The following is a 57,671-nucleotide window of genomic DNA, read 5'->3' as shown; positions in this document are numbered from 1 at the left end:
ACCAAGGAAAAAGAGGTCTTTCCGGAAAGTCCGTTTCCAGACCGTGAATTCTGCTTTGTGTATCTGTACGAAAATCCGACGCCGCAGTTTGCTCCGGGCGAAGAAGTGGACGACATGATCCGCATTCGTCTGGCGACCTTTAAGGGAAAGGAGCTGCATGAGCTGCGGCAGATTCCGGCGTTGTCGCTTAGTAGCGGCCCGCTGACGTTGCAGCCGGAGATGTTCTGCAGACATCCCGGTGAATTTTTGCATTTGATTCTGCCAAAACTGGAGGAAGAGACATGAAGCGTTTGCTGTTTCACGGCGAGCACAAATTCCGCGCGGCGGAGCTGTTTTTCCATGACAAGCCGCGTTTCCGTGTGGAGGATTATATTCCCTACATCGCACTGGAAGTGGTTTGGCAGGATGACGGCCGCTTCTCCATCTGGGGAGATTTGGATGACGACGCAGTCTTGCTGCAGGATACCTCTCACGACCCACGGCATTTGGTGGAGCACGCGCTGCCCTTGGCAGATGGGGTGGAAGAAGATGCGGACTGACAACAGGGTGTTGGAACAAGGATTTTACTTAAAATTGCGAATTTCTCTTGTTTTTCACGCGCCGGTGGAGTATAATCACTAAAAATAATCTTGTGCGGATTGGTCATGATTCACACAAAGGAGGTTTTCGTATTGGCACAGACAAGCAGAGAAAAAGGTATGCTCGAAAAGTTTGAGGAGTTCACCCAGATGATCAGCGGTCTGGAGGGCGGACTTACCCTGAAAGACCTGCTGCCGGATGCATTCCTACAGAAATATACGCAGTTTCAAAATTTTGAGGAGCTGTGTGCGGCGTCCGGCACAAACATTGAAACGGTGGACGACCTCAGCAAGCTCAGCGACGACGTGGTCAAGGCTAAAACACAGTTTTCCACAACCGAAGAGATGATGAGCAAAGCTGTGGAAACTTATGTGGCTTCCGCATTTAATGAGTAATCAAGCAAGAAAATAAAAAGCTGCAGGAAGCCGCAGGGATGCGTGTTCCGCAGCTTTTCTGCTGTTAAGAATGGGGGAGCGCGGGCATCCTTTCGGCACGCGTTTTCGTTCGGTAGTCCCGCGGGCTGCTGCCACACTGCCTGCGAAACGCTTTGGAAAATGCCAATGGGTCTGGGTAGCCGCAGGAATGCGCGATTTGCCCGACTGGCAATTCGCTTTGATACAGCAGCGTGCAAGCCTTTTTCATACGCAGGTGCAGCAGATAATCACGCGGGGCCATCTGCATTTCCCGTTGGAATAAAAATGTAAGATAGCTGCGGTTCAGACCGACATAAGCGGAAAGCTCTGCAACGGAAATATTGTGTTGGTAATTTTTTTGCATGAATTCAACAGCTTTGCACACATAAACATTTCCGGCTTTTTCTGCCTGCCGATAGGGAAGCGCCGCGGCTGCAGCCAACAGACCGAGCCATTGGTAGAGAAGCCCCTGCAGATAGAACTCATCGCTGTAGGACAGCCGCAGGTGTGCCTGCATCTGTTGCAGCACTGCCTGCATGGTTTTCGGCTGTTCACAGTGAAACAAACGCTGCGCCGCAGTCAGCCCACAGCGCGCAAGGTGCGGCTCTGCCAACGTTCCACTGAATGCGACCCAAAGGCCGTGCCAAGGATCGTGCAGGTCTGCCTGATGAAAAACAAGCTCTCCCGGCAGTGTCAGGATTCCTTGCTGCGGGTTCAGTGCGTAGATTTCTCCGTCAACCTGAAAAATCCCGTGTCCGGAAACGCAGTAGGAAAGCAAATATTGCTCCTGCACTGCTGGACCAAACGTGTGTGCCGGCGAGCAGTGCTGCTCACCGCAGGATAGAAAATTCAATTCACTGGACACGGGTGGCAGACTGGCGGACTGATTGGTGCTGTTCATACGGCGTTCCCTCTTTATCAATTCAATAGCACTTTAGTATAGCACATCGCACACGATGCAGCAAGATGTTTGCAGACTTCTGCCGCAATTTCTGTGTGCTTTTAGAAAGGACTGAGAAAATTGCCAATTACCGTTTATTCCTGCAGGGAGGATGAAGCGCCGTACCTGCAGAAGTTTTCCAAGCAGTACGCTGTTTCACTGCATCAGGTGGACGGCCCACTGACCGAGCAGAGCGCTGCCGCAGCGGCTGGCAGTGCTGCTGTCAGCATCATTACCACACCGGTTTCCGCCGCGGTTCTGGACGCTTTGCATCGGGTGGGTGTTCACTATATTTCCACACGCACCATTGGATATGACCATATTGATATTGCCTACGCCAAAAAGCTGGGCATTCATGTGGGCAATGTCAGCTACTCCCCGAACAGTGTGGCGGATTACACCCTGCTGTTAATTTTAATGGCGACGCGCCGCATGAAGTCGATTCTGCAGCACGCATGGGTGCAGAACTTTTCCCTCGAAGGCGTGCAGGGACGGGAACTGCCGAATCTGACGGTCGGCGTGGTCGGTACAGGTCGCATTGGGCGCACGGTCATCACGCGCCTGACCGGTTTCGGCTGCCGCATTCTGGCCTGCGATCTGCATGAGAGTGAGGAAGTCAAAGCTTTTGCTCAGTATGTGGATCTGGACACGCTTTTGCGAAAGAGTGACGTTGTCACGCTGCATATGCCCGCAACGCCGGAAAATTACCATATGATCGGGGAAGAAAACCTTTCCAAAATGAAGTCAGACGCCATTTTGGTAAATACCGGCCGCGGCACGCTGGTTGACACCGAAGCGCTGATTGCGGTGCTGGAAGCCGGAAAGCTGGGTGGCGCGGCGCTGGATGTGATTGAAAAGGAAGCGGGCTTGTATTACAAAGATCTGCAGGACCGTCCGCTTGACAACCATGATCTGGCACTGCTGAAGGCACTGCCGAACGTGCTGGTAACACCACACACTGCTTTCTATACAGATCAGGCAGTCAGTGATATGGTGGAAAATTCCATTCGAAGCTGCATGGCGTTTGAAAGTGGAGAAAAAAATCCGTGGCAGATTGTTTGACTTGTTAAAAGAGAAACTCCCGAAATACCGCGTCAGCTTGCGGTGTTTCGGGAGTTTTTTGTCTGCGACATTCTGATCTGGCGAATTTGCACGCATTGCAGCAGATGTGCATAGTTTGGTTATGGGGTAGGTTTGCAATCTCCTCGTTTTTCACACAATGTAAACAGGTAGGAGCAATGCATATGAATTATTATTGCGGTGATGGAACTTATTATCCGAATAGTCCGCCAAGATCCGGCTCACAGAATCAGCCGGTCAATAATCGGAACTGGGAAAATGTCCCGTTCTGTACCAATGTAAGGCCATGCCGTCCCTGCTGTCCGCCAGTTGAGATTCATTGTGTCGGCCCGACCGGTCCCACCGGTCCAACGGGTCCGCAGGGGCCCACGGGTCCGGCCGGAACAGGTGCAACAGGTGCAACAGGGCCTGCTGGCCCACAGGGTCCGCAAGGACCGCAGGGTGTGCAGGGTCCGACAGGTCCGCAGGGTCCACAGGGCGTGCAAGGACCGCAGGGGCCGCAAGGCATACAAGGTCCGGCAGGAGCAAATGGCGCAACAGGTCCGACTGGCGCAACGGGTCCGACTGGCGCGACCGGAGCAAATGGTACGGCTGGCGCGACAGGTCCGACTGGCGCAACGGGTCCGACTGGCGCGACCGGAGCAAATGGTACGGCTGGCGCGACAGGTCCGACTGGCGCAACGGGTCCGACTGGCGCAACAGGCCCGACTGGCCCCACAGGCCCCACTGGCGCGACAGGCCCCACTGGCCCCACAGGTCCAACTGGCGCAACGGGTGCTGATGGAGCGATCGGTCCAACCGGTCCGACTGGCGCAACGGGTCCGACAGGCGCGACCGGCCCCACAGGTCCAACTGGCGCAACGGGTGCTGATGGAGTGATCGGTCCAACTGGCGCAACGGGTGCTGATGGAGTGATCGGTCCAACCGGTCCGACGGGTGCTGATGGCGTAACGGGTCCGACAGGCGCGACCGGCCCCACAGGTCCAACTGGCGCAACGGGTGCTGATGGAGCGATCGGTCCAACCGGTCCGACGGGTGCTGATGGAGCGATCGGTCCAACCGGTCCGACCGGCGCTGATGGAGCGATCGGTCCAACCGGTCCGACTGGCGCAACGGGTCCGACAGGCGCGACCGGCCCCACCGGCCCCACAGGTCCAACTGGCGCAACGGGTGCTGATGGAGCGATCGGTCCAACCGGTGCGACCGGTGCTGATGGAGCGATCGGTCCAACCGGTCCGACCGGCGCTGATGGAGCGATCGGTCCAACCGGTCCGACCGGCGCTGATGGCGTAACGGGTCCGACTGGTGCGACCGGTCCTACCGGTCCCACAGGCGCAACTGGTCCCACCGGGCCGACAGGTCCGGCGGGAGATGGTGCGATCATTCCTTTTGCTTCGGGTATTCCGGTAGCGCCGACTTCGATTGCTTTGGGTATAGCGGGGCTTCCCGCACTTGTAGCTTTTGGTAACAGCGCTGTCTTGTCAACGGTTTTGGGCGCGTCTATTGATCTGACCGGTTCCGCAGGAACGCTTGCCAATATGTCATTCTCTGTTCCGCGCGACGGCACCATTACAGATCTGACAGCCTATTTCAGTGTTGTGATTGCACTTACGCTGGCTGGAACCGACATTACGGTTCATGCACAGCTTTATGAATCCACGACGCCGGACAACATTTTTTCGCCAATTTCAGGTGCAGAGGTTGATCTGGCACCGACGATCGGCGGCGTCATCAGCGTAGGAGATATAGCCTCCGGCACAGTAAGCGGACTGAGCATTCCCGTTACGGCGGGAACCAGACTGCTGCTGGTCTTTACCATTACGTCGACGGGTGTATCTCTGGTGAATACCTTGACCGGATACGCCAGCGGTGGCGTGAATATCGCTTAAACCGCGCTCTTTCAGAATCAATGTCCGTGAAAAGGTCCGTCCATTGCATGGTGGGCGGGCCTTTCGTTCTATCATATAGAAACCAACACGAATGGGGGAGACAATCTTTGAAGACCATCAGTTTATGCATGATTGTGAAAAACGAGGAAGCGCAGTTGGCGCGGTGTCTGTCTTCTGTGAGAGGAATTGCGGATGAGATTCTGATAACAGATACCGGCTCTACAGACGCGACAAAAGAAATTGCACGCCAATTTACCGATAAGGTTTTTGACTTCCCATGGGAAGATGATTTTTCCAAAGCACGCAATGCTTCTTTTGCGCATGCTTCCATGGAGTATATCCTGTGGCTGGACGCAGATGATGTTTTGCTGGAGGATGACCGGAAGAAATTGAAAGCGCTTAAAGAAAGTCTGGATGGCACGGTGGATGCAGTTATGATGCAGTATCACACAGGCTTTGATGCGGCGGGGAATGTCACCTTTCGGTACTATCGCGAGCGTCTGGTCAAGCGCGCCAGACACTTTGTCTGGAAAGAACCAGTACATGAATATTTAGAAGTGTACGGGAAGGTCATACAGTCTGCTATTGCTGTGACACATCAGAAACTGAAAAGCGCTGTACCGGGCCGCAACCTTGCAATTTATGAACGGATTTTGGCAGAAGGCGGCGCCCTTTCCCCCAGGGGACTCTATTATTATGCCAGAGAGCTGAAGGACAGCCGCCAGTATGAAAAATCCGCCCACTTTTTTGAGCAGTTTCTTGACGGCGGCAAAGGGTGGGTAGAGGATCAGATTACCGCCTGTGAGTCGCTTGCGGTCTGCTATGCACAGATGGGGCAGCGGGAAAAACAGCTGCAGGCGCTGACGCGAAGCTTTGTTTATGATACGCCGCGGGCAGAACTTTGCTGCGCACTGGGTTATGCGTGGAAAGCAGCCGGGGATTATCAAAAGGCGGCTTTCTGGTTCCGGCTGGCGCTCAGTCTGCAAAAACCGAAAAACTGCTGGGGATTTCTTCGGGAGGACTGCTGGGGCTACATTCCGTGTATGGAACTGACGGTTTGTTACGATCAATTGGGGATGCCAGATACCGCTGAGCAGTGCAACGAACTTGCCGCGCAGTTTAAACCGGACGATGCGGCGGTGCAGTATAACCGCACGTATTTTCGCGCTCGAAAGCAGGCACAGGCAGATGACAGCACGGCAGTGCAAAAAGCATAAAAATGCGGCGACTGAAATTTCTCAGCCGCCGCAACTTTTTGCCCTATAAAAGACAGCCCTTTGCAGGCAAATGCCCTGCAGGGGCTGTCTATCAGGAAAACTTACTCGTCGTCTTCGTCCTCTGGTTCTTCCCAGTTGTGCCAGACATTCTGCACATCATCGTTATCCTCCAGAGCATCCAGCAGTTTCTGCATACTGGCTTCCTTGCCCTCCGGGAGTTTCACATAAGTACTGGGCACCATCTGCACCTCGGCAGTTTCAAATTCATAGTCTTTGTCTGTCAGGTCGCTGAGCACACCGGAAAAGTCGTCCGGTTCCGTGTAAATTTCGAAGATGTCTTCGTCTGCCTGAAAATCAGCTGCGCCGGCTTCCAGAGCATCTTCCATGACTTTGTCCTCGTCGTGCCCTTCGCGCTCAATGACCAGCACGCCTTTCTGCTCAAACAGAAAGGAAACACAGCCGGTTGTACCGAGGTTGCCGCCAAACTTGTCAAATGCGTGGCGGATGTCTGCGGCAGTGCGGTTGCGGTTGTCAGACAGTGCCTCTACGATTACGGCAACGCCGCTGGGGCCGTAGCCTTCATAGACAATGTTTTCATACTTGGTGTCATCGCCGTCACCGGCAGCGCGCTTGATAATGCGCTCGATGTTATCGTTTGGAACATTTGCCGCTTTTGCCTTGGCAATGCAGTCCTTCAGTTTGGAGTTGCTGGCCGGGTCGGGGCCGCCGCCCTCTTTGACTGCGACCGCGAGTTCACGGCCGATTTTGGTGAAAACCTTTGCCTTGGCGCCGTCGGCCTTTTCTTTTTTACGTTTGATATTATTCCATTTTGAATGGCCAGACATATTGCATTTCCCCCTGACAAAATAACTCTTCATAGTATAACACAAACCGGAATCCATGGCAAGAAAAAGCTTTTTCACGCAGAAAAAAAGCCGCCTTGCAGCGGCTTTGCGGACTTAAACGGTTTTCGGTGCGGGGTATTTTCCCCCGAAAGTTTCTACGGTCACTTTGGTCATGACCTGGTCTTCTTTGGGGCGGTCGTTGCGGTCGCGGCGGGCGGCGGCAATCTTGTCGGCGGCATCCATGCCCTCCGTTACCTTGCCAAAGGCGGCGTACTGCCCGTCCAGATGCGGTGCGTCCGCAACCATCAAAAAGAACTGGCTGCCGGCGGAGTCGGGTATCATGGTGCGTGCCATGCTGAGGACACCACGGGTATGTTTCAGGTCATTCGGAAAGCCGTTTTGGGCAAATTCGCCGCGGATGCTGTAATCCGGGCCGCCCATGCCGGTACCCTCCGGGTCGCCGCCCTGAATCATAAAGCCCGGAATTACGCGGTGAAAAATGGTGCCGTCGTAAAAGCCGGATTGGATCAGGCTGATGAAATTATTGACTGTGTTCGGCGCAACCTGCGGGTACAGTTCGGCCCGGATGGTGCCCGCTGTGGTTTCAAATGTAACAACAGGGTTCTGCATAACGGAAATTACCTCCAGTCTTTTCACTTCCATTGGGAAATGTATCGTTAGTATACCCCAAAATGAGAAAGAGGGCAAGCAAAGCCGAACAGCCGGCAGTGTGCCGGTTTGCTTCTGCGGGCAATCGCTTGACAGATTCCATCCAAAGCGATAAACTATAGTAATTGTTCGTATTTTTTGAATATACCGCCTTTTCCTTTAATAGTGGGGCGGGTATTCCCTTAAAATTCACCTTTTTTGTATAGTTTTTTTGCAAGCACCGTTCGGCGGCAGACGGCTTCCTTTCCGCTGTGCGGGAGAAAGGGGTTCCCTATGAAAATTGGACTCGACGTAGGTTCCACAACTATCAAAAGTATTGTACTGGACGATGAGGATCAAATCGTTTTTCAGTCTTATGAACGCCATTACTCACAAATTACCGAAAAAATGACGGAACTGCTTACCAAAATCCGTAAGGAAGTGGTATGCGGCAAGGACGCGAAACTGACGGTTTCCGGTTCCGCTGGTATGGGGGTCAGCGAAACCTGCGGTTTGCCGTTTGTGCAGGAAGTGTATGCCACGCGCATTGCCACCGGGCGGCTGCTTCCGGAAACGGACTGTATTATCGAACTGGGCGGCGAGGATGCGAAAATCCTGTTTCTGACCGGCGGCACCGAGGTGCGTATGAACGGCTCCTGCGCAGGCGGCACCGGCGCGTTTATTGACCAGATGGCAACGCTGCTGGGCATTTCGCTGGAGGAAATGGACAAACTCTCAGCCCAGTACGAAAAGATTTACACCATTGCCTCCCGCTGCGGGGTCTTTGCTAAGAGTGATATTCAGCCGCTGTTAAATCAGGGCGCGCGCAAAAGCGACCTTTCTGCCAGCATTTTTGCGGCAGTGGCAAACCAGACCATCGCCGGGCTGGCGCAGGGACGGCCGATCACCGGTAATGTGGTGTACCTCGGCGGCCCGCTGACGTTTCTCAGCGGCTTGCGCCACGCGTTTGACACAGCGTTAAAAACCACCGGCACCTGCCCGGAAAACAGCCTTTATTACGTTGCGCTGGGCGCTGCGTTCAGCAGTGAAATCGAGATTGATTTGGACACCGCGCTAAAAAACATTGCCTCTTACGGCAATACCGGCAATTTCCGCAGCATTGCGCCGTTGTTTCAAGACCAGGCGGCGTATGATGCTTTCGTGGAGCGGCACAGCCGCTGCAAAGCGCCGCGCGGCGACTTCAAAACCTACAAAGGCCCGGTGTTTCTGGGGGTTGACTCCGGCTCTACCACCATTAAAGCGGTGGTCATGGGCAGCGACGGGCAGATTTTGGACAGCATTTACCGCAGCAATGCCGGCAATCCGGTTCCGCTTGTGCGGGATTACTTGCTGGAACTGTACAAGGTGCGCCCCGACCTGCGCTTTACTGCTGCGGCGGTCACCGGCTATGGCGAGGAACTGCTGAAAAACGCCTTTAATCTGGACTTTGGCATTGTGGAAACCATTGCACACTTTACAGCTGCCAAACGCTTTATGCCGAAAGTGGATTTTGTCATTGACATCGGCGGGCAGGACATGAAGTGTTTTAAAATTCGCGGCGGTGCGATTGATAATATCTTCTTGAACGAAGCCTGTTCCTCCGGCTGCGGTTCTTTTTTGCAGACGTTTGCCAACACGCTCGGTTACTCCATTGAGGATTTCGCCAAACTGGGTCTGTTTGCAAAGCATCCGGTTGACTTGGGCAGCCGCTGTACCGTTTTTATGAACAGCCAGGTTAAGCAGGCACAGAAGGACGGCGCGACCACCGCGGATATTTCCGCTGGTCTTTCCGTCAGCGTGGTGAAAAACGCGCTTTACAAAGTCATCCGCGTTTCCTCTGCAGAGGAACTGGGCCGCAACATTGTAGTGCAGGGTGGCACGTTCCTGAATGATGCCGTGCTGCGCGTGTTTGAAAAGGAAATGCATGTAGATGTGGTGCGCCCGGACATTTCCGGTTTGATGGGGGCTTACGGCGCGGCGGTGTATGCCATGCAGAAGTCTTTGCGCCGCGAAGAGGGCAGCAGTACACTCATTTCTAAAGAGGAACTGGAAAACTTTAAGCATGAGGTCAAGGTGACAAACTGCGGTCTGTGCAACAACAACTGCCGCCTGACCATCAATATCTTTGCAGGCGGACGGCGCTTTATCGGCGGCAATCGCTGCGAACGTCCCGTAACCAAACGCGGTAACGGCGGCGCGGATTTGGATCTGTTTGCGTACAAACTCAGCAAGCTGCAGTCTTATGTGCCGGTTCCTGCCGGCAGCCGTGGAAAAATCGGCATCCCGATGTGCTTAAATATGTATGAGCTGCTGCCGTTCTGGCACACGTTCTTTTCCTTGCTGGGCTTTGAGGTGGTCACGTCGCCGCTTTCTACTCGCGAATTGTATATCGAGGGGCAGAGCACCATTCCCAGCGACACGGTCTGCTTCCCGGCAAAGCTGGCGCACGGCCACATTATGAAGCTGCTGGACGCCGGACTTAAAACAATTTTTTATCCCTGCATGAGCTACAACATTGATGAACACCGCAGTGACAACCACTATAACTGCCCGGTGGTTGCCTACTATCCGGAAGTGCTGGCTGCCAATATGCCGCAGCTGAAGAATGTGAACTTCATTGATGATTATGTGGGGATTCACCGCCCGCGCAGCTTCCCGAAAAAAATGACAGAAATCCTCAATACCCGCTTTGACGGCACGTTTACGCTCAAAGAGGTGAAGATTGCCGCCGGCGCGGCTTATAAGGCATATGAGGCGTATATGCAGGACATCTGTGCCAAGGGTAACGAAATGATTGACCGCGCCCGCTTGGAGCACCGGCAGATCATTGTGCTGTCCGGCAGACCGTATCATCTGGACCCGGAGGTCAACCACGGCATTGACAAGCTGATTACCACGCTGGGCGCGGCGGTGGTCAGCGAGGACGTCATTGCGGAGCGCACGAAAAAGCAGCCGGTCGATGTTCTGAACCAGTGGACGTACCACGCGCGCCTTTACTCGGCGGCGGAGTACGTTGCCACCCAGGCGGATATGAATCTGGTGCAGATGGTTTCTTTCGGCTGCGGACTGGACGCCATCACCACGGACGAAGTGCGCAGCATTTTGGAAAAACACGATAAAATTTACACCCAGATTAAGATTGATGAGATTACCAATCTGGGTGCTGTCAAGATTCGCCTGCGCAGTCTTTTCGCTGCGCTGGAACAGTGAGGTGCTGAAATATGGCAGAACTTGTTTACGATAAAACCGGCCGCCTGCTTTTTACCAAGGAAATGAAAGAGGAGTATACCATCCTCATTCCCATGATGCTTCCGGTGCACTTTAAGCTTTTTGTGGGTGTTCTGCGCAATGCGGGATACAAAATTGAACTGCTGGAAAACAGCGGCCCTTCCGTTGTGCAGGAAGGACTGAAATATGTGCACAACGACGCCTGCTATCCAGCACTGCTGGTCATCGGGCAGTTTCTGGATGCGCTGCATTCCGGTAAATATGATTTGGACCACACTGCGCTGATGCTGACGCAGACCGGCGGCGGCTGCCGCGCCAGCAATTACATCCACCTGCTGCGCAAGGCGATGCACAAAGCGAACCTGGACCAAGTGCCGATTATCAGCCTCAATCTGGTGGGGTTGGAGAAAAACCCCGGTTTTTCGATTGACCTCGGCATTATCCGCCGGCTGGTGGCGGGTGTGGTTTACGGTGATGCGATGATGTGCCTGAACAACCAGATTAAGCCTTATGAAATCCACAAGGGGCAGAGTGAGGCGTTGCTGGACAGCTGGACGCAGAAGCTGAACGAGCAGTTTTCGCATGGCAAAGGAATCGGTATGCATGACCAACGCAAAAACCTGAGCCTGATTCTGGCAGACTTTGCCGCGGTGCCAGTCAAGAAAACACCGAAGGTGCACGTCGGCATTGTTGGAGAAATCTATGTCAAGTACGCTGCGTTTGCGAACAATCATCTGGAGGACTTTCTGGCAGAGCAGGACTGCGAAGTCAATGTGCCCGGCCTGATGAACTTTCTGCTGTTTATGTTGGAGCACCGGCAGGACGATGTGGCGCTGTACGGCGGCAATCCCCTTCCTTCCGCTGTTTCGGAACTGCTGTTCCGATATGTGACGAAGATGCAGAATGCCATTACGGAAGCTTTTAAGCCTTACCCGCAGTTTCTGGCGCCCACAGAGTTTTCACACGTGCATGAACTGGTTAAAGGCGTGATTGGATACGGAGCCAAGATGGGCGAGGGCTGGCTTTTGACTGCGGAGATGTTAGAACTTGCCGAGTGCGGATTTGAAAACATCGTCTGCGCACAGCCGTTCGGCTGTTTGCCGAACCACATTGTCGGCAAAGGGATGATTCGCAAAATTAAGGAAGTGAATCCGGACGCCAATATTGTGCCGATTGACTACGACCCCGGCGCCACAAAGGTCAATCAGGAGAACCGCATTAAGCTGATGCTGGCGGTTGCGCGTGAAAATCTGCATCGCCAAACTGCAGACTGACCAGATATCTTTTCTTTGTGAGGGCGAAACATGACAGAACAACTGGTCAAAGGCTATCAGAATGACACTGCTTTGCGCAGGTCGTTCAACGCATTAGCCACAGAAACTTTTGGGCTTTCTTTTGAGGACTGGTACCGAAGCGGATACTGGAAAGACCGGTATATCCCTTATTCGATGATCAATGACGGTGAAGTGCTTGCAAATATATCTGTGAATTTAATTGATTTTTATTACCAAGGACAAAAGCAGCGTTGTATTCAGTTGGGAACCGTCATGACCAAGTCTGCTTTCCGCAACAGAGGGCTGAGCCGAAGATTGATGGAAAAAATATTACTTGACTATGCCCAATGTGACGGTTTCTTTCTGTATGCCAATGATACCGTTCTGGATTTCTATCCGAAATTTGGTTTTCATAAGGCAGATGAATATCGTTTCAAAACAGGCGTTTCCTGTACCGGAACTGCATCAGCGGAGCCTGTCCCCATGGAATCTGCTGATGACTGGGAGCGTTTCTTAACAGAAAAAAACCGGCGCAGAAGTATCGGTCAGCTGCAAATGCAGACGGATGACTTGCTCATGTTCTATCTGACGCAGTTTTTCAAAGAAAAGGTGTACCATTTACCAGAAGCAGATGCTTATGCGATTGCAGAGGTCAATGATTCTGTTCTAAAGCTTTATGATGTTTTTGCAAGTCGGGTGATTCCTTACTCTGCGATTTATACGGCTTTCGGCTCGGACATCCGGACGGTGGACTTCCTTTTTGCACCGCAGGAAACTGCCGGATTAGAAAAATACAAAGTGCAGCAAACGGATACCGCACTGTTTTTACAGGGCGGTTTTTTGGAACAAACCGTTTCGCAGATTGGCAGCTTTCCGGAAATTGTACATACATAAACCTTGCATCCATTGCCGCATGGAGAATAAATACAAGCACACACCGCTATGGAGGAACCTTTGGAACAGCTTGAAACTATGGGCGCGTTTTTTGACAACCGCCTGAACGGCTACGAAGAACATCAACTTAATGTTATAGATGGCGCAAAGACGTTTTACCCCTTTACCGCATCTCTGCTGCCCACAACCCCGAAATGTAGAATTCTGGATTTGGGCTGTGGCACCGGTTTGGAACTAAATGAATATTTTCCACGGAACCCGACTGCTTCCGTAACGGGAATCGACCTCGCGGCGGGGATGCTGGAACGTTTGAAGGAAAAGTTTTCGGACAAAGCTCTGACTCTGATTCAGGGTTCGTACTTTACCGTTCCTTTTGGAACCGCGCAGTTTGACGCGGCAGTTTCGGTGGAGTCGCTGCACCACTTTTCACAGGAGCAGAAAGTGCCGCTTTACCGAAAGCTGCACGCAGCTTTGAAAGACGGCGGCTTTTTTATCTTAACCGATTACATGGCTGAAAATGATGGGGAAGAACAGCTGCATTTTGCCGAACTGGCACGGCTTCGGGCGGAACAGCATTTGCCGCAGGATACGTTTTTCCACTATGATACGCCGCTGACCCGCGCGCACGAAACAGAAGCTTTGACTGACGCCGGTTTTTCCAAAGTGGAATTTCTGCGGCAGTGGAGTGGCACAGTTCTACTGAAAGCGTACAAATAGAAAGAAAGCAGCAGCGTTTCCGCGTGCATTTTCTGCACGGAAACGCCGCTGCTTTTTTGAATGTCTTTTATCGGTCCCATTTTTTACACAGCGCCAAAATCTGATCTGCAAATTTGCCGAGGTCTTTGTTTGCACCGCCCTCGTTGTGCTGAACCACCTGTTCCAAACGTTTCTGCGCCTGCAGCAGCCGCAGAAACGCCGAGGAAACTTTTCCGGCGGGATACCCCTGTACGCGTGCGGGGTGCAGCTTTTCCGGCGGGATGCCGGCAGCCTCCACCCGGTCTTCCAGCAGGTCATAGACCGCTGAAAAATCCGGTGCGTAAGCGTCAAATCCGTTGGCGCACAGCTCCGCTGTAAAGGTTTCGCAGCACGTGCGCTCGCCGTGTACCACAAACACTTTCTGCAGGCTTTTCGGAAAGGCAGAAATCCACTCCAAAAGACCGGTATGATCTGCGTGTCCGGACATGGCGCGGAAATTGTAAATATGCGCTTTGACGGCAATCTGCTCGCCAAACAGCTTGACGCTGTTTACACCATCCAGCAGAATCCGGCCTAGGGTGCCGCCCGCCTGATACCCTACAAATACGATGGCGCATTCCGGCCGCCAAAGGTTGTGCTTTAAGTGGTGCCGAATCCGCCCGGCTTCGCACATACCGCTGGAGGAGATGATAACTTTCGGCACGCCATCTTCATTGAGGGCTTTCGATTCCTCTACGCTTTCCGTAATGTGCAGGTTGGAAAACTGCAGTGGCTCAAACCCGTGGTCAATCAGAGAGACGGTTTCGCGGTCGGCATATCCCTGCAAGTTGCCACTGTAGATTGCCGTTGCCTCCGCCGCAAGAGGGGAGTCCACATAAACGGGAAAGTTCGGGTGGTTTGGGGTCAGGCAACGTTCCTTAATTTCGCGGAAAAAGTACAGCAATTCCTGCGTGCGCCCCACGGCGAAGGAGGGAATGATCACGTTGCCGCCGTCGCTCAGCGTGCGGTCAATGATTTTTGCAAAGGTGCCTGCGTAATCCTCTGTTTTTTCGTGCTCGCGGTCGCCGTAGGTGGATTCCATGACCACATAGTCTGCCTCATGAACGTACTGCGGGTCGCGGATGATGGGCTGGTTTTTGTTGCCGATGTCGCCGGAAAAAACGAGTTTTTTGGTGACGCCGTTTTCTGTGGCCCAGATTTCCACCGAGGCGCTGCCCAGCAGATGTCCCGCGTCCTGAAAGCGAACCTGCACGCCCTCGCAGAGAGAAATTTTTTCGTTGTATCCGCAGGAGGTAATCTGCTTAATGGCAGCTTCGGCATCTTCAATGGTGTAAAGCGGGCCTTTCGGTTTTTTGCCTGCGCGCCGCCCTTTGCGCAGTGCCTGCTCCGCGTCCATTTCCTGAATGTGTGCGCTGTCGCGCAGCATAATGTCCATCAAATACGCAGTTTTTTCCGTTGCAAGGATTTTTCCCTGAAAGCCCTGCTTTGCCAGCAACGGAAGGCGGCCGGTGTGGTCGATGTGTGCGTGTGTCACCAGAACATAGTCAATCAGATTGGGGCAAAAGGGCAGGCGGCGGTTGTCGGTTTCATCTGCACCCTGCTGTAGACCGCAGTCAATGAGGATGTGCAGACCGTTTACCGTCAGGCAGTGGCAGCTGCCGGTTACTTCCTTATCTGCGCCGTAAAAAGTCAGTTTCATGTTGCGGCACCTGCTTTCCGGAGAGGTTCCTCAAGTTCCAGCAGTACCGGGCAGTGGTCACTGCCGTACACATCTGCCAGAATCTCGCTTCGTTTGACGTGTGAAAACAGACGGTTGGAGGTTACAAAGTAGTCAATCCGCCAGCCGGCGTTGTTGTCCCGTGCGTGAAAGCGGTAGCTCCACCAGCTGTACGCGCCGGTCAGCTGCGGGTGCAGCGCCCGGAACGTATCCGTAAAGCCAGCCTGCAGTAATTCGGTGAATTTGCCACGTTCCTGGTCGGAGAAGCCGGCGCTGCCGCGGTTTGGACCCGGATTTTTCAGGTCAATTTCCTCATGCGCAACATTTAAGTCGCCGCACAGGATGACCGGTTTCTTTGCGTCTAAGGAGCGCAGGTACTTTCGGGCGGCATCTTCCCACTGCATCCGGTAGTCAATCCGCGCCAGTTCCGCCTGAGCATTCGGCGTGTAAAATGTTACGAGATAAAACTCCGGAAATTCCAGCGTGATACTGCGTCCTTCGCCGGTGTGGGCGGGATCTTCAATGTCGTAAGTGACCGAGAGCGGCTCTCTGCGCGAAAAAACCGCTGTACCGGAGTATCCCTTTTTCACTGCGGAGTTCCAGTACTGCTTGTAGCCGGGCAGGTCCAGCTGGGCTTGCTCTGGCTGCATTTTGGTTTCCTGTACGCAGAACACATCAGCGTCTGCGGCGTTAAAGAAATCCAGAAATCCTTTTTTGATGCAGGCGCGCAGCCCGTTTACATTCCAAGAAATCAGTTTCATGTGCATATGCAGAGAGCGTGCCCGCTCCCTTCCCCTTCCAAAATATTGTAAAATCTATCGAATCCTGTTTCCATTATAGAGCATTCCGCGCAGTCCTGCAATACGAAACAAATAAAGCCCGCAGGCAGTCACTGAAAAATGAGACACTCGCGGGCTTCTCTTGGAGCTGCTGGGCAGACTTCAACTGTCGACCAATCGACTGCGAACCGATTATGTAACGGAATGGTCTGCTGATTGTAAAATTCAATTGAACGCCTCGAAAAATATTAGGTTCCTGCGGCTAAGCTGTCTGTTTGCAGCTGCAATTTTTGTCATTACCCAGTCTTGCATCACGGAGCTAATTTGAAGGGAATATGATACCATACACACACGCAAGCAGTTTGCAAAAGAAGTTTTCAAGATCTTGCGCGAATCGTTAAGGCAAACGAGAACATCTTTTTTAAAATGGTATCGGTTAGCGGCAATTATACAGAATTGCCGGAAAGGAGAAGCGCTATGCTGACAGAGACTTCCTACAATCGAACCCGCGTGGTTGCATATGCCGAAGCGTGGGCGATGAAAAGAAATCCGAATTATCTGAACTTTGATAACATAGGGGGTGACTGTACCAATTTTGCCTCTCAGTGTATCTTTGCGGGAAGTGGTGTGATGAATTACACGCCGGTGATGGGATGGTACTATAACAGCAGCCAAGACCGAACCGCCTCATGGAGTGGTGTGCAATATTTGGCGAATTTTTTACTTTCCAATACAGGAGCAGGCCCTTACGCAGCTGAAACCGCTCAAGAACGTCTTGAAATTGGAGATATCATTCAACTTGGCAGAAATGAGCAGGAGTTTTATCACACGCTTGTTGTCACCCGTATCGTTGGCGGTACGATTTTGATTTGTTCGCATTCCTATAATGCCTATATGCGGCCGTTAAACACCTATGCATATGAAGCCATACGATTTTTGCATATGCAAGGAGTAAGAAAGGTTTCATGAATAGCAGTTCCTTTGGATTCCCTTAAAGGTGGTATGTATTTCGGTGAATGGATAAAATGTGAAATCAGCCGAAATGACAACAATGCGGTCACTTTTCCGTCAAAAGCTTTAGCTGTGCGGCGGACAGTACAATCAGTTTCAAACGTTCTGTTGTAAAAGTCAAGTCCTGTTCTCTTCGTTTTTTATAGATAATTAAAATAGGGGCAATCCGCATAATACGGATTACCCCTATTCTAATACTGGTTGGAGCTACTGGGCAGACTCGAACTGCCGACCTGCTGATTACGAATCAGCTGCTCTACCAACTGAGCCACAGTAGCAAATCGAACTTCCTTATTATATCGTACAAATTCTGTTTCGTCAAGCCTTTCTCTTGGAGATTTCGGCAGAATTTTCGTTTCAGAACACTGCGGCGAAAAATCAGAAACAGACGCAAAAAAGATTGGCAGTTTCCCTCTTGCTGTATATTATGGTATTGGAAATGTTTTTCAAAGCCGGCTACGTGTCAGAAAGCAGAGACGCTTTTGGAGGGTTGCGCTTCCTGCGTCTTTTCTTTATCTGCGCAGAGGCAGAGAGGAAAGGAGGAATGCAGGTGTCGCTTGCTGTTGGTGAGTTTAAGCAGGAACTGCTGAAAACTTACAATGCGGTCAACAAAGAAATTTTTCACGGTGGGGTGCGCCAGCAGAACGTGGAGCTGGAGGGGAAGCGGATTATTGTCCTTTCCTGCAATGGCCGGGCGCCGGTGTTGAAAACGCTGGATTCCCGTGTGCCGAATATCACCAGTTACCTGGACTATCTGCTGGCGCAGATTTTCAAGGAAAAAATCAAAGAGGAGCTGGAAAAACGATTTCATCTGCAAATTACCGCGATTTTCAAGGATTATGACGCGATGACCGAAACCTCTGGTACCGTCATATACCTGGAGCGCGATTTTCAAAGCTACCTGAGCGAGCTGCCGGAGCTTCTTTGAGAAGAGCCGGCCCAGTCGCCGGTTTGCGCCGCAAAGGCCGACCGGCGGCTTTTTTTGGAGTTCTTCATTTTTTAACAGGAAAGGGTTGAAGCAAATGAGTTTAAAGGGCAAAGTGGAAGTCACAGACATCTGTAAGACGTTTCACAAAAAGGGCGGAGATGTCGTGTCCCTCAGCCACGTGAACCTTTCCGTGGAGGAGGGACGCTTTGCCAGCATCATCGGGCCTTCCGGCTGCGGCAAATCCACGCTGTTCAACGTGATTGCCGGTCTTTTGCTGCCGACTTCCGGCGAGGTGACGGCAGACGGTGAAAATATTCTGGGCAGAACCGGTTACGTTGGGTATATGCTGCAGAAAGATCTGCTGCTGCCGTGGCGCACCATTGCCAACAATGTCATTTTGGGGCTGGAGGTGCGCGGCGTACCTAAAGCAAAAGCACTGGCGCGTGCGCTGCCCCTCCTGCAAAAATACGGTCTGCAGGGATTTGAAAATCATTATCCGGAGGAGCTTTCCGGTGGTATGCGCCAGCGGGCGGCGTTGCTGCGTACCCTGCTGTATGACCGGGATATCATTCTGCTGGATGAGCCGTTCGGCGCGCTGGACGCGCAAACGCGCCTTTCCATGCAGAATTGGCTTTTGGAAATTTGGCGCGACTTTGGGAAAACCATTCTATTTGTCACACATGACATTGACGAAGCAATTTACCTTTCGGACGACATTTATGTTTTTACGCCGCGTCCCGGTCGGATTCGTACAAAAATTACCGTGCCAATCGAGCGGCCGCGCACGCCGGAAGATATGACTTCTCCGCAGTTTATGGAACTGAAGCATTTTCTGCTGAACCTGCTCTATACCGGGAATGCGGTTCCGGAGCCTGTTTCAGAACCGCAGACGGCATGAAAGGGGCGACGACATGACAACTGCAGGAGAGAGAGAAAGTCCGGCGGCTGCACGTGCGCCGGCACAGATATCGCGTGCACGTCAGCGTGAGGTGCCTTTGGTGCAGGTTGAGGAGGAAGCACTGGAAAAGCGGCGCAAAGTCCGCGTGCACCTTGGGCGAATTCTGGTGGGCATTGTACTGTTTGCAGGCTGGGAGCTTGCCGTGCGTGCCGGCTGGCTGGATGCCTACTACTGGAGCTGTCCCAGTGCAATTTTGAAGACCACCTGGGAGCAGCTGACCACCGGCACGCTGTGGAACGACATTCTGTACACCTCTGGCTCCACCATCCTTGGGTTTCTGACCGGTACGGCTGTCGGTTCCCTGCTGGGGCTGTCCTTTTGGTGGTCAAAAGCCTACGCGGGCATCAGCGAACCGTATCTGATTGTTTTCAATGCGCTGCCGAAGCTGGCACTTGGACCGGTACTGGTCATTTTGTTTGGCATCGGTTTTGCCTCCAAAGTTATTCTTGCGTTTCTGATGACGGTGATTACCACCGCGCTGTATGCTTACAGTGGGGTAAAGAGTGTGGACCATGCCATGGAAACGTTGATGTACTCACTGGGTGCCAAACGCAGCCAGGTCTTTTTGAAAGTCGTGGTGCCGTGGTCGCTGCCGTGGATTATCAGCAGCCTGCGCGTCAATATTGCGCTTGCACTTGCGGGTGCCATCGTTGGGGAATTTATTGCCTCGGAACACGGCGTGGGGCGCATGGTCATTTATGCCGGAACTATTTTGGACATCAATCTGGTATGGGTGGGGGTTTTTGTGCTGTCCATCCTTTCCATGCTCATGTACTGCGGCGTTGTGCTGCTGGAAAAGTGGCTTTCACGGCATTTAGCCAACATTCATTCCTGACAGGGGGAAACTTGATGAAACGAATAAGCAAGCTTTGGCGGCGGATTCTGGCGGTCGGAACCGCCGCAGCGCTGCTGACAGCCGGAACCGCCGCCTGTGCACCTGCCAAGACCGCGTCCGGCAGCGATACGCGCAGGCAGCTGGTGATTGCGGAGCCGGTGCACCTGATTGGCTATCTGCCGCTGTACGTGGCGCAGCGCGAGGGGTACTTTCAGGAGCAGGGGCTGGATGTGAAAGTCATCCAAGCTACCGGCGGCACGCACGTGACTGCGGTTATCAGCGGCAGCGCATGGGGGGTCATCGGCGGTGTGGATTCCAATGCGCTGGGCAACAAAGGGAATGCAGACCCGGTCACCGCAGTGGTCAACTGTGTGAACCGTGCAAATGTATATTTGGTTGCGAAAAAAGGGCTGGCGCCGAAAAGCAGCAGTCCTGCCGACCTGAAAAGCTTTTTAAAGGGAAAAACCATTGTTGCGGGCCGCCACGGCGGTTCCCCGAACCTGCTGACGCGCTACCTGCTGCTGCAGCTTGGTCTTGACCCGGAAAAGGACGCGCGCCTGTTGGAGCCGGGCGATGCCGCCACCGTAGTTTCCATGCTGCAAAACGGCAACGGTCAGATTGGAAACGGCGCGGAGCCACAGATTTGTGACGGCATGGAAAAGGGCGTTTGGGAAGAACCGTTTTATAAGTTTACCGACCTCGGCGATTACTCCTATTCGGTTTTCGGGGTGAAAAAGTCGACAATTCAAAAGGATCCGCAGACCGTGCAGAAATTTGTAAACGCTATTTTAAAGGCACTGAAAACTGTACAGAACGACAAGGTACTTGCCAAAAAGGATTTGCAGGCGGAGTTTCCAACACTGACAGAAACGCAGCTGCAGGCTTCGCTGGACCGCGCCTATGAAGACCATCTGTGGAGTGTCGACGGCCTGATTTCAAAAAAAGCAGTCGATAATGATATGGATGTGCTCCAAAAAACCGGAATTTACACCGGCACATATTCCTACGATATGCTGGTGGATATGCAGTTTGTGAAAGCGGCAAAGTAGCCTTACGGTGTAAAAAATCCCTTTGCAAAGTCTGCTTCAAAACGGCAGACCGTGCAGAGGGATTTTCTGTTGGCAGAGTTATGCCATCAGCTGTAGGAGCAGCTGCTCGGCTTTCTGGGCATCCGCGCGGCCGCGGGTAGCTTTCATGACGGCACCGACCAGTGCCTTGACGGCCTTTTCTTTGCCTGCGCGGTAGTCCTCCACGGCTTTGGGGTTCTGCGCAAGCGCATCTTTGCACAGTGCCTCCAGCTGGCTGTCGTCCATGCCGGCAAGGTCACTTTCGTTTAAGAAGGCGTCATAGGGCTTGCCGGTATCCAGCATTTTTTCCAGTGTGGATTTTACAAGATTCATACGGATTTTGCCAGCGTCCAGAAGCTTTAACAGGGCGTTCAGGTTTTCCGGAGAAACGGAAACGGTGAAACGCTCTTTGTCCGCTTCCGTTTCCATGCGGCGGAAAATTTGTCCCAGAATACAGGCGGCGGCAGACTTGCCGCTTGTCAGCCCTGCGGCGGCGCGGTCAAAGTAATCAGCAACCCTGCGGTAGCGCAGCAGCTGTCGTGCGTCCGTTTCACTGATGCCCGCTTTGACCGTCCAGCGTTTGATGCGTGCGTCCGGGTCTTCCGGCAGCTGCCCGCGCAGCTGTTCCACCCATGCGCGCGGAATGCGGATGGTGGGCAGATCCGGCTCCGGGAAGTAACGGTAGTCTTGCGCATCCTCTTTGCCGCGCATACTTTCGGTGCAGTCATCCGCTTCGTTGTAGCGGCGGGTTTCCTGTGTTACCGTATCGCCGGAATCCAGCAGGTCGCACTGGCGGTCAAACTCGTAAGCCATCGCCTTGGTGATGAAACTGATACTGTTCATATTTTTAATTTCCGTGCGGGTGCCCAGCGCCTCGGTTCCCTGCGGGCGCACGGAAACGTTGACGTCGCAGCGCATGGAGCCTTCCTCCATTTTGCAGTCGGATACACCGATGTACCGCATGAGAAACTGCAGCTTTTCGACGTATTCCTTAGCTTCTTCCGGAGAGCGAATGTCCGGTTCACTGACAATTTCAATCAGTGGAACACCGCCCCGGTTGTAATCCACATAGGTATTTCCACGGGAATGAACCAGCTTGCCCGCGTCCTCCTCAATGTGGATGCGGGTGATGCGGATTTTACGTCCGTTGGAAAGCAAAATGTACCCGCCCTTGCACAGCGGACGGTCATACTGTGAAATTTGGTAGGCTTTCGGCAGGTCGGGGTACACGTAATTTTTTCGGTCCATTTTGCTGATTTCCGCAATCTCACAATGGGTCGCAAGCCCCGCCAGAACAGCGTACTCCACCACTTTTTTGTTCAGCTTCGGCAGGCTGCCGGGCAGGCCGATGCACACCGGGCAGCAGTGGGTGTTTGGCTCGCCGCCGAACGCGGTGGTGCAGCCGCAGAAAATTTTGGTTTTGGTTGCCAGTTCCACGTGGGTTTCCAGCCCGGCGACCAGCTCATATTTGCTCATGGGTTTGTTCCCTCCAAATCCGAATGGTGCGTTTTGGGCGCCTGCGGCTGTTCCGCCTTTTTCCTTTTCAACCGCTCGCAGGCGGTCGGGCTGCCCTTTTCCTGGTGGTAAACCCGACACGCCGCACAGTCCCCATGCCGCCTGCAGCGTGTAAACCTGCAGGGGCAGGGGACTTGTTTTTGCAGAGCCATCGCGTAAATCCCACCTTTGTTTTTACTTTTAGCATACCGCAATGGGCGTTTGATGTCAATGCTTTTGGATATTAAAGCAGTGCAAAAAAAGGAAAGCGCCCCCGCCGCCGGCGGTACGCTTTCACGAAGTCTGTTTACTTTTTAGGGCCAGTTTCCCGTGCCGGCGGTGTGTGCTCCGGCGTCGGCGGCACATCTGTGGCGCGGGAAAGCCACCGGCGGTTGTCCTGTGGTATGTGCTGCGTGTCCACCAGAATGATGTCCTCCCCAATCACGCGGATGTCGGACCAGGGGATGATGCGGTCATCCTCGCGCCCGAGCAGCCCAAAAAAGCGCAGGCGGCCGTAAATCACCAGGGACAAAACCGATGCGGTAATCGTGTCGATTTCAATATCCCCGACGTTGCCAATACGGGTGCCGTCGCGGATATTGATGACCTCCTTGCGGTGCATATCGTAAACCCTGCTGTGCATACACTTCACCCCCTGCACTAGGAGTATGCGCGGCAGCGAAGAAGTATGCCGCTTTACGGCGCCTTGGAAACCACCAGACAGTGGCTGCCAAGCGCTTCGTACCGCTTTTTGACCAACTGCTTGTCCCAGCGGGTGGGGCCGCTTTCGCGGCTGGGGTCTTCCAGCCAGTAGGCGGAGTCGTCGTAGCCGACCAGCACCATGCACACCGTGTTGACGGGCCAGTCAAAGGAACTTTGATCCGGCAGGGTCCAGTGAATGGTTTCTGCGGGTGCGCACATGGAGGCAGTTGCCCAGATGAGCACCGGCTCGCCGGCTGCAATGTTCTCTTTGGAAAGCTGCTCCAGAGAAGTGCCGGTGGCGTCCTTCGCACGCAAAAGCGGTGGCAGAAACTTGGTGAAAAGCCGTACCAGCGGCGGGGCAAAGCAGCCTGCACTGCCCTTCTTTCGTGGATTGCCCGCAAAGGCATTTTCGGGGTCGGGGCCGGTCAGACCGGCACCCTGTTTCTGCAGGGGTGCGGTTTCCAAAGCGGACACCACACGGTCTAAATCTGCGGGAATGCCCCAGTAATGCAGCAGCATCAGGGTGCTGACCGCCTCGCTGCCGTTTGGCAGCAGCTTCTGTTTGCTGCAGAACGGCAGGCGCAGCTGCATGGCAACCGGCACTTTGTCCGCGCTTTTCAGTGTCGCGGTGGTCTGTGGCAGCGCACTGGCATTGACCAGCCCCAGAGAGCCGCAGGCAACGGCACCGACCAGCAGCAGACTGAGTGCTTTGACGCGGATGCGCGCGGCGCGCTCCCCTGCGGAGCAGCGGCGGCTGCGGTGAAGGATGGGCTTCGGCGGCTGCAGGTCAGCTTCGGGCAGGATTTTTGCTTCCAGCATATCTATCAACTCCTGCCTGCTATTGTAACGGCTTTGTCCGGAAAAGACCCGCACTCTCTGTCGAACTTTTCTGAAAGAATTTAAGTTTTGGAGCACTGCTGCTTCCAGTATGCCAGCAGCGCAGCTTTTTCATTGGGGCAGCGCCCGTCTATGACAGCGTCCAAAAGCGACTCCAGTGCTTTGCCAACTGCCGGCCCGTGCAGCCCCAGTGCCGTCAGGTCGCCGCCGCGGACTGCGAGCTGTTTGCGTGAGAAGCACGCCTGTCGCTGCAGCAGGCTGTGCAGCATTTGCTCCGAGCGGTCCAGTACCGGCAGCCGACTTTGCACGGCGGCAGACTGCGCCTTGGTGTCCGCACGCTGCAGATTCAGCAGAAAGAAGCAGAACTCCGGGCCGAACTGCCGCAGGCGACGGCTTAAAACGTGTTCGTCCGGCTCCAGAAACAGCATATGCCGCTGTACGCCTGCTTCCACAGTCTGGCAGAGGGCGGTGGAAAACCGCAGCCGCCGCAGCACGCGGCGTGCAAGCGGTGCACCGACTTCCGCGTGCCGGTAAAAATGATCTGTTCCGCTTTCATCCGTTGTGCGGCACAGCGGCTTGCCAATGTCGTGCAGGAGCATCGTCAGGCGTGGCAGCAGCTGCGGCGGTGCTGCCGCCACGGCACTTACGGTGTGACCCCACACATCAAAATGGTGGTAGGGGCTGTGCTGCGAGCAGCTTTCCTCTGCGGCAAGCTCCGGAATGACCGTGAAAATCACATCGCGAAAGTCCGCAAGAATCCGCGCGGCTCCCGCACCGCACAGCAGCTTCGCCAGTTCTGCGCCGACGCGCTCTGCCGCGATGTTTTGAAGCAGCGAACGCTGCCGGTGCACGGCCGCTGCCGTTTCGGATTCTATCTGAAAGTCCAGCACACTTGCGAAGCGTAACGCGCGCAGGATGCGCAGACCGTCCTCTGCAAAGCGTACCTCCGGCTCACCGACACAGCGGATTTGTTTGGCGGCAAGGTCTGCCCTGCCGCCAAACAGGTCAATCAGCTTGCCGTCGTCCCATGCCATGGCGTTAACGGTAAAGTCGCGGCGGCGCAAATCCTCTGGTAAACTGCGCGTAAAGGTGACGCGGTCGGGGCGGCGGTTGTCACTGTAGCTGCCGTCAATTCGGAAAGTCGTGACCTCTACCGGGCGGCCGCCGGACAGCACAGTGACGGTGCCGTGGCGGATGCCGGTTTCCAGACAGGGCAGATCCGCAACCGCCTGCTCAGTTTGCTGTGGCTCGCTGGCGGCGGCGATGTCCCAGTCCTGCGGTTTCTTTCCCAGCAGCGTGTCGCGCACGCAGCCGCCGACCGGACAGGCCTGCCAGCCGGCAGCGTGCAGACGCCGAAGAACCTCCTCCACATAATCCGGAATATTGTTATCCACAGCAGAACCTCCCTTTTGCCGGTTTCAGAAAAAATGCAGCCTGTCTGCACAGCGTGTAAACGGCACACTTACTCAGTTTCTGTACGTAATCTGTATTTTCCTGCTCAGCTGATAGTAACTGCGGATATCGTAGTCATAAGCCGAAATGAACGAGTGAAAATAGCAGTAATGCATATTGAATTTTTTCTGGTCAAAAACGACGACGGTGGCTTTGCCTGCTTTTGCCGCAGAAACCTGCCGCAGAATATTTTGGTAGGAAGCGTAATTTGCCGACACCGGAGCCAAGGTATTGAGCAGCGCCAGCACAGCTACAGCGGCGGTGCACAGCTGCGCCGGAAGCAGACTGCCCCACGGGACTTCCTGCATGACGCAGAGAACCAGCAGCATTGAAAGAATCACCAGCGGTAGCGCCGGACGACCCGAGCCGCCCAGAACCGTCGGAATTGCCTGCGAGCCCCATGCCGCCGCGTAAAGTACCGGCAAGTGGCACAGCCGCGGGTTTGCCTGTGCTGCCCGGAACAGAACCGCGAAGAGCCAGCCGAAAAATAGAATCCAGTAAAGCAGCAGCATCACGGTTTTGACACTGATGGGGGAAAGATTCTGCTGCAGGGTGGGCAGTGACAGAATTCGCGACAGCGGCGCCAGTACAGTGCCAAATCCCAGCACCGCGCAGGCCGCATGCGGAAAGCGCATGGCTGCAAAGCGGTGCAGCACATAAAGCCCGCACAGCCCCAGCGCTGTGGTGACCAGCCAGTAGTCCCCACTGAACGGAACGAAATAAACCGCCAGATTGTGCAGCAGCAGCTTTGCGGGGCTGCCGTGATGCCCCTGCCCGGTCAGCATCAGCCGCCGGTAAGCGCCCGGACAGGTGAAGGTAAACAGCAAGATGGCCGCGCTGACAGCGGTCAGTACTGCCAGATTGCGCGGCAGCCTGCCCCTTTTGTGCAGAAAAAATAGGCTGCCCACGCAAAATACGAAAATGGCGACGGCGCTCTGTTCGTGCATCAGTCCCGCCAAAACAAAAAACACGGGGCACGCCCAGCGCAGATGGTGCACCGGCGGGTGGCTGCACAGTGCGTTCCAAAACGGCAGCAGGCCAATCAACAGGAACAGCAGCGGGTACAGGTAGTTGCACGAACCGTCCATCCACAGAAAGGTGTCTGCAAACAGGTGGTTTCCCAGCGGAATCAGCCCCGGAAAGAACGCGCAGACACACGCCAGCGCAAAGTCCTGCCGGGACCGACCTTCGCGCGGCGCCAGGCGTCCGGTTGTCCAGTAAAACAGCAGCAGCGCAATGCCCTGTGTAACAAGCGGTGTCAGCACTTTCCAGACGGATAAATCGGAAAGCAGCAGCAGCTGTGCAAAGAAATTGGCCATGCGGGAGCCTGCCACGCTGTAATAGTACAGATAATAGTGCCAGATGTTTGGAAGCGTACGTCCGCGGGCAACAAAGGTAAAGTCATCCCCCTGCGGAAAAGAATAAGAATAAAGCAGCAGAAACAGAAACAGCGCTGCTACAAACGGCAGATAAAACAAATACCTTTTTTTCTTTTGCAGCATATGAAAGGCTCCAATCCCATGTTTTCATTGTCTCAGTATAGCACAACCACATTCTGGAAGCAACAGTCTGCCACTGTATACCGCCGCCTGCCCTCGGCAATACTGGAACTGGAAGGGGCGGTACAATGCAGAATAATAAGGTGGAAATTTGCGGGGTAAACACCTCCAAGCTAAAAGTACTGACCGAAAAGGAGAAAATGGAGCTGCTCCATAAAATGAAAAACGGAGACAAAACGGCGCGGGATGAGCTGATTCGCGGCAACCTGCGTCTGGTGCTCAGTGTGATTCAGCGGTTTACCAACCGTGGGGAAAACCTTGACGATTTGTTTCAGGTGGGGTGTATCGGCCTGATGAAAGCCATCGACCACTTCGACGTGGGGCAGGGTGTCAAGTTCAGTACGTATGGGGTTCCTATGATTATTGGGGAAATCCGGCGCTATTTGCGGGATAATAACTCCATAAGAGTATCTCGTTCCCTGCGTGACACGGCATATAAAGCCATGAAAGCCAAGGAAGCATTTATCGGCGAGCATGACCGCGAACCCAGCATGGACGAACTGGCAAAGATTCTGGAGCTTGACCGCGCCGATGTGGTCATGGCACTGGAGTCGATTGTAGATCCGGTTTCACTTTATGAGCCGGTTTTTTCGGACGGCGGGGATACCATTTATGTGATGGATCAAGTCGGTGACAACAACGATGACAACAACTGGCTGGATGAAATTATTCTCAAGCAGGCAATCCGAGACCTTTCGGATCGGGAAAAGCACATTTTGTCCCTGCGCTTCTTTCAGGGCAAAACACAGATGGAGGTCGCCGGAGAAATTGGCATCAGTCAGGCGCAGGTTTCCCGGTTGGAAAAAGCTGCCCTGCAGAAGATTAAAAAGGATTTGTGAAGCGGAATTTTAGCAGAATCTTCGCTTCCTGTTCAGCAAACGGTCACTTCCTGCTCTTACCATAAGAATCGAAAGCCGCACCGCAGACTGCCCGCTTTTGTATGCGTGCTTGCAAAAATCGAAATGGAAACGGCAGCAGGAGGGATCATGATGGTTAAACAACTTTTACAGAAAAGGGAAAAACCGCGAAGACCGGAACGCTCGTTTTGGGTTCTGCTGGGCATTCTGGCCTTCTCATTTTTTCTGAACTTTTGGAATATCGGACAAAACGGAACCGGAAACGAGTACTATGCCGCCTGTGTCAAAAGCATGACGCAGAGCTGGCATAATTTTTTCTTTGTCAGCTTTGACCCTGCGGGGATGGTTAGCGTGGACAAACCGCCGCTGGGACTTTGGATGCAGGCGATCTCCTGCAAAATTTTTGGGTACAGCGGCTGGGCGATGCTGCTGCCGCAGGCGGTTGCAGGCACGCTTTCGTGCCTGCTGATTTACCTGCTGACACAGAAATATTTCGGCAAGCCCGCCGGGCTTGCCGCCGCTTTTCTTTTTGCGCTGACACCGGCGGTTGTGCTGGTTTCGCGTAACAGCACCATGGATATGCAGCTGATTTTCTGGCTGCTGCTGGCGGTTTGGTTCCTGATGAAGTCCATTGATACGGGCAAGTGGCGGTGGCTTTTGCTGTGCGGAGCTTTGATTGGCGTTGGGTTTAACGTCAAAATGCTGCAGGCCTATTTGATTGTGCCGGCGGTTGTTGTGACTTACCTGATTTTTGCAAAGGGAAAGGTCTGGAAGCGCTTTGCTGCCGGTGCGCTGGCGGCAGTGCTGATGCTCGGTATTTCCTTTGCCTGGATTGCGGCGGTAGACCTGACCCCTGCGTCACAGCGCCCGTATGTGGACAGCACCAGCAACAACTCTGCGCTGGAGCTGGTTTTTGGTCACAATGGAGTGGAACGCCTGACCGGCGAAAGCGGAAACTTTGGCGGCGGCAAAGGCTCCGGAAAAATGCCCGGCAATTTGCCGACGCAGCAAAGCGGGCAGACACAGTCCGGAACCAATGCAGCTGCCGCGGGCACGAAGCAGGCTGCGGCAAATGCGAAAGCAACGTCTTCCGGAACCTCTTCCCAGTCTGCTTCTGCTTCGGGCAGCAAGCAGAACACGGATGGTCGCGGCGGGCAGAATATGCCGGGCGGCGGCGAAATGTCCAAGAGCGGCTTTGGCGGAACGCCGGGCGGCGGTGGCATGGGCGGAAATTCCATCGGCACGGCGTCGCCGCTGCGTCTTTGGAACGATTCCCTGTACGGACAGGCGTGCTGGCTGCTGCTCTTTGCAATTGCTGCCTGTGTGCTCGGTTTGCGCAGAAAGCAGATTCGGGAGAAAGACCCGGCGCAGCGCAGCCTGGTATTTTGGGGAATGTGGCTGCTGATTGCCGGCGGATTCTTCAGCTTTGCGGGCTTCTTCCATGCGTACTATTTGTGCATGCTTGCGCCGCCGATTGCCGTTTTGTCCGGCATTGGTCTGGTGCAGCTGTACCGCTTCTTTCAAACATTCCGAAAAGCGGAACATCCGCTGCTTCCTGCGGCGGATGCGGCGGCAGAGTCTGCCGAAGCAGTTCCGCAGCAGCCTGAAGTGGCAAAGCGGACGCGGCTGTCGCTGGATGCTCTGCGCCCGTGGCTGCTGGGCGCGGCACTTCTGGCAAATATTCTGATTTCGTTTGTTTATGTTTTGGGGTATTCTTCTGTATCCAGCTGGCTGGCACCGCTGATTCTGGTGCCCTGTGCGGCGGGTCTTGCGCTGCTTACCGCGTATCTGCGCTCCGCAAAGCAGGTCCTGCTGAAAGTTTCCGCGGTGTTTCTGGCAGTTTCTCTGCTGGCCGGTTCCACTTACTGGGCATGGACTCCGGTGCAGTCAGCACCGAATGCAACGATTCCCACTGCCGGGCCGACCTCTACGCGGCAGAACGGCATGGGCGGTCAAATGCCGACCGGGCAGATGCCGAACTTCAACCAGCAGGGTGGCACGAGCAGCGGCACGTCTTCCGGCAGCACGAACAACGGAAACGGGCAGATGCCGAACTTTAATCAGCAGGGTGGCACGAGCAGCGGCACGTCTTCCGGCAGCACGAACAACGGAAACGGGCAGATGCCGAACTTTAACCAGCAGGGGGGCACGAGCAGCGGCACGTCTTCCGGCAGCACGAACAACGGAAACGGGCAGATGCCGAACTTCAACCAACAGGGCGGTGCCGGTGGCGGAAAAACCAAAGACACTGGTCTGGAAACCTACCTGAAGGCACATTACAAGAAAGGCAGCTTCCTGCTGACCGCGTGCAATTCCAGCAGTGTTGCGCAGTTGATTATTGATACCGGTCTGCCGTGCTATGCTTACGGCGGCTTCCTGGGCAGTGACAACTCCCTGACGGTCAGCCGGCTCAAAGAACTGGTTGCAGAGGGTAAAATCACTTACTTCCTCGTTTCGGAGCAAGGCGGCCCCAATTCCAGCAGCAGTGATTTAATCACCTATGTGGAACAGCACGCAACTAAGGTCGATTCCAGTGCTTACAGCAACTCCGGCAACTCCGGCAGCAGCTTTGGCGGACGTACAGGTGGTACGCTGTATTTGTTCTCCAACTAAATTCAAATTGCCGCCATGGCGGCTGGGAAAAAAGGTTCGCAGGCAAAAGCTTGCGGGCCTTTTTTTGACAGCTTTTGTCTTTAGCAATATTTTTACAGGTATTTTCTGCTGATGCTTTGAAAAAATAAGAGCAACTTTGCTACAGAAAAAGGTCGTGAATTGAATGCTGATACAACTTCTTAAAAAGTGGGTGAATTTTCGAAAACAGCAAAATGGTGCGCAGCAGGAGGAAGAGGTGCCCGGTGCAAACCTGCCGAAAAACATCAGCAGGTCGCTGCGCAAAAACATGGAGATGGCACGCACAACGCTTGGCGACAGCAACGATGTGAAAATCCGGCAGTTTGCTATCAGTTCGGACAATCCTGTAGATGCGGCTTTGGTGTTCATTGACGGACTCATCAGCAATGATATTATCACGGAATGTATCATGAAGCCACTGCTGCTGTACGGTGCGCAGACCAAAGGGAACCTGATTGAGGAAATCAAAAAGCGTATCCTCTGTGCGGGGGATGTGACCGAAAGCGCTGAAACTGAAAAGCTGCTGCAAAGCTGCCTGTCCGGTGACACCATCCTGCTGGTGGACGGCTGCAGCCGCGGGCTGATTATCAGCAGCAAGGGCTGGGACAAGCGCAGCGTGACGGAGCCGCAGACCGAGGCGGTTTCTCGCGGCCCGCGAGAGGGCTTTACAGAAAACTTCCGCACCAACACCTCGCTGCTGCGCAGAAAGATACGGAACCCTGCCTTGCGAATGGACAGCTTTACCATTGGCGAAAAGACAGGCACCCTGGTTTGTGTGGCGTATATCAAAGGTGTTGCGGAGCCTTCGCTGATTGCGGAGATTAAGCGCAGGCTTTCGGAAATCAATGTGGACGGCATTTTGGAGTCCGGCTACATTGAGCAGTATATCGAGGACCATCCGTTCAGCGTGTTCCAAACCATCGGGAAAAGCGAAAAGCCGGATGTGGTTGCGGCAAAGCTGCTGGAAGGCCGCGCTGCGATTATCGTGGACGGCACGCCCTTTGTGCTGACTGCGCCAATGCTGTTTACCGAAAGTTTTCAGATGGCAGAGGATTACTATGTGCGCACGGTTTATGCCAGTACTGTCCGTCTGCTGCGGTTCTGTTCCTTCCTGCTGGCGGTTTTTGCGCCTGCCTTTTTTATTGCCATTACCACCTTTCACCAGGAGCTGCTGCCCACCACCCTGATGTTCACCATTTCCGCAGCGCGAGAGGGCACACCGTTTCCCACGGTGGTCGAGGCGATTCTGCTGCTGTTTGCATTTGAAGTCCTGCGGGAGGCCGGACTCCGGCTGCCGCGGCCTGTTGGGCAGGCGGTCAGCATTGTGGGGGCACTGGTGATGGGGGATGCGGCGGTTTCGGCGGGTTTGGTCGGTGCGCCGATGGTGGTGACCATAGCCATTACGGCAATGGCGGAATTTGTCACACCGGATTATCAGGAGGCGATTACGCTTCTGCGGTTTGTTTTTATTATTCTTTCCGCGGTATTGGGCGGCTATGGAATCCTGCTGGGCATTCTGGTGATTCTGGTGAACCTCGCTTCCATGGATTCCTTTGGTGTGCCGTATTTTTCAGGTGTGGCGCCAGCGCGCAGCCAGAACATGAAAGACACCTTCATTCGCGCGCCACTGTGGATGATGAACAGGCGCCCCATGGAATTTGCGCGTCGGGATGTTACGCGGCAGCGCAGCGGCAGACCACCGGATGATATTGGAAATGCCGGGCAGAAAGGGGACAAACCATGAAACATCGGCGCGGTATGGCCGCAGTGGCGGGGGCGCTTCTCATCAGTATGCTGTTTACCGGCTGCTGGAATGGTGATGAACTGACGGAAATCATTCCGGTCATTGGCGTGGGGCTTGACAGTGCCGGCAACGGTTTGACTAAAATGACCATTCAGGTTGGTGAAGCGGGCGAATCCGCTTCTAAAGAGGATAAAGACAAAAGCGATTCCCGCTTTGCCGTCTATGAAAACACCGGAAAAAACATTTTTTCCATGGAGCGTGATATTACCCACGAAAGCAGCCACAAGCTTTTTTGGGGGCACAACCAGTGCATCATTCTGGGGAAAAAACAGGCACAGCAGGGCGTAAAGGCACAGCTGGACTTCTTTATGCGTGACCATCAGCCGCGTTTGGATGTTTGGATGCTGGTAGCGGAAGGCACAGCCAATGAAATTTTGAAAACAAAACTGGAAATGTCGCCGCTGCCCGGCATTGACATTACCCAGCTGCTGAAAAATCAGGGATCCAACTCCGAGTCGGTTCATACAGACTTGCTGGAGTTTGCAACCAAAATGCAGAGCGAAACTACCTGCCCGGTGGCAAGCATCATCCGTGTGGACAACAGCGGAGAAAAGCCCCGGCTGGACATTTCCGGTCTGGCCATTTTTAAAAAAGACAAGCTGGTTGCAGAACTGGGTCAGCGGGAGACACGCGGGTTTCTGTGGGCGGTAAATCGTGTGCAGAGTGGTACTGTGAATGTACGCACCGCCAAAGGTACGGCTGCTTTGGAAATTCGAGAGAGCTGCGGCAGCTTAAAGCCGCATATTGAAGAGGACGGCTCGGTTTCTCTGACCATTTCCATCAGTGCGGAGCTTGGCATCCGGGAGATGGCGGGCTTTGAGCAGGAACTGCCGCTTTTGGCAACCACACAGATTCAGGAAGCGGCGGTGCAGGAGATTCGGGATTGCGTGCTCTCTGCTTTTCAGAAAACACAGCAGTACAAAACGGATATTTATGGCATCGGCAGGCTGCTGGACGAGCGGCAGCCGCGTGAGTGGAAAAGCATCAAAAAGAATTGGGAAGCGCTTTATCCCCGCATGAAGCCAAAGGTGGAGATCAACGTCAATGTACAGGACAGAGGAGCAATTATCAAGTTGAAAGGCTGAGCAGAGATGATAAAAAAGGAAACAGTCAGTGGCTCGCAGCTGGTTTTTACGGTGGTTTGCTATATTGAGTCGTTCTCCCTAATTACCGGCTTTTCTTTCAGCGTTGCGGGCAGAGATACGTGGTTTGCCGTTATTACCGGGGCTGCTGTGGCGGCCTTGATTTTCTGGATGCAGTTGTGGGTTGCCAAACAGTTTCCCGGAAAGGACCTCATGGCAATCAACAACTGCCTGTTCGGCAAAGTTTGGGGGCGTGTGTTTTCCATCCTGTACCTTTTTTACTTTTTAACGCTTTCTTCACTGAATTTGCGTGACATGAGCGACTTTGTCCGCTCCAGCATTCTGCCGGACACACCGGGTGTGATTGCCATGCTGACTTTCATTGCGGTTTGTGCGTGGGCAGTCACCAAGGGGATGCGGGTCGTTTTGCGATACAGCACTGCTTTTTCAATTCTCACCTTCTGCGCGCTGGCGTTGACATCGATTTTTATCTGGGGACGTATGGACTGGCACAACTTTCTGCCGGTTTTAGACACGCCGCCAATCAAGCTGGTGCAGGACACCCATCTGATGTCGGTGATTCCATTTGGTACCATTGTGTACCAGATGATTTACTGTTCCGCAGAAGAGCCGAAGCACGCCGAAAAAAGGCTGATGAAAGGCTTTCTGCTGGGCGGTGTGTTTCTGCTTATGGTGATTTTGCGGGACACAGCGGTTTTTGGAGACATGGTCAGCGTGCTGACCATTCCGTCCTATGCAACACTGCGGCTGGCGGGCTTTACCGAAGCGTTTCAGGGGATTGACGTGGTGTATGCAACGCTGCTGACGCTGTTGGAGTTTTTTAAGATTTCCTTTCTGTATTATGTGGTTGCGGTCGGCACAGCGGAGGTGCTGGGGCTGGAATCCTACAAACCGCTGGTTTACACATTCGGCGTGCTGATTGTTCTGTATGCACGTATTTTGTATCCCTCCATGACCGCGCACAATCTTTCCGCACAGACTACCGTACCGTTTATATGGACGTTTTTTGAGCTGGTGCTGCCTTTCATTTCTCTGCTGCGGCTGCTGGCAATGCGGAGAAAAGAAAAGAAGAAAGGGGAAAGTGCGGCATGAACGTATTTACCGTGATGCTGTTTCTCATTGTTTTTTTAGCCACTCTGCCACATCTGCGCTGCCTGCGATCCAAAAAGGACAAATGGGTGTTCGCCATTTTTTTCGCGGCAACTTTTGTGCTTTGTATGCTGCGGGTGGATACGGTGCCTTTGCCAAGCCCCATCATGGCGATTGACTCCCTGCTGCGTGCCGCCGGCATTTATTACAGACCATGACGGGCGGGCACACAAAAAAAGCCGGTACAGCTGTTTGAAAGGCTGTACCGGCTTTCATTTGTTTCATTTTTAACCGACAAAGGCCAGATGGCTGCGTTTGAGCGCCGCATGAATGGCATAGAACAATGGAATGGCAACCACGTCTGCGAGTACGCCGTTCACCAGGGTGACAGCCAGCTTGGTTTCCATGATGGTGCGCAACGCATTGGCGGTGTTGCCCAGCAAGGTCGCCTCGATGACGCCGTGCGTCAGGTACAGAACACTGTAGCACAGCGAGCCGATGACCGCCGCAGCAATGACGCGCGGCAGCTGCTTTTTCTGCGAGCTGCCGTTCAGGGCTTTGCCGTGAACGCCCCACGCAATCAGGCCGCAGATAAACGCCATTACAAATTTGGTGACGAAAGTCAGCACACAGGTGTCGGCCCAGCCTTTGAGTATGTCAAACAAAAAGCCGCCCAGACCGGCAGCCAGACCGCCGTAAATCGGGCCGAGAATCAGACCGGCAAAAATGCAGAAAATATTGCCGAAGCTGAACATCGCCTTGCCGGCAATCGGAAGCGGTACGCTGAGGTAAAAGCTTACCAGTACCAGCGCCGCAAGCATTCCGGTAAAGGCAAGGTTAACGTTGTTGGATTTTCCTGTTACGTTGTAATTTGTCTTTTTCAGCACAAAATACAGGCACACCAGCAGCACCGCGCCGATAATCCCCGCAAAGCCGAACGCACTGGCGCCCTTTAGGGACGGCAGATTGAAAAAGACGACGGCCAGCACCGCACAGACCGCCGCAAGCGTCCAGTAAAGAACCGTGCGCAGGGTGCTGCCTTTTTGTTCGTTATGTTCCATCAAATATCCCTCCAGTTTTGACTCTACGCAAAGAATCTGTTATCATCATAAAAGGAATCTGTACATTTTAAAAGTGACAGTTTATAAAAATATTTCATGTACAGTATGCGCGGAGGAATCCCAATGACTTATGATTATATCCAACTGGAAAAAGACAGCGGTCAGCCGCTGTACCTGCAGCTGTACGAGCAGATTCGCACAGCCGCACAGAAAGGCAGTCTGCGCCCGGGGCAGAAGCTGCCGAGTATTCGCCGCCTGAGCGAAGACCTCGGCCTTTCACGCACCACCATCGAAAGCGCGTACCAGCAGCTTTGTGTGGAGGGATACATTGAGGCGCGGCCGCAGCGCGGATATTTCGTGCTGACCGGCGGCGGAGCGCGCGGGGTGCGTCCCGCTGCGGTGCAGCAGGTGCCGCAGGTACCGCCGCGGTACAATTTTGGTACGGACGCGGTGGACAGCAGCGTGGCGGATTTGAAAATCTGGCGGCGGCACATCCGTGAAATTTTAAACCGACCGGAAGCATTGGTGCGCTACGGCGAGCACCAGGGGGAGCAGCCCCTGCGGGAGGTGCTGCGTGATTACAGTTACGGTGCGCGGGGCGTGGTTTGTTCGGCGGAGCAGGTGGTTATCGGCGCCGGCACGCAGCCGTTGCTGTACATCCTGTGCGGCCTGTTGCAGGGGCAGATTGGTGCCATCGCTCTGGAGGAGCCGGGCTTTGCGCAGGCGGAGCAGGTCTTTTCCGATTGCGGTATGGAGGTGCTGCACTTGCCCGGTGACAAAAGCGGGATTCAGCCAGAGGCGCTGCGGCGCAGTGGCGCGCGGGTTGCATATGTAACACCGTCCAGCAGGCAGAGCAGCGGCAGTCCTATCCCGCTGCTGCGGCGGCAGGAGCTGCTGCAGTGGGCAGCGCAGACCGGCGGTCTGCTGATTGAGGACGATTATAACGGAGAACTTCGCTACCGCGCCAGACCGGTGCCGGCCATGCAGGGCATGGCGGCAGACGGGCGCGTGGTGTACATTGGTTCTTTTTCCAAGCTGCTGCTGCCGAGCGTGCGTGTGGGGTACATGGTACTGCCCATGCGGCTTTTGCCGCTGTACCTGGCACGCGCGCCGCGTTACAACCAGACTGCGTCTAAGGTAGAGCAGCTTGCCCTGGCGGATTATGTGAAAAGCGGTCAGCTGGAGCGGCAGCTGCGCCGCCTGCGCAAGGTGTATGCGCAGAAAAGTGCCCTGCTGCTGCACTGCCTGCAGGAAGCGTTTGGTGGCTGTGCAGAGCTGAACCTCAAGGAAACCCCGCTTTGCGTGACGCTGCACTTTGCAAACGCGCCCTCGCCCGCGCGCCTGGCGGAAATTGCCGCAGCAGGCGGCGTGCGGGTGCGCCCCGGGCCGGAAGAACAGGTTACGCTCGGCTTCGCGGGGATTCCGCTGGAGCAGATTGCGCCGGGAGTGCGCGCTCTGCAGAAGGCATGGGATTTCCCTAAATCCTGCATTTTGTGTTGAAACGTCATGCATTTAATGGTATACTTTAATTCTGTAAAGTATTCCTTTTGTGCATTTCTGAAATCGGCGGCGCAGAAAGAATTTCTTTACAGTTCATTATTGTAGACAAAGGGGAATGAAAATGATCTGTGTGAACAAGTACCGCACCAAATCCTGCGGGGAAGTCAGCGAGGCCGACATCGGCAGCGAGGTGCGTGCGGCCGGCTGGGTGGAAAACATCCGCGACCACGGCGGCGTCAAGTTCCTTGACCTGCGCGACCAGTATGGTGTATTGCAGGTGGTTGTGCATGACGAAACGCTGCTGGGAAATGTGAATAAGGAATGCACCGTTACGGTTTCCGGCAAGGTGGTTCTGCGCGACGCGGACACAGTGAATCCGAAAATTGCAACCGGCACAGTGGAGGTGGAAGCCGCCTCATTGGAGGTGCTGGGCAAATGCCGCGCGGCGCTTCCGTTTGAAGTGATTACCAGCAGAGAAACCAAAGAGGACGTACGCCTGAAATATCGTTACCTCGATTTACGAAACCCCAAAGTCCACAATAATATTGTTTTGCGCAGCCAGGTGATTTCTTTTTTGCGTCAAAAAATGACCGAGCAGGGATTCCTGGAGATTCAGACGCCGATTCTGAGTGCTTCCTCGCCGGAGGGCGCGCGCGATTACCTGATTCCAAGCCGCAAGCACAAAGGAAAATTCTATGCGCTGCCGCAGGCGCCGCAGATTTTTAAGCAGCTGCTGATGGTTTCCGGCTTTGACCGGTACTTTCAGTTGGCGCCGTGTTTCCGCGATGAAGACGCGCGTGCCGACCGCTCTCCCGGCGAGTTTTACCAGCTGGACTTTGAGATGGCTTTTGCCACACAGGAGGATGTTTTTGCGGTGGCAGAACAGGTGATTGGCGACACGTTCCGCAAGTTCGGCGGCAAGGCAGTTTCGCCCGCGCCGTTTCAGCGGATTCCGTATGCGGAAAGTATGCTGAAGTACGGCACAGACAAGCCGGATTTGCGCAATCCGCTGGAAATTGTGGAGCTTTCCGATTTGTTTACTGAAACGGACTTTAAGCCGTTCCGTGGCAAGTGCGTGCGCGGCATTACGGTACCGGACTGCGTGAAACAGCCGCGTTCCTTCTTTGAAAATATGCTGAAATTTGCCGAGTCCATCGGCATGAAAGGTTTGGGCTACATCGAGGTGCTGGACGACGGTACCTACAAAGGCCCAATTGATAAATATCTGAGCGAAGAGCAGCGTGCGGAGTTGGTGCGCCGCGGCAAGCTGGAAAAGGGCAGCGTCATCTTCTTTATTGCGGATGCTCCGTCACTGGCGCCGCAGCTTGCGGGGCAGATTCGCGCGGAGCTGGGCCGCCGCCTCGGGCTGATTGATGAGAGCCGCTTTGCGCTGTGCTTTATTGTGGATTTCCCGATGTTTGAAATTGACGAGGAAACCGGTAAGTACGTCTTTACGCACAACCCGTTTTCCATGCCGCAGGGCGGTATGGATGCGTTGCTGAACAAAGCGCCGGAGGATGTTCTGGCATATCAGTACGACATTGTCTGCGACGGCGTGGAGCTTTCTTCCGGCGCGGTGCGCAACCACGACCTCGACATCATGAAGAAAGCCTTTGAAATTGCAGGTTATACGGAAGAGGATTTGCAGACCAAATTCACTTCGCTGTACCATGCGTTCCAGTACGGCGCGCCGCCGCACGCCGGCATGGCGCCGGGGGTTGACCGCATGGTTATGCTGCTGACCGGCGAGGAAAACATCCGCGAGGTGATCGCGTTCCCAATGAACTCGAATGCGCAGGATGTGATGATGGGTTCTCCGAGCGAGGTTACGGAGGAGCAGCTGCGTGAAGTGCACATCAAGCTGAGATAAGGAGGCCGCCATGGTTACACATGAAGATATTTTAAAGATTGCAAAGCTTGCCAAGCTGGAAGTGGAAGCATCCGAACTGGACGGCTTGACAGAGGATATGAATGAAATCATCGCTTTTGCGGACACCATCGCTTCTGTCAGTGCAGAGGAGGAAGCGTATACAGACATCAATGGTCTGGAAAACGTGCTTCGCGAAGATACGGTGCAGCCGGGGCTTTCCTGTGACGAAGTGCTCGCAAATGCGAAAGATACGGACGACAGCAGTTTTGTCGTCAGGCAGCACGCCTAAGGAGGAACCATGGAATCACAGAATACCATACGGAATCTGCAGAAAAAACTGACGGAAAAAGAATGTTCCTGCACAGAATTGACCCAACAGTATCTGGATGCGATTGCTGAAAAAAACGGCGGGTTGAACGCTTACACCCTGGTCACCGCGCAGACAGCGCTGGAAGCGGCGAAAAAAGTGGATGAAAAGCTTGCCCGCGGCGAAGCGCTCGGCCCGGTCGAGGGTGTGCCGATGACGCTCAAGGCAAACATTAGCACCAAAGGGCTGGAAACCGACTGCTGCTCCAAAATTTTGGAAGGCTACAAGCCGGTTTATGATGCGGCGGTTTGGCAGACACTGCGGGAGCAGGGCGCGGTGCTGCTTGGTAAATGCAATATGGACGAGTTTGCCATGGGTTCCAGCTGTGAAACCAGCTGCCACGGCGGCGCGAAAAACCCGCATGACCTGAGCAGGGTGGCAGGCGGCTCTTCCGGCGGTGCAGCGAGCGCCGTGGCGGGCGGTTTGGCTGCTTACGGCATCGGCAGCGACACCGGCGGCTCCATTCGTCAGCCTGCGTCCTTCTGTGGAATTGTCGGCTTAAAACCGACTTACGGCGCGGTGTCTCGCTATGGCTTGATTGCTTATGCGAGTTCGTTTGATCAAATCGGCCCGCTGACCTCCTGCGTGGAGGACGCGGCACTTCTGTTTGATGTGCTTGCTCAAAAAGACCCGCGTGACAGTACCTGCGTCGGTGCGCGGTGCAAAGCCGTACCGAATCTGCAGAACAGCCTGAAAGGCAAAAAAATCGGGATTGCGGCAGAGTACTTTGACGGCTTGCGCGAAGGGGTGCAAACTGCACTGGAGCAGGCGCAGAGCGTGTACCGGAGTTTAGGCGCGGAGCTTGTGCCGATTTCCATTCCGGAAATTAAATATGCGCTGCCGGTGTATTATATTTTGGCGTGCGCGGAGGCTTCCTCCAACCTTGGGCGGTACGATGGTATTCGCTACGGCAGGAAAGCGGAGCACTACACGGGTGTGAACGACATGATTGAAAAGACCCGCAGTGCCGGTTTTGGCAAGGAAGTCAAGCGTCGAATCCTGCTGGGGACTTACGTCCTCAGTGCCGGTTATTATGATGCGTATTATAAAAAAGCGCAGTTGCTGCGCCGCAAGATTCGCCGGGCGTTTCAGACTGCCTTTACAGCGTGTGATTTCCTGCTGGCGCCCACGGTTCCTATGACTGCTTTTCCAGAGGGCTTTTCCGGGCAGGATGCGGTGGAAACTTATCAGACGGATATCTGCACGGTGCCGGTGAACATTGTTGGTCTGCCTGCCTTGAGCGTGCCCTGCGGTTGTGACGAAAGCGGAATGCCGGTGGGAATGCAGTTGATTGGCAAAGCGGGACGTGAGGACATGATTTTGAACGCGGCTTATCAGTATGAGCAGGCAAGCCGCGGCTGAACATTCTGTAAGTATCAAAAGCGCTGCCCTCGGGCGGCGTTTTTTATTGGCGTTTTGCCCTAACCCCGGAAAGCAATTTGCTCGAAGCGCTGCCTTTGCCCTGACGCAGACTGCAAAAGAAGCGGGTGCGCGCTCCGTGAGCTTCAGCAGTTGCGTGCAGGCTCAGCCTGCTGGCAACGTTCCACTGGAGCATTGCCACGGTGGATAACTTCAAACTTTTCACTCGGGCTTGCAGCCCGAACCTGCTTTTGTGGAAACAAAGGTCGTGGGGCTGCGCGCCCCACACGGGCGGTCGCTTTCTGAGAAAGCGACGGAAAGCAATTTGCTCGAAGCGCTGCCTTTGCCCTGACGCAGACTGCAAAAGAAGCGGGTGCGCGCTCCGTGAGCTTCAGCACACTGCGTGCAGGCTCAGCCTGCCTGCCTTGTTCTGTTCATAATTTAATGGTATAATAACTTATTCTATGATGTGACTGGCGGCTTTTTCCGCCGAAGAATTGGGAGATGCGAATGAAACAGAAGCAGAAACCGCAGCGCTCCTCTATGGTGCGAGATACGTTGAGTACCTTTGGCACCAATGCTTTTGGAGCACTGCTTGGAATCGTGGGTTCGCTGGTTATCCTCAACCGTATGGACCCGGACGTAAAGGGTCTGTATAACCAAGTGCAGATTTGGGGCGAGGGGCTGTTTACCTGCATCGGGTTCAGCCTGAACAGTGCCGTGATTTATTACGTTGCCCGGTATAAAATTAAAAACACAAAGGCAGCCGTGAAAAAGCTGACGCTGATTGTCGGTACGCTGCTGCTTGTCGTTTCGGCAGCGGTCGTTGTGGGGCTGGCGCTGCTCGGCAATCGCATTTCCTGGCAGCCGTTTACCAATACGCCGTGGCCGTATTTAGGCAGCATCGTCATTTATGCAGGCTGCTCCTTCCTGCTGAATATTCTGATGGGAGTGCTGCGCGGCGAAAATAAATTTAAATCCTATAACATTATTAACCTGCTGCAGAAAATTTTCAGTACGGTTTTTTCTGTTTTGGCTCTGGTTTGGCCGACGGCGGCACTGCAGGTCGGTTCTTCGATTGGCATTTCCATTGCCATGTCCGTGATGGCGTACTTCATGATTCGTCGCTGGAACGGTGCACCGGAAGAACCGGTGCCTGAAAATGACTTTGTTGTTCCGGCAAAGCCGATTTTTAAGTATGGTCTGAAAGCTTACGTCAGCAATTTGATGACGTATATTAACACCAATGTCGGCAATTATGTGGTGCAGGGCGCTTACGGCTTGGGCACGCTTGGCCTGTATAACACCGCGTTTACATTGATGCGGCAGGTGTGGATTCTGCCGGAAGCGGTCGGTCTGGTCATTACCAGCCGCGTGGCCGCCATGCAGAATGATGAGGATAAAACGCATATTACCCAGCTTTCCTGTAAAATTGTCATGTACATTACGATTGTGTGTGCATTCTTAATTGTCTGGCTTGCGGATATTTTTGTACCCATTCTGTTTTCCAAGTATATAGGTGCGCTTGCACCGCTGCGGTACTTAATTATTGGCTCCATTTTTGTGTCGTTTGCAAAGGTACTGTCCAATTCGATTTCCGCTTTCGGACGTCCGGAACTGAACATCCTGCCAACGATACTGGGCATTGCCGTCAATATTGCCGCTACCATTGCACTGATTCCGTCTATGAGTTATAACGGCGTCGCGGTGGCCACAAGCCTTTCCATGATGACGCAGGGGCTGTGCAGTCTGGTGATTTTTTGTATTTTTACGCACACCAGTCCGGTGCGGCTGATTCTACCCACAAAAAATGAAATTCAGCTGGTCAAAAATGTGCTTCACCGGAAATAAATGAAAAGCGCAGCTGTGCGCTGCAGGAGGTTGCTTAACAATGGATTCGGAAACCAAAGAAACGCAGGAATTGCAGCGTACAGAAGCTGCTGTACAAGAGTCTGCGGCGCAGGCGGAAGCCCTGCCGCAGGATGCGGCTCCGGCAAAGAAAAAGGACGGACCGCTGTCCTGGATTGTAACCATGGCGATTACCTTTGCGGCAGCGCTGCTGTTTTGCACCTTTGTTGCGCAGCCACGTTATGTAATGGGTGAAAGTATGCAGAATACATTTCAAAACAACGACTTTGTCTTTGTCTGGAAGCTGGGATATCAGCCGCAGCGCGGCGATGTGGTGATTGCGAATGCCCACGGTACGGTCTTGAATGAGGATTTGATTAAGCGTGTGATTGCCGTTGGCGGCGACCATCTTGTGGTCAAAGACGGCACAGTTACGCTGAATGAAAAGAAACTTACCGAAAGCTACATAAAAGAACAAAAATGGGGCGGAAATAATGTGGATGTGACGATTCCGAAAGGGGAAGTCTTTTTAATGGGGGACAACCGGAATAATTCTGCAGACAGCCGCCTGATTGGCCCGCTCAGTGTGTCTGATGTGGAGGGAAAAGTCGCGGTGCGCATTTACCCGTTCGACAAATTCGGCACTTCGTTTTAGCCAGTAAAGAATCGAGAGAAGAGGATGGAAAGTATGCAGGAAAAATCCGGCAGGGAAGATGCGGAGCAGGCAGACCGGCAGGAGGGAAACCGCCGAACGGAAAAAAAAGAGAATCCGCGCACATGGATTCTGTCTGTGCTGATTACGATTGCGGCAACGCTGCTGTTCTGCAACTTCGTTGCGCGGCCCAGCCGCGTCATCGGTGTGAGTATGCAGAACACCTGCCACGATGGCGACTTGGTGCTGCTCTGGGAGCTGCAGTATCACCCGCAGCGCGGCGATATTGTGGTGGTCAACAGTGACAATCCCCTGCAGGAAAATCTGATTAAGCGTGTGATTGCCGTTGCAGGCGATCACATCGTGGTTTCTAACGGTACGGTTACACGCAACGGGAAAAAATTGACAGAGCCTTACGTGAAGGAGCAGCCGTGGTCGGGCACAGATGTGGACTTGACCGTGCCGCCGGACCATGTGTTTCTCATGGGGGACAACCGCAACCACTCTACCGACAGCCGCGAAATCGGCGCGGTGGCGGCTTCAGACGTGATTGGGAAAGTGGTCGTGCGGCTGTATCCGTTTACAACCATTCGTACTTTTTAAATAGGAAAAGCGGCAGCAATTTTGCTGCCGCTTCTTTAAGTTGTTCAGAATGTGAAAAGGGGAATGCTCAGTCATCGCCCTGCAGCGCGTCATAACCGGTTTCGCCAGTGCGTACTTTGACCACATCCCGCACATCGTAGACAAAAATCTTACCGTCGCCGATGTGGCCGGTGTACAGCACCTTTTTCGCGGCTGCAATCACCGTATCTGTCGGTACTTCTGAAATGACCATCTCCAGCTTAATTTTGGGAAGCAGGTTGATTTCTTCTACCTTTACACCACGGTAATACTCACTGCGTCCTTTTTGAGTACCGCAGCCGAGAACGTTGGTGACGGTCATGCCGGTAACACCAATGTCGTTCATGGCATTTTTCAAAGCTTCGAAGCGGTTTTGGTTAAAAATCATGACCACCTGCGTCATGACCGCGTCCGGCTTGGAAGAAACCTTGTCTGCCGGCGCACCGGCTGCGGCGGCTGGCATATGCTCGACCGTAATGGCTTTTTCCACAGAGGCATTAAAAGCGGTTTCAGCACGGACGCTGCCTTCGCTGATACCATTCAAGACCGAGGGAGCCATCGGCATAAAGTCCGCATACGAGCTGGCAATGCCGTGCTCCGTGATATCCAAACCGCGCAGTTCTTCCTCCGCGCTGCAGCGCAGCCCGACAGTGTGCTTTAAAATCTGAAATACAATGGTAATCATGACGGCGACAAATGCCGCAACTGTGAGAACGCCGAGCAGCTGCACACCCAACAGCTTGAACCCGCCGCCGTAAAACAAACCGGCATTTTCACCAAAGGTGTCATTCATCGGATGCTTTGCAAAAAGACCAACCAGTAAAGTGCCCAGTGCACCGTTAACACAGTGCACACCAACTGCGCCAACTGGGTCGTCGATGTGCGCCTTTTTATCCAGTAGTTCAATGCCGACAATTACGGCGACACCGGAAAGAATCCCGATGAGGGATGCGCCTACCGGTGTAACCGTGTCGCAGCCGGCGGTGATGGCAACCAGTCCTGCCAGCGAGGCATTCAGCGTCATGGAAATATCGGGCTTGCCGTAGCGAACCCAAGTGACAATCATGGCCGTGCAGGTTGCCACAGCCGCGGCAATGTTCGTATTCATAAAGATGAGGCCGGCGGATTCGATGGACTGCGTGTTGTCCATGGATACGGTAGAGCCGCCGTTAAAGCCGAACCAGCAGAACCAAAGGATGAAGCAGCCCAATGCGCCGAGCGTCAGACTGTGACCGAGAATTGCTTTGGGATTGCCGTCCTTGTCGTACTTTCCAATGCGCGGCCCCAGAATCATGGCGCCAATCAGTGCGCAGATGCCGCCGACCATGTGCACGGCGGTAGAACCCGCAAAGTCGTGGAATCCCAACTGCGACAGCCAGCCGCCGCCCCAAATCCAGTGACCGGTAATCGGGTAGATGATGCCGCTGATGCACGCGGAGTAAATGCAGTACGAAATGAATTTGGTGCGCTCTGCCATGGCGCCGGAAACAATGGTTGCGCTTGTGGCACAGAAAACAGTCTGAAAAATCACGTATGCCCACTTCGGCACACCTGCCGGCAGAATCTGCGCATAGCTTTGCTGGATACCGGGATCCAGCCAGCCGAAGAAGCCGTTTCCCGCGCCGAACATGATGCCGAAGCCGATGAGAAAGAACAACGGGGTGCCGATGCAGAAATCCATCAGATTTTTCATGATGATATTGCCTGCGTTTTTTGCCCGCGTAAAGCCGGTTTCTACCATGGCGAAGCCCGCCTGCATAAAGAAAACCAGCGCTGCGGCAACCAGGGTCCAAATGGTGTTGACTGCGGATGCTGTAACGTTTGCGTCCATAGAAAAGATTCCCCCTCTTCATAAAATGATAAAAAATAGTCGAAAAAAGCCGCCCCGATATAAAAATCGGGACGGCTTTTTTGCCAATGGTAAGATTGGGTTGGAAACTTATACGTGATAAATCAAATCGGAGTAAGTCGGGAACGGCCAGTAACTGCCGCCGGTCAGGCTTTCCATCTGGTCTGCGTCTGCACGCAGAGTTTCCATGGCGGGCAGAACCAGTTCTTTGTATGCCTGGGCGTTCGCCTCAAAGTCCGCAACAGAAGCAGCACTGTCAACCGCGTTTTGCAGAGCGGCGGTTTCGTCATAAACCTTTGCGCTGAGCTCGCTGAGGGCAGTGACCCGCTCGTACTCTACGTGGCAGTTCATGTTGGGATTCAGCGCCTTTTTATGTGCAAACGCGAGGCTCAGTTCGTCAACATACTTTTCAACTGCCGGCAGAATCTGCCGATTGACCATGTCAATCATGGTCAGCGCTTCGATGTTGAGTGTTTTACTGTAATTCTCCATGGAAATTTCGTAGCGCGACTTCATTTCCGTTTCGGTGAAGATGGCGTGCTTGGTAAAGAGCTTCACATTCTTTTTGTCCAAGAAGTGCGGCATGGCATCGACGGTGGTTTTCAGGTTCAGCAAGCCGCGCTTTTCCGCTTCGGCAATCCATTCATCGGTGTAGCCGTCACCGTTAAAGATAATCCGGCGGTGTTCCTTGATGGACTTTTTGACCAAGCTGTCAAGGTCTTTTTTGAAGTTTGTGCTCTTTTCCAGTTTATCTGCAAACTTTTCAAGTTCTTCCGCAACAATGGTGTTTAGCACAACATTCGGCCCGGAAATGGAGAGTGCGGAACCAAGCATCCGGAATTCAAACTTGTTGCCGGTAAAGGCAAACGGAGAGGTGCGGTTGCGGTCGGTGCTGTCTTTGGGGAAGCGGGGCAGTGTGTGAACGCCGACTTTGAGGATTTCCTTGTCCTTTTGGCTGTAGGGAGTTCCCCTTTCCAGACACTCCAGAATCTCGTTCAACTCGTCGCCGAGGAAAATGCTCAGAATGGCGGGCGGCGCTTCGTTGGCACCGAGCCGGTGGTCGTTGCCGGGGCTGGCAACGGAAATGCGCAGCAGATCCTGATACTCATCCACTGCTTGAATGACCGCCACTAAGAACAGCAGAAACTGTGCGTTTTCCATCGGGGAATCGCCCGGCTCCAACAGATTGACACCGGTGTCGGTAGAAAGCGACCAGTTGTTGTGCTTGCCGGAGCCGTTGACACCGTCAAACGGCTTTTCGTGCAGCAGGCAGTACATCCCGTGGCGTTCTGCCACTTTTTTCATGACTTCCATGGTCAGCTGGTTGTGGTCAGCCGCCACGTTGGTGTTGTTAAAAATTGGCGCAAGTTCATGCTGTGCGGGTGCAACTTCGTTGTGCTCTGTTTTGGCGAGCACGCCCAGCTTCCAAAGTTCTTCATCCAAATCGCGCATGAATGCGGCGACCTTCGGCTTAATGGCGCCGAAATAGTGATCTTCCAGTTCCTGACCGCGCGGCGGGCGGGCGCCGAACAGCGTGCGGCCGGTCAAAACCAAATCTTCGCGCTCATTATAAAGGTTGCGGTCAATCAGAAAATACTCCTGCTCAGGGCCAACGGTGGTGCGCACGCTATGTACCTCTTCATTGCCGAACAGCTTTAAGATGCGCATTGCCTGTTTGTTCAGTGCCTCCATGGAACGCAGCAACGGTGTTTTCTTGTCCAGTGCTTCGCCGGTGTAGGAGCAGAATACTGTTGGAATGCAGAGAGTGCGATCCTTAATAAAGGCATAGCTGGTGGGGTCCCATGCGGTATAGCCGCGCGCTTCAAAGGTTGCGCGCAGACCGCCGGAGGGGAAGGAACTGGCATCGGGTTCACCGCGAATCAGTTCTTTTCCCGAAAATTCCATCATTACGGAGCCGTCGCCGGCAGGAGAAATGAAGCTGTCGTGCTTTTCGGCGGTGATGCCGGTCATCGGCTGGAACCAGTGTGTGAAGTGCGTGCAGCCGTTCTCCAGTGCCCAGTCTTTCATGGCGCTGGCCACAGTGTTTGCAATGGTGGGATCCAGGCTCTTGCCCTGCTGAATTGTCTTTTCCAGTGCTTTGTAAGTTTCGCGCGGGAGCCGCTCCTGCATGGTGCGGTCGTCAAAGACCATGCTGCCGAAAATCTCCGGGACAGATGCTGTCGCCATAACTCAATACCTCCAAGTTGTTCAAGTCGGATGAAATCGCCCGTTGCTTTCTGAAAAAAATAAAAAAAGGCGCAGCGGTTTAAAAACCGCAGCGCCTTTGCTGCTTTCCTTTGCATTATAAGCCTGTGCGCGCCGCTTGTCAATAAAAAATTCATATTTTGAAGCGTTGGCAGGCAAAACCGTCAGAACTGCTTATTTTGGGGAAAAAAGCAGGTGAAAAACTGACAGGATTGCAAGTGATGAAAAAAATAATTCAAAAATAATCGAAAAACGTTGACTTAAACACCCTGCGTGCGTATAATAAAGCCATGCGAACAAAGGTGTTCATTAAACAGGAATTCCGTTTAATGAATATTTTTTTTGCGAAATACATTACTTTATTTGCTCATTTCCCAAATTACTTTCTTTTTTAAAAGATGACAGGGAGGCACACATCATGCAAAAAGAAGGCCAGTACCATATCCCCTCCGGCTGCGCAATTGCAGGATTATTTTGCAAAGACGGCACACGTGTCAGCGGAGAAAGCATGATTGATTCCATCACGGTCATGCATGACCGCAGCAACGGCTTAGGCGGCGGTTTTGCCGGGTACGGGATTTACCCGGAGCATAAGGATGCTTATGCGTTTCATGTATTTTATGACAACAGCGCGGTGCGCAGTACCGTGGAAGACTTCCTTTCGCGGCACTTCGAGGTGGAAAGCCTGTCGAAAATTCCGACCCGCCGCACACCGGGCATTACAGATGCTCCGCTGATCTGGCGTTACTTTGTGCATCCGCTGCCGCGCAAGCTGCAGGACGCCCAGCTGGATGAGCGGGAGTATGTGATGCGCTGCGTGATGAAAATCAACGCGCATATTGACGGCGCCTATGTGTTTTCTTCCGGCAAGAATATGGGCGTTTTTAAGGCGGTTGGCTACCCGGAGGACGTGGGACGTTTTTACAAACTGGAAGATTATGCGGGTTACTGTTGGACCGCGCACGGACGCTACCCGACAAACACCCCCGGCTGGTGGGGCGGCGCGCATCCGTTTGCGCTGCTGGATTACTCCGTGGTACATAACGGAGAGATTTCCTCTTACGACGCCAACCGCCGCAGTGTGGAAATGTACGGTTACAGCTGCAACCTGATGACAGACACCGAGGCTATTACGTATATTGTCGATTACCTGAACCGCCGGCAGGGTTTGTCACTGGAAGAAGTCGCCGGCGTGATTGCCGCGCCGTTTTGGAGCACGATTGAAACCATGCCGGAGCCGCAGCGCAGCCAGATGACCTACCTGCGCAATACATTTGCGAGCCTGCTGGTGACGGGACCGTTTTCCATTTTGCTGGGCTTTTCCGGCGGCATGATGGCGCTCAATGACCGCCTGAAGCTGCGCTCAATGGTTGCTGCAGAAAAGGGAGAAACCGTGTATGTGGCGAGCGAAGAAAGCGCCATTCGGCGGATTCAGCCGGATTTGGACCGCATCTGGGCGCCTAAGGGCGGCGAACCGCTGATTTTCAGACTCAACGAAGGGGTGGAATTCTAAGATGGCTATCAATTACATTGTACCGGAATATGATGTTCTGCGCGACCCGCAGCGGTGCATTGCCTGCCGCGTGTGTGAGCGCCAGTGTGCCAATGAAGTGCACAGCTACGACCCGGAGCTGAACTGTATGCGCAGCGATGAAAGCAAGTGTGTGAACTGCCACCGCTGTGTTTCGCTGTGCCCGACACACGCACTGAAAATTGTAAAGAATGAAGATACCTTTAAACTGAACGACAACTGGAGCAACCAAGCGATTACGGAAATTTTCCGGCAGGCGGACTCCGGCGGTATGCTGCTTTCCTCCATGGGCAACCCGAATAAATATCCAGTGTACTGGGATAAAATGCTCATTAACGCTTCACAGGTGACAAACCCCTCCATTGACCCGCTGCGTGAGCCGATGGAAACCCGCGTTTACCTCGGCAAAAAGCCGGAGCGTGTGGAGCGCAACGCAGACGGCAGCCTGAAAATCAACACGCCGCCGCAGCTGAAACTGAACGTGCCCATTATGTTTTCTGCCATGAGTTACGGCTCTATCAGCTACAATGCACACGCAAGCCTGGCGCGCGCGGCGACGGAGCTGGGCACTTACTACAACACCGGCGAGGGCGGCCTGCACAAGGATTTCTATCAGTACGGCCCGCATACCATTGTGCAGGTTGCTTCCGGCCGTTTCGGTGTGCACAAGGGCTATCTGGATGCCGGTGCCGCGATTGAAATCAAGATGGGGCAGGGTGCGAAGCCGGGCATCGGCGGGCACCTGCCGGGCACGAAAAGTGTGGGTGACGTTGCCCGCACCCGGATGATTCCAGAGGGCAGTGACGCGATTTCTCCGGCGCCGCATCATGACATTTATTCAATTGAAGATTTGCGCCAGCTGGTATATTCGCTGAAAGAAGCAACCGCCTATCAAAAGCCGGTTATTGTCAAAATTGCGGCGGTGCACAACGTGGCGGCGATTGCAAGCGGTATTGCGCGCAGCGGCGCGGACATCATTGCCATTGACGGGTTCCGCGGCGGCACAGGCGCGGCACCGACACGTATTCGCGACAACGTGGGCATTCCGATTGAGCTTGCGCTGGCGAGTGTTGACCGCCGTCTGCGCGAGGAGGGCATCCGCAACAATGTTTCCATTGTGGTCGGCGGTTCCATTCGCAACTCTGCGGATGTTGTGAAAGCGATTGCGTTGGGCGCAGATGCGGTTTATATCGCTTCAGCGGCGCTGATGGCGCTGGGGTGCCATCTCTGCCGCAGCTGCCAGACCGGCAAGTGCAACTGGGGCATTGCGACGCAGCGCCCCGATTTGGTGAAACGGCTGAATCCGGATGTCGGGTACAAACGTCTGGTGAATCTGGTCAGTGCATGGCAGCATGAAATCATGGAAATGATGGGCGGTATGGGCATCAATTCGATTGAGGCATTGAAAGGAAACCGTCTGATGCTGCGCGGCATCGGTTTGAATGAAAAGGAACTGGAGATTCTGGGCATTAAGCACGCAGGCGAATAATTGCAGGGCAGGCTGAGCCTGCACGCGGTGTGCTGAAGCTCACGGAGCGCGCGCTTACTTCTTTTGCAGTCTGCGTCAGGGTGAAGTCAGCACTTCGAGACTTTTCATTAAAAGTTCCGCCCGCCCTTTCAAGGGCGGCAGGCTGAGCCTTCACGCGGTGTGCTGAAGCTCACGGAGCGCGCGCTTACTTCTTTTGCAGTTTGCGTCGGGGTGAAGCCAGCGCTTCGAGCAAATTGCTTTCTGCCGCTTTCTCAGAAAGCGCGGAGAGCCCCCGTTGGCGGTGTGCTGAAGCTCACGGAGCGCGCGCTTACTTCTTTTGCAGTCTGCGTCAGGGTGAAGTCAGCGCTTCGAGCAAATTGCTTTCTGCCGCTTTCTCAGAAAGCGCGGAGAGCCCCCGTTGGCGGTGTGCTGAAGCTCACGGAGCGCGCGCTTACTTCTTTTGCAGTTTGCGTCAGGGTGAAGTCAGCGCTTCGAGCAAATTGCTTTCTGCCGCTTTCTCAGAAAGCGCGGAGAGCCCCCGTTGGCGGTGTGCTGAAGCTCACGGAGCGCGCGCTTATTTCTTTTGCAGTCTGCGTCAGGGTGAAGTCAGCGCTTCGAGCAAATTGCTTTCTGCCGCTCCGATTCCGTAAAATCCGTTTATAAACAAATTTGATATGCGCTTTATGAGGTGTCATGATGAAACGTGTCTATGTCAATGAAGAATGGTGCTTAGGCTGTCATCTTTGCGAATATAATTGTGCGTTCGCAAATTCCGGCGAAACGTATATGCCAAAAGCATTAAAAGATAAAAAAATCAATCCCCGCATTCAGGTGGAGGAGGGGGGAAACGTCAATTTCGCTGTTTCCTGCCGCCACTGTGAGGACCCGCTTTGCGTGAAAAGCTGCATTACCGGCGCACTTTCCATTGAGGAGGGCGTGATCTGCGTGGACACTGACAAATGTGTGGGGTGCTATACCTGTGTGCTGGTGTGTCCTTACGGCTGCGTCATGCCCGCGGATGACGGTCATGTGATTCAGAAATGTGAACTATGTACCAAAAATGCCAGTGGCGAGCCGGCCTGTGTCAAGGGCTGCCCCAACCAAGCAATCGTATTTGAGGATAGGGGGTAAAAGCAGCTATGAATTATGTCATTATCGGGAACTCTGCCGCGGCGGTCGGCTGTGTGGAGGGCATTCGCAGCCGGGACAAAACCGGTGGAATTACCATCGTCGGTGACGAGCCGTATTCCGTCTATTCCCGTCCGCTGATTTCCTATCTGCTGCTGGGCAGTACGGATGAGGCACACATGAAGTACCGCTCGGAAGATTTCTATGAAAAAAATCAGGTTCGCACATTCCTTGGCCACCGCGCGGAAAAAGTGGACAGTGCCGCAAAAACCGTCACACTCGACGACGGTACGGTGCTGCCCTACGATAAACTGCTGCTTGCAACCGGCAGCAAACCGTTTGTGCCGCCGATGGCGGGAATGGAACAGGTGAAAAACCAGTTTACCTTCATGACATTGGACTCTGCCAAGGCACTGGAAAAAGCGCTGACGCCCGAAAGCCGCGTGCTGATTATCGGCGCAGGGCTGATTGGTTTGAAATGCGCCGAGGGTATTGCCGCGCGCGTGTCACACATCGATGTGGTCGATATGGCTGACCGCATTCTGCCCAGTATTCTGGACGAGGAAGGCTCTGCTATGATGCAGGCGCACATCGAAAAGCGCAATATTTCCTTCTTCCTTTCCGACAGCGTGGCGCAGTTTACCGAAAATACGGCGCTGCTGAAAAGCGGAAAGATACTGGGGTTTGATATTCTGGTGGTGGCGGTCGGCGTGCGCCCGAATGTGGAGCTGGCAGAGCAGGCAGGCTGCAAAGTGGATCGCGGCATCTGCACAGACGACACCTGCGCAACTACGGCGGCAGACATTTACGCCGCGGGCGACTGCGCTAAAAGTCATGACATTACCACCGATACCGACCGTGTGCTGGCGCTGCTGCCCAATGCGCATATGCAGGGCATGGTGGCAGGCGCCAACATGGCGGGCGGCAGCGAACTGTACGATAAGGCAATCCCGATGAATGCAATCGGCTTTTTCGGTCTGCATATTATCACGGCCGGCAGCTATGACGGCAAGGCTTATATTACCCATGCACCCGGCGTTTATAAAAAGTTGATTGTCAAAGACGATCTGCTCAAAGGCATGATTCTCATCGGCGACATCAAGCGCGCGGGAATTTACACTGCCTTGATTCGGGAAAAAACGCCGCTGGATACCATTGATTTTGACCTGATTAAGGAACATCCGCAGCTGATGGCCTTTGCAAAGCAGGCACGCAAGGTCAAGCTGGCAGGTGCCAAGCAGGAAGGAGATGCCTGAACATGAAATTGACAGCGGGAGAGCAGCACTTTCAGGAGCTGAACGCACAAATTCGAGACACGGCAGACACAGAAATTGAAATCGACAGCTGCATTGGGCAGCGCTACATCGGCGCGGGTCTTTCCGGTAAGCATCTGGTGATTCATGGTACACCGGGCAATGCGCTTGGCGCATATCTGGACGGCTGTGATATTGAGGTTTACGGCAACGCGCAGGATGCGACCGGCGACACTATGAATGAGGGCACCATCACGGTTTACGGCAGCTCCGGCGACGCCACCGGCTACGCTATGCGCGGCGGGAAAATCTTTGTCAAAGGAAATATCGGTTACCGCGCGGGCATTCACATGAAAGCTTACAAAGAGAAGCAGCCGAAGCTGGTGGTCGGCGGGTGCGCAGGCAGCTTTTTGGGCGAATACCAGGCGGGCGGCATCATCGTGATGCTTGGTCTGCACAAAGAGACGGACCGGCCTTTGGTGGGCAACTTCTGCGGCACCGGTATGCATGGCGGAAAAATGTTTTTGCGCACTACGCAGCTGCCAGCAGACCTGCCCGAACAGGTCAAAGCAGAAAAGGCTTCAGAAGCGGATTTGGAGGAAATCCGGCCGCTTCTGCAAGAATTCTGCGAAAAGTTCGGTGAAAATCTGGAGGAAGTGCTTTCTGCACCTTTCTTTGTGCTGACGCCGGATACCGCGAATCCTTATAAGGCTCTGTACACCAGAAACTGAACAGAAAAACAGAAGAAGCCGTGGCGGCATTTGCTGTCACGGCTTTTTTGCAGAATAAAAGTAACTAAATTTCATGTAGAAACGAAATATCGACAGAATTTGCGGGGAAAACTATATAAATTGAAGTTCATGGAGAAACAGTATTCAGAACGTTTCCCTTTATGATATAATAAAATTGATACGGGCAGGCTTTGGATTCTGCTCGTTTTCCAAAACCGCCGCCCTGCAGCCGACTGGACGCGGAGAAATCAGGAGGTGCCGTAGTTGTGAATTATACACGCAGTGAAGTGATGCAGTATGTGGAAGAAAATGATGTGAAATTCATCCGCCTTGCTTTTTGCGACATCCACGGAATGCAGAAAAATGTGGCTGTGATGCCGTGCGAGTTGGATCGCGCATTTGAAACCGGTGTGGGATTTGACGCCAGCTTCGTACGCGGTTTTATGAATGAGGTGAAGTCGGACCTGTTTTTGGTACCGGATCCCGGCACTTTTACAGTGATGCCGTGGCGGCCGTCGCACGGGCAGGTGGTGCGCCTGTTCTGCGATGTTAAGTACCCGGACGGTCAGCCCTTTGAGGGGGACTGCCGCGCGCTGCTGAAAGCGGCGGTTCGCGACGCCAAAAAACTGGGTCTTTCCTGTAAGGTGGGAACTGCCTGCGAGTTTTATTTGTTTAAGACGGATGAAAACGGGGAGCCGACCATGGAACCGTATGACTACGGCACCTACTGTGACACGGCGCCGCGCGACAAATGCGAAAATGTCCGCCGGGAAATCTGTCTGGCACTGGAGGCGATGGGTCTGCGCCCAGAAACCAGCCGCCACGAGCAGGGTCCCGGTCAGAATGAAATTGACTTCCGCTACAGCGATATTTTGACAGCGGCAGACAACTTCATCGCGTTTAAAGGTGCGGTCAAGTCCATTGCCGAGGGAAGCGGTTTGTATGCTTCTTTCATGCCAAAGCCGCTGCCAGGGTACAGCGGCAGCAGCCTGCACGTCAACCTTTCCCTGTCAAAAGACGGGCAAAACCTGTTTGAGGTGGACAGCGGCAGGCACAACGCGACTGCGGAAAGCTTCATGGCGGGGGTGCTGCGCCGTGTTTCTGAAATTACGCTGTTCCTGAACCCACTGACCAATTCTTATGAGCGCTTCGGGCGCTTTGAAGCGCCTAAGTATGTTACCTGGTCGCACCAGAATCGCTCCCAACTAATTCGCATTCCTGCGGCGCCAAACCCGGGTCACGGGCGCATGGAACTGCGCAGCACAGACTCGGCGTGCAACCCGCATTTGGCGTTTGCACTGCTGCTTTGGGCGGGTCTGGAGGGCGTGCGTGACAAATTGCCGCTCTGTGAGCCGGATAACCGCAACCTTTTTGAGGCAAGCGAGGATGAAACGTCAGACCTGGAGCACCTGCCGAGCAATCTGGATGAGGCGCTGCAGATGGCGGAAAACAGCGCGTTTGTGCAGGCACATCTGCCTGAAAATCTGCGCGCCAGCTACTTTTCCCAGAAGCGTCAGGAGTGGCAGCGGTACCGGACTTCCGGCAACGGGCAGGAGTTTGAGCGGCGCGAGTACTTTCTGACGGTTTGATGCAACGAAATCCTGAGAAAAGCTGGTGAGAGGGTTGGAACAAGTCTTAGTCGTTTCCAGTTCGGAAAAGAGCCGAAAGTACTTTCTGGATTTTCTCGGCACACATGCGGTCAAAGCTTCCGGCAGTGCGGCAACCGGCGGCGAGGCACGTCGGCTGGTTATGCAGCAGGACTATGAGCTGGTCATTATCAATGCACCGCTCAAAGACGAGTTTGGTCATGAGCTTGCAACCGACCTTGCGGAAAAGACAAAGGTCGGTGTGGTACTGGTGGTCAAAGCCGAGCTGTATGAAACCGTTTCTGCCAAGGTAGAGCAGGCGGGTGTCATTGTTGCGCAGAAACCGATTAACCGAATGCTTTTGTACCAGTCCATGCGGATTGCGGCGGCATCTGGACGGCGTCTGGAAGCACTGCAGAAAGAGAATGAGAAACTGCAGAAAAAGATTCATGAGGTGCAGCTGGTGGGTCGGGCAAAGTGTGCGTTGGTGCAGTACCGGCATTTAACGGAGCCGGAGGCGCACCGCTACATTGAAAAGCAGGCAATGGATCAGCGTGTTCCGCGTTTGGACATTGCCGAGGACATTCTGCGCACCTATGAGGACAGCTGAAAGCAGCTTGCTGTGCGGCGGCAGAAAATAAAACGAAAACTAAAAACGGAACGACTGCTGAATAAACTGCAGCCGTTCCGCTTTCTTTTTGAATTTGAAAAGTTACTTTGCCAGCTGATTTTTTGCTTCCTGCACATAATAGGCGGCGTTGTCGCGGTTGCTTTGGATTTCCTCCGCGGTCAGCTGCCGCTTGACGCGCGCAGGGGAGCCCATCAGCAGGACGCCGTCGGGATACACGCGCCCCTGCGGTACCAGCGAACCCGCGGCGACAATGGAGTCGTTTCCAATCACCGCGCCGTTCAGCACAATGGCACCCATGCCGATTAGGGAATTGTTCCCCACAGTGCAGCCGTGCAGAATCGCACTGTGTCCTACAGTCACATCCGCACCAACTTTTAAGGGGAAGCCGGTATCTACGTGCAGCACGCAGCAGTCCTGCACATTGGTGCGCGCGCCGACGGTAATGTCTGCCATGTCGGCACGCACAACGGCGTTGTACCAAACGGAACTGCCTGCGCCGAAGGTCACGTTGCCGACAATCACCGCGCCGGCGGCAGTATAAGGCTGCTCACTCATGATAAGTCCCCCTCGCCGACTGCGGCGTCCTCAGCCGGCTTCCGGAAGTCTGCTGTGTTGGGAACCTCGACCGGCAGGAACTTGTAAAGAATCCGAAGGTCTTTGTTGCGGCAGACTTTGTGGTAATTGGTAATGATACGCCGCACTGCCTTTTCCGCATTCTTCATATTTGCCTGCGGCAGCAGGATTAGGAACTGAGTGTCGCTGTAAGCTGTCACCATATCGCCGCCACGCAGGGAGGAGATGGTTGCGGATTTCAGCACATTCTGCTCACGGATAATGCTGCCGTCTTCCGGAACAGAGCCATCTGCCATGGCAAGCGTCAGCAGCACAATGGTTGCAGACTCATGGCTGCGCGCGCAGGCGCGGGCTTCTACCCGGTACAGATTGCGGAATGCCTCAAAGTCGCAGAAATAGGCGTTCTGAATATCTGCGGCTTCCTGAAGCTCTTCCCGTACAAAGGAAATGTCCATCTGCGCGTGGCGAAAGTTTTTGGTAATCAGACGGTACAGGTCGCGCAACTCCGGCGCAACATCCACACCCTTTTCCTGAAAGAACAGAGAGGTGGTGCTGTTGTAGTGAGAAAGTGCCTCCGCGTAACGCTCCGCTTTCAGGTAGCAAAACAGCGTCAGGCGGTGCAGCTTGATGTTGAGGGGGGCTTTCTTCAGATTTTCTAAACAAAACTCCGGCAGGTTCTCTGCACGATTCTGCTGCTCCATGGCTTCGCAATGCGCGGCAATACACTGTGCAAAGCGGTCTTCCAGTTCTTTACGGGTAGCTGTCACCCACTGGGAGTTTTCGGTTCCATCCAGAAACGCGCCCGCATACAGATGAATGGTTTCCGCACAAAGCTGGATTCTTTCCGAACTGGACTTTGCGTCTTCAATGGTTTTGCATAAGCGATTGAAGCGGTCGATGTCTGTGTGTGTT

Annotated in this window: 51 protein-coding genes and 1 tRNA gene (2 of these 52 cut by a window edge); 35 read left to right on the top strand and 17 right to left on the bottom strand. The window is 54.0% G+C overall.

The annotated features are described in order from the left end of the window. From PXC00_RS10285 to PXC00_RS10275, 3 genes are all read left to right on the top strand, one after another. Window positions 1-285, top strand: partial view of an NUDIX hydrolase gene (locus PXC00_RS10285; protein ID WP_316934946.1) — the final stretch only. It extends 309 nt beyond the left edge of the window; only the last 285 of its 594 coding nucleotides appear in the window; the start codon falls outside the window, past its left edge; its stop codon occupies window positions 283-285. Next, window positions 282-539, top strand: a complete 258-nt coding sequence (locus PXC00_RS10280; protein ID WP_275845419.1) for a hypothetical protein — start codon at window positions 282-284, stop codon at window positions 537-539. Before PXC00_RS10285 ends, PXC00_RS10280 begins: the two co-directional genes overlap by 4 nt. Window positions 540-671: 132 nt before the next feature. Beyond that, the gene (locus PXC00_RS10275) at window positions 672-974 is read left to right on the top strand and encodes a hypothetical protein (RefSeq protein WP_275845417.1); all 303 of its coding nucleotides are present in this window, start codon (window positions 672-674) and stop codon (window positions 972-974) included. A gap of 64 nt (window positions 975-1,038) precedes the next feature. Here PXC00_RS10275 and PXC00_RS10270 read toward each other — a convergent pair whose 3' ends face one another. Next, a complete protein-coding gene (locus PXC00_RS10270) occupies window positions 1,039-1,893 on the bottom strand; it encodes an AraC family transcriptional regulator (RefSeq protein WP_275845415.1) in 855 nt (284 codons plus the stop codon). 120 nt (window positions 1,894-2,013) lie between these two features. Between PXC00_RS10270 and PXC00_RS10265 the strand changes: the two genes are divergently transcribed. From PXC00_RS10265 to PXC00_RS10255, 3 genes are all read left to right on the top strand, one after another. Then, window positions 2,014-2,994: a D-isomer specific 2-hydroxyacid dehydrogenase family protein gene (locus tag PXC00_RS10265; protein WP_275845413.1), complete on the top strand. Its 981-nt coding sequence runs from the start codon at window positions 2,014-2,016 to the stop codon at window positions 2,992-2,994. Between the two features lie 332 nt (window positions 2,995-3,326). Then, window positions 3,327-4,901: an exosporium glycoprotein BclB-related protein gene (locus PXC00_RS10260; RefSeq protein ID WP_316935214.1), complete on the top strand. Its 1,575-nt coding sequence runs from the start codon at window positions 3,327-3,329 to the stop codon at window positions 4,899-4,901. A gap of 107 nt (window positions 4,902-5,008) precedes the next feature. Beyond that, window positions 5,009-6,118: a glycosyltransferase gene (locus PXC00_RS10255; RefSeq protein ID WP_275845411.1), complete on the top strand. Its 1,110-nt coding sequence runs from the start codon at window positions 5,009-5,011 to the stop codon at window positions 6,116-6,118. 101 nt (window positions 6,119-6,219) lie between these two features. Here the strand turns inward: PXC00_RS10255 and PXC00_RS10250 are convergent, their stop codons facing one another. Beyond that, entirely contained in the window at window positions 6,220-6,963 is a 744-nt protein-coding gene (locus tag PXC00_RS10250; protein ID WP_275845409.1) for a YebC/PmpR family DNA-binding transcriptional regulator, read from the bottom strand. 114 nt (window positions 6,964-7,077) lie between these two features. Beyond that, window positions 7,078-7,593, bottom strand: a complete 516-nt coding sequence (locus tag PXC00_RS10245) for a peptidylprolyl isomerase (protein WP_275845408.1) — start codon at window positions 7,591-7,593, stop codon at window positions 7,078-7,080. 312 nt (window positions 7,594-7,905) lie between these two features. Between PXC00_RS10245 and PXC00_RS10240 the strand changes: the two genes are divergently transcribed. Genes PXC00_RS10240 through PXC00_RS10225 form a run of 4 tightly spaced genes read left to right on the top strand, consistent with a single transcriptional unit; the run spans window position 7,906 to window position 13,724 of the window. Beyond that, complete coding sequence (locus PXC00_RS10240; protein ID WP_275845406.1) at window positions 7,906-10,821, top strand: acyl-CoA dehydratase activase-related protein; 2,916 nt, start codon at window positions 7,906-7,908, stop codon at window positions 10,819-10,821. An 11-nt stretch (window positions 10,822-10,832) separates the two neighbouring features. After that, window positions 10,833-12,113, top strand: a complete 1,281-nt coding sequence (locus PXC00_RS10235) for a 2-hydroxyacyl-CoA dehydratase (RefSeq protein WP_275845404.1) — start codon at window positions 10,833-10,835, stop codon at window positions 12,111-12,113. A 30-nt stretch (window positions 12,114-12,143) separates the two neighbouring features. Further along, window positions 12,144-13,007 carry a GNAT family N-acetyltransferase gene (locus PXC00_RS10230; protein ID WP_275845402.1) on the top strand — a complete coding sequence of 288 codons (864 nt, stop codon included), beginning with the start codon at window positions 12,144-12,146 and terminating at the stop codon, window positions 13,005-13,007. Window positions 13,008-13,067: 60 nt separating this feature from the next. After that, window positions 13,068-13,724, top strand: coding sequence for a class I SAM-dependent methyltransferase (locus PXC00_RS10225; protein ID WP_275845400.1), 657 nt, complete (start codon window positions 13,068-13,070; stop codon window positions 13,722-13,724). A gap of 67 nt (window positions 13,725-13,791) precedes the next feature. Here the strand turns inward: PXC00_RS10225 and PXC00_RS10220 are convergent, their stop codons facing one another. Continuing rightward, on the bottom strand, window positions 13,792-15,402 hold the full coding sequence (locus tag PXC00_RS10220; protein WP_275845399.1) for an MBL fold metallo-hydrolase RNA specificity domain-containing protein: 1,611 nt from the start codon (window positions 15,400-15,402) through the stop codon (window positions 13,792-13,794). After that, window positions 15,399-16,181, bottom strand: coding sequence for an exodeoxyribonuclease III (locus PXC00_RS10215; RefSeq protein ID WP_275845397.1), 783 nt, complete (start codon window positions 16,179-16,181; stop codon window positions 15,399-15,401). Before PXC00_RS10215 ends, PXC00_RS10220 begins: the two co-directional genes overlap by 4 nt. A 495-nt stretch (window positions 16,182-16,676) precedes the next feature. Between PXC00_RS10215 and PXC00_RS10210 the strand changes: the two genes are divergently transcribed. After that, the gene (locus PXC00_RS10210; protein ID WP_275845395.1) at window positions 16,677-17,168 is read left to right on the top strand and encodes an amidase domain-containing protein; all 492 of its coding nucleotides are present in this window, start codon (window positions 16,677-16,679) and stop codon (window positions 17,166-17,168) included. A 244-nt stretch (window positions 17,169-17,412) separates the two neighbouring features. Here PXC00_RS10210 and PXC00_RS10205 read toward each other — a convergent pair. Beyond that, window positions 17,413-17,488, bottom strand: a tRNA-Thr gene (locus tag PXC00_RS10205). A gap of 272 nt (window positions 17,489-17,760) precedes the next feature. Here PXC00_RS10205 and PXC00_RS10200 point away from each other — a divergent pair. From PXC00_RS10200 to PXC00_RS10185, 4 genes are all read left to right on the top strand, one after another. After that, window positions 17,761-18,138, top strand: a complete 378-nt coding sequence (locus PXC00_RS10200) for a Na-translocating system protein MpsC family protein (protein WP_275845394.1) — start codon at window positions 17,761-17,763, stop codon at window positions 18,136-18,138. Between the two features lie 94 nt (window positions 18,139-18,232). Next, window positions 18,233-19,036 carry an ABC transporter ATP-binding protein gene (locus PXC00_RS10195; protein ID WP_275845508.1) on the top strand — a complete coding sequence of 268 codons (804 nt, stop codon included), beginning with the start codon at window positions 18,233-18,235 and terminating at the stop codon, window positions 19,034-19,036. A 13-nt stretch (window positions 19,037-19,049) separates the two neighbouring features. Then, window positions 19,050-19,931, top strand: a complete 882-nt coding sequence (locus PXC00_RS10190) for an ABC transporter permease (RefSeq protein ID WP_275845392.1) — start codon at window positions 19,050-19,052, stop codon at window positions 19,929-19,931. Window positions 19,932-19,945: 14 nt separating this feature from the next. Continuing rightward, window positions 19,946-20,980, top strand: a complete 1,035-nt coding sequence (locus tag PXC00_RS10185) for an ABC transporter substrate-binding protein (protein ID WP_275845391.1) — start codon at window positions 19,946-19,948, stop codon at window positions 20,978-20,980. A 78-nt stretch (window positions 20,981-21,058) separates the two neighbouring features. Here PXC00_RS10185 and gatB read toward each other — a convergent pair whose 3' ends face one another. The 6 genes from gatB to PXC00_RS10155 form a co-directional block, all read right to left on the bottom strand. Continuing rightward, window positions 21,059-22,474, bottom strand: a complete 1,416-nt coding sequence (gene gatB, locus PXC00_RS10180) for an Asp-tRNA(Asn)/Glu-tRNA(Gln) amidotransferase subunit GatB (RefSeq protein WP_275845389.1) — start codon at window positions 22,472-22,474, stop codon at window positions 21,059-21,061. Next, entirely contained in the window at window positions 22,471-22,665 is a 195-nt protein-coding gene (locus tag PXC00_RS10175) for a hypothetical protein (protein ID WP_275845387.1), read from the bottom strand. The genes gatB and PXC00_RS10175 overlap by 4 nt, the downstream gene beginning before the upstream one ends. Before the next feature lie 134 nt (window positions 22,666-22,799). Continuing rightward, entirely contained in the window at window positions 22,800-23,135 is a 336-nt protein-coding gene (locus PXC00_RS10170) for a YlmC/YmxH family sporulation protein (RefSeq protein ID WP_275845385.1), read from the bottom strand. Window positions 23,136-23,188: 53 nt separating this feature from the next. Continuing rightward, the gene (locus PXC00_RS10165; RefSeq protein WP_275845383.1) at window positions 23,189-24,013 is read right to left on the bottom strand and encodes a C39 family peptidase; all 825 of its coding nucleotides are present in this window, start codon (window positions 24,011-24,013) and stop codon (window positions 23,189-23,191) included. A gap of 80 nt (window positions 24,014-24,093) precedes the next feature. Continuing rightward, window positions 24,094-25,425 carry a CCA tRNA nucleotidyltransferase gene (locus PXC00_RS10160; RefSeq protein ID WP_275845382.1) on the bottom strand — a complete coding sequence of 444 codons (1,332 nt, stop codon included), beginning with the start codon at window positions 25,423-25,425 and terminating at the stop codon, window positions 24,094-24,096. A 72-nt stretch (window positions 25,426-25,497) separates the two neighbouring features. Beyond that, window positions 25,498-26,985, bottom strand: coding sequence for a DUF6056 family protein (locus PXC00_RS10155; RefSeq protein WP_275845380.1), 1,488 nt, complete (start codon window positions 26,983-26,985; stop codon window positions 25,498-25,500). Window positions 26,986-27,110: 125 nt separating this feature from the next. Here PXC00_RS10155 and sigG point away from each other — a divergent pair, with 125 nt between their 5' ends. The 6 genes from sigG to PXC00_RS10125 all read left to right on the top strand — a co-directional run bounded on the left by sigG (window position 27,111) and on the right by PXC00_RS10125 (window position 34,744). Then, the gene (sigG, locus tag PXC00_RS10150; protein WP_275845378.1) at window positions 27,111-27,881 is read left to right on the top strand and encodes an RNA polymerase sporulation sigma factor SigG; all 771 of its coding nucleotides are present in this window, start codon (window positions 27,111-27,113) and stop codon (window positions 27,879-27,881) included. A 147-nt stretch (window positions 27,882-28,028) separates the two neighbouring features. Further along, window positions 28,029-30,512 carry an ArnT family glycosyltransferase gene (locus PXC00_RS10145; protein ID WP_316934945.1) on the top strand — a complete coding sequence of 828 codons (2,484 nt, stop codon included), beginning with the start codon at window positions 28,029-28,031 and terminating at the stop codon, window positions 30,510-30,512. A gap of 163 nt (window positions 30,513-30,675) precedes the next feature. Continuing rightward, window positions 30,676-32,274: a spore germination protein gene (locus PXC00_RS10140; RefSeq protein ID WP_275845374.1), complete on the top strand. Its 1,599-nt coding sequence runs from the start codon at window positions 30,676-30,678 to the stop codon at window positions 32,272-32,274. Further along, entirely contained in the window at window positions 32,271-33,419 is a 1,149-nt protein-coding gene (locus PXC00_RS10135; RefSeq protein WP_275845373.1) for a Ger(x)C family spore germination protein, read from the top strand. Before PXC00_RS10140 ends, PXC00_RS10135 begins: the two co-directional genes overlap by 4 nt. Window positions 33,420-33,425: 6 nt before the next feature. Beyond that, window positions 33,426-34,529 (top strand): GerAB/ArcD/ProY family transporter, encoded by a 1,104-nt coding sequence (locus tag PXC00_RS10130; RefSeq protein WP_275845371.1) that lies wholly within the window; start codon window positions 33,426-33,428, stop codon window positions 34,527-34,529. Further along, a complete protein-coding gene (locus tag PXC00_RS10125) occupies window positions 34,526-34,744 on the top strand; it encodes a hypothetical protein (RefSeq protein WP_275845369.1) in 219 nt (72 codons plus the stop codon). Before PXC00_RS10130 ends, PXC00_RS10125 begins: the two co-directional genes overlap by 4 nt. 69 nt (window positions 34,745-34,813) lie before the next feature. Here the strand turns inward: PXC00_RS10125 and PXC00_RS10120 are convergent, their stop codons facing one another. After that, entirely contained in the window at window positions 34,814-35,587 is a 774-nt protein-coding gene (locus PXC00_RS10120; RefSeq protein ID WP_275845367.1) for an ECF transporter S component, read from the bottom strand. A gap of 123 nt (window positions 35,588-35,710) precedes the next feature. Between PXC00_RS10120 and pdxR the strand changes: the two genes are divergently transcribed. The 7 genes from pdxR to lepB (PXC00_RS10085) all read left to right on the top strand — a co-directional run bounded on the left by pdxR (window position 35,711) and on the right by lepB (PXC00_RS10085) (window position 43,786). Further along, window positions 35,711-37,087: a MocR-like pyridoxine biosynthesis transcription factor PdxR gene (gene pdxR / locus PXC00_RS10115; RefSeq protein WP_275845365.1), complete on the top strand. Its 1,377-nt coding sequence runs from the start codon at window positions 35,711-35,713 to the stop codon at window positions 37,085-37,087. Window positions 37,088-37,208: 121 nt separating this feature from the next. Continuing rightward, window positions 37,209-38,957, top strand: coding sequence for an aspartate--tRNA ligase (gene aspS, locus PXC00_RS10110; RefSeq protein ID WP_275845363.1), 1,749 nt, complete (start codon window positions 37,209-37,211; stop codon window positions 38,955-38,957). A gap of 10 nt (window positions 38,958-38,967) precedes the next feature. Beyond that, window positions 38,968-39,246 (top strand): Asp-tRNA(Asn)/Glu-tRNA(Gln) amidotransferase subunit GatC, encoded by a 279-nt coding sequence (gatC, locus tag PXC00_RS10105; RefSeq protein WP_275845362.1) that lies wholly within the window; start codon window positions 38,968-38,970, stop codon window positions 39,244-39,246. A gap of 9 nt (window positions 39,247-39,255) precedes the next feature. Next, window positions 39,256-40,686: an Asp-tRNA(Asn)/Glu-tRNA(Gln) amidotransferase subunit GatA gene (gatA, locus tag PXC00_RS10100; RefSeq protein ID WP_275845360.1), complete on the top strand. Its 1,431-nt coding sequence runs from the start codon at window positions 39,256-39,258 to the stop codon at window positions 40,684-40,686. Between the two features lie 507 nt (window positions 40,687-41,193). Further along, window positions 41,194-42,534, top strand: coding sequence for a lipopolysaccharide biosynthesis protein (locus PXC00_RS10095; protein ID WP_275846391.1), 1,341 nt, complete (start codon window positions 41,194-41,196; stop codon window positions 42,532-42,534). A 40-nt stretch (window positions 42,535-42,574) separates the two neighbouring features. After that, entirely contained in the window at window positions 42,575-43,186 is a 612-nt protein-coding gene (gene lepB / locus PXC00_RS10090) for a signal peptidase I (RefSeq protein WP_275846393.1), read from the top strand. A gap of 33 nt (window positions 43,187-43,219) precedes the next feature. Continuing rightward, window positions 43,220-43,786 carry a signal peptidase I gene (gene lepB, locus PXC00_RS10085; protein ID WP_275846395.1) on the top strand — a complete coding sequence of 189 codons (567 nt, stop codon included), beginning with the start codon at window positions 43,220-43,222 and terminating at the stop codon, window positions 43,784-43,786. Window positions 43,787-43,853: 67 nt separating this feature from the next. On the opposite strand, the gene PXC00_RS10080 is transcribed toward lepB (PXC00_RS10085), so the two are convergent. Next, window positions 43,854-45,635, bottom strand: a complete 1,782-nt coding sequence (locus tag PXC00_RS10080; RefSeq protein ID WP_275846397.1) for an ammonium transporter — start codon at window positions 45,633-45,635, stop codon at window positions 43,854-43,856. Between the two features lie 108 nt (window positions 45,636-45,743). Beyond that, window positions 45,744-47,840, bottom strand: a complete 2,097-nt coding sequence (locus tag PXC00_RS10075) for a glutamine synthetase III family protein (protein WP_275846399.1) — start codon at window positions 47,838-47,840, stop codon at window positions 45,744-45,746. Window positions 47,841-48,276: 436 nt separating this feature from the next. Between PXC00_RS10075 and PXC00_RS10070 the strand changes: the two genes are divergently transcribed. The 7 genes from PXC00_RS10070 (at window position 48,277) to PXC00_RS10040 (ending at window position 56,165) form a co-directional block, all read left to right on the top strand. Beyond that, window positions 48,277-49,371 (top strand): class II glutamine amidotransferase, encoded by a 1,095-nt coding sequence (locus PXC00_RS10070; RefSeq protein WP_275846401.1) that lies wholly within the window; start codon window positions 48,277-48,279, stop codon window positions 49,369-49,371. Between the two features lies 1 nt (window position 49,372). Continuing rightward, window positions 49,373-50,878 (top strand): glutamate synthase-related protein, encoded by a 1,506-nt coding sequence (locus PXC00_RS10065; RefSeq protein WP_275846403.1) that lies wholly within the window; start codon window positions 49,373-49,375, stop codon window positions 50,876-50,878. 675 nt (window positions 50,879-51,553) lie between these two features. After that, complete coding sequence (locus tag PXC00_RS10060) at window positions 51,554-51,988, top strand: 4Fe-4S dicluster domain-containing protein (protein ID WP_275846451.1); 435 nt, start codon at window positions 51,554-51,556, stop codon at window positions 51,986-51,988. Window positions 51,989-51,996: 8 nt separating this feature from the next. After that, window positions 51,997-53,241, top strand: coding sequence for an NAD(P)/FAD-dependent oxidoreductase (locus PXC00_RS10055; RefSeq protein WP_275846408.1), 1,245 nt, complete (start codon window positions 51,997-51,999; stop codon window positions 53,239-53,241). Between the two features lie 2 nt (window positions 53,242-53,243). Then, window positions 53,244-53,969, top strand: a complete 726-nt coding sequence (locus PXC00_RS10050) for a GltB/FmdC/FwdC-like GXGXG domain-containing protein (protein WP_275846410.1) — start codon at window positions 53,244-53,246, stop codon at window positions 53,967-53,969. A 266-nt stretch (window positions 53,970-54,235) separates the two neighbouring features. Continuing rightward, window positions 54,236-55,558 carry a glutamine synthetase family protein gene (locus PXC00_RS10045; protein WP_275846412.1) on the top strand — a complete coding sequence of 441 codons (1,323 nt, stop codon included), beginning with the start codon at window positions 54,236-54,238 and terminating at the stop codon, window positions 55,556-55,558. A 34-nt stretch (window positions 55,559-55,592) separates the two neighbouring features. Next, on the top strand, window positions 55,593-56,165 hold the full coding sequence (locus tag PXC00_RS10040) for an ANTAR domain-containing response regulator (RefSeq protein WP_275846414.1): 573 nt from the start codon (window positions 55,593-55,595) through the stop codon (window positions 56,163-56,165). Window positions 56,166-56,267: 102 nt separating this feature from the next. Here the strand turns inward: PXC00_RS10040 and PXC00_RS10035 are convergent, their stop codons facing one another. Both PXC00_RS10035 and PXC00_RS10030 read right to left on the bottom strand, forming a co-directional pair. Then, entirely contained in the window at window positions 56,268-56,741 is a 474-nt protein-coding gene (locus PXC00_RS10035) for a gamma carbonic anhydrase family protein (protein WP_275846416.1), read from the bottom strand. Beyond that, a protein-coding gene (locus PXC00_RS10030) for an AfsR/SARP family transcriptional regulator (protein ID WP_275846418.1) crosses the window boundary here: on the bottom strand, window positions 56,738-57,671 show its 3' portion. 329 nt of this gene lie beyond the right edge of the window; the window shows 934 of its 1,263 coding nt (coding positions 330-1,263); its start codon lies beyond the right edge, outside the window; its stop codon occupies window positions 56,738-56,740. The genes PXC00_RS10035 and PXC00_RS10030 overlap by 4 nt, the downstream gene beginning before the upstream one ends.

Origin of the sequence: Caproicibacterium argilliputei, from assembly GCF_029211325.2 — a bacterium.
Lineage (GTDB): Bacteria > Bacillota > Clostridia > Oscillospirales > Acutalibacteraceae > Caproicibacterium > Caproicibacterium argilliputei.
The sequence above is the reverse complement of the archived record's forward strand: the minus strand, read 5'-3'. Positions and strand labels throughout refer to the sequence as shown.

Bases quoted from the DNA above. Each gene is read 5' to 3' on its own strand.
- PXC00_RS10280 (WP_275845419.1), top strand. From the start codon at position 282: ATGAAGCGTTTGCTGTTTCACGGCGAGCACAAATTCCGCGCGGCGGAG.
- PXC00_RS10270 (WP_275845415.1), bottom strand. From the start codon at position 1,893: ATGAACAGCACCAATCAGTCCGCCAGTCTGCCACCCGTGTCCAGTGAA.
- PXC00_RS10250 (WP_275845409.1), bottom strand. From the start codon at position 6,963: ATGTCTGGCCATTCAAAATGGAATAATATCAAACGTAAAAAAGAAAAG.
- PXC00_RS10245 (WP_275845408.1), bottom strand. From the start codon at position 7,593: ATGCAGAACCCTGTTGTTACATTTGAAACCACAGCGGGCACCATCCGG.
- PXC00_RS10240 (WP_275845406.1), top strand. From the start codon at position 7,906: ATGAAAATTGGACTCGACGTAGGTTCCACAACTATCAAAAGTATTGTA.
- PXC00_RS10235 (WP_275845404.1), top strand. From the start codon at position 10,833: ATGGCAGAACTTGTTTACGATAAAACCGGCCGCCTGCTTTTTACCAAG.
- PXC00_RS10230 (WP_275845402.1), top strand. From the start codon at position 12,144: ATGACAGAACAACTGGTCAAAGGCTATCAGAATGACACTGCTTTGCGC.
- PXC00_RS10220 (WP_275845399.1), bottom strand. From the start codon at position 15,402: ATGAAACTGACTTTTTACGGCGCAGATAAGGAAGTAACCGGCAGCTGC.
- PXC00_RS10215 (WP_275845397.1), bottom strand. From the start codon at position 16,181: ATGAAACTGATTTCTTGGAATGTAAACGGGCTGCGCGCCTGCATCAAA.
- PXC00_RS10210 (WP_275845395.1), top strand. From the start codon at position 16,677: ATGCTGACAGAGACTTCCTACAATCGAACCCGCGTGGTTGCATATGCC.
- PXC00_RS10195 (WP_275845508.1), top strand. From the start codon at position 18,233: ATGAGTTTAAAGGGCAAAGTGGAAGTCACAGACATCTGTAAGACGTTT.
- PXC00_RS10190 (WP_275845392.1), top strand. From the start codon at position 19,050: ATGACAACTGCAGGAGAGAGAGAAAGTCCGGCGGCTGCACGTGCGCCG.
- PXC00_RS10185 (WP_275845391.1), top strand. From the start codon at position 19,946: ATGAAACGAATAAGCAAGCTTTGGCGGCGGATTCTGGCGGTCGGAACC.
- gatB (WP_275845389.1), bottom strand. From the start codon at position 22,474: ATGAGCAAATATGAGCTGGTCGCCGGGCTGGAAACCCACGTGGAACTG.
- PXC00_RS10175 (WP_275845387.1), bottom strand. From the start codon at position 22,665: ATGGCTCTGCAAAAACAAGTCCCCTGCCCCTGCAGGTTTACACGCTGC.
- PXC00_RS10170 (WP_275845385.1), bottom strand. From the start codon at position 23,135: ATGCACAGCAGGGTTTACGATATGCACCGCAAGGAGGTCATCAATATC.
- PXC00_RS10165 (WP_275845383.1), bottom strand. From the start codon at position 24,013: ATGCTGGAAGCAAAAATCCTGCCCGAAGCTGACCTGCAGCCGCCGAAG.
- PXC00_RS10155 (WP_275845380.1), bottom strand. From the start codon at position 26,985: ATGCTGCAAAAGAAAAAAAGGTATTTGTTTTATCTGCCGTTTGTAGCA.
- sigG (WP_275845378.1), top strand. From the start codon at position 27,111: ATGCAGAATAATAAGGTGGAAATTTGCGGGGTAAACACCTCCAAGCTA.
- PXC00_RS10145 (WP_316934945.1), top strand. From the start codon at position 28,029: ATGATGGTTAAACAACTTTTACAGAAAAGGGAAAAACCGCGAAGACCG.
- PXC00_RS10140 (WP_275845374.1), top strand. From the start codon at position 30,676: ATGCTGATACAACTTCTTAAAAAGTGGGTGAATTTTCGAAAACAGCAA.
- PXC00_RS10135 (WP_275845373.1), top strand. From the start codon at position 32,271: ATGAAACATCGGCGCGGTATGGCCGCAGTGGCGGGGGCGCTTCTCATC.
- PXC00_RS10130 (WP_275845371.1), top strand. From the start codon at position 33,426: ATGATAAAAAAGGAAACAGTCAGTGGCTCGCAGCTGGTTTTTACGGTG.
- PXC00_RS10125 (WP_275845369.1), top strand. From the start codon at position 34,526: ATGAACGTATTTACCGTGATGCTGTTTCTCATTGTTTTTTTAGCCACT.
- PXC00_RS10120 (WP_275845367.1), bottom strand. From the start codon at position 35,587: ATGGAACATAACGAACAAAAAGGCAGCACCCTGCGCACGGTTCTTTAC.
- pdxR (WP_275845365.1), top strand. From the start codon at position 35,711: ATGACTTATGATTATATCCAACTGGAAAAAGACAGCGGTCAGCCGCTG.
- aspS (WP_275845363.1), top strand. From the start codon at position 37,209: ATGATCTGTGTGAACAAGTACCGCACCAAATCCTGCGGGGAAGTCAGC.
- gatC (WP_275845362.1), top strand. From the start codon at position 38,968: ATGGTTACACATGAAGATATTTTAAAGATTGCAAAGCTTGCCAAGCTG.
- gatA (WP_275845360.1), top strand. From the start codon at position 39,256: ATGGAATCACAGAATACCATACGGAATCTGCAGAAAAAACTGACGGAA.
- PXC00_RS10095 (WP_275846391.1), top strand. From the start codon at position 41,194: ATGAAACAGAAGCAGAAACCGCAGCGCTCCTCTATGGTGCGAGATACG.
- lepB (WP_275846393.1), top strand. From the start codon at position 42,575: ATGGATTCGGAAACCAAAGAAACGCAGGAATTGCAGCGTACAGAAGCT.
- lepB (WP_275846395.1), top strand. From the start codon at position 43,220: ATGCAGGAAAAATCCGGCAGGGAAGATGCGGAGCAGGCAGACCGGCAG.
- PXC00_RS10080 (WP_275846397.1), bottom strand. From the start codon at position 45,635: ATGGACGCAAACGTTACAGCATCCGCAGTCAACACCATTTGGACCCTG.
- PXC00_RS10075 (WP_275846399.1), bottom strand. From the start codon at position 47,840: ATGGCGACAGCATCTGTCCCGGAGATTTTCGGCAGCATGGTCTTTGAC.
- PXC00_RS10070 (WP_275846401.1), top strand. From the start codon at position 48,277: ATGCAAAAAGAAGGCCAGTACCATATCCCCTCCGGCTGCGCAATTGCA.
- PXC00_RS10065 (WP_275846403.1), top strand. From the start codon at position 49,373: ATGGCTATCAATTACATTGTACCGGAATATGATGTTCTGCGCGACCCG.
- PXC00_RS10060 (WP_275846451.1), top strand. From the start codon at position 51,554: ATGAAACGTGTCTATGTCAATGAAGAATGGTGCTTAGGCTGTCATCTT.
- PXC00_RS10055 (WP_275846408.1), top strand. From the start codon at position 51,997: ATGAATTATGTCATTATCGGGAACTCTGCCGCGGCGGTCGGCTGTGTG.
- PXC00_RS10050 (WP_275846410.1), top strand. From the start codon at position 53,244: ATGAAATTGACAGCGGGAGAGCAGCACTTTCAGGAGCTGAACGCACAA.
- PXC00_RS10035 (WP_275846416.1), bottom strand. From the start codon at position 56,741: ATGAGTGAGCAGCCTTATACTGCCGCCGGCGCGGTGATTGTCGGCAAC.